Origin of the sequence: Cypionkella sp. (assembly GCF_030652235.1) — a bacterium.
Taxonomy (GTDB): domain Bacteria; phylum Pseudomonadota; class Alphaproteobacteria; order Rhodobacterales; family Rhodobacteraceae; genus Cypionkella.
The window spans coordinates 1-54,779 of record NZ_JAUSBA010000035.1 but is presented as its reverse complement, the minus strand read 5'-3'; the positions used below and the strand labels follow the sequence as shown (position 1 = coordinate 54,779).

Annotated in this window: 57 protein-coding genes and 2 pseudogenes (1 of these 59 running past the window's edge); 27 read left to right on the top strand and 32 right to left on the bottom strand. The window is 60.0% G+C overall.

Translation table 11 applies throughout. The features are described from left to right. The 4 genes in view from Q7V03_RS12605 to Q7V03_RS12590 are tightly spaced (each overlapping or abutting the next) and all read left to right on the top strand, a layout consistent with a single transcriptional unit that may run on beyond the window. Positions 1–644, top strand: partial view of an ABC transporter permease gene (locus Q7V03_RS12605; RefSeq protein ID WP_304925943.1) — the 3' portion only. The gene continues 256 nt to the left of window position 1, outside the view; only the last 644 of its 900 coding nucleotides appear in the window; the start codon falls outside the window, past its left edge; it ends in the stop codon at positions 642–644. Beyond that, the gene (locus Q7V03_RS12600) at positions 641–1,648 is read left to right on the top strand and encodes an ABC transporter ATP-binding protein (RefSeq protein ID WP_304925942.1); all 1,008 of its coding nucleotides are present in this window, start codon (positions 641–643) and stop codon (positions 1,646–1,648) included. The genes Q7V03_RS12605 and Q7V03_RS12600 overlap by 4 nt, the downstream gene beginning before the upstream one ends. Then, positions 1,641–2,633, top strand: a complete 993-nt coding sequence (locus tag Q7V03_RS12595; protein ID WP_304925941.1) for an oligopeptide/dipeptide ABC transporter ATP-binding protein — start codon at positions 1,641–1,643, stop codon at positions 2,631–2,633. The genes Q7V03_RS12600 and Q7V03_RS12595 overlap by 8 nt, the downstream gene beginning before the upstream one ends. Further along, a complete protein-coding gene (locus Q7V03_RS12590) occupies positions 2,633–3,367 on the top strand; it encodes a UTRA domain-containing protein (RefSeq protein ID WP_304925940.1) in 735 nt (244 codons plus the stop codon). The genes Q7V03_RS12595 and Q7V03_RS12590 overlap by 1 nt, the downstream gene beginning before the upstream one ends. A gap of 105 nt (positions 3,368–3,472) precedes the next feature. Here the strand turns inward: Q7V03_RS12590 and Q7V03_RS12585 are convergent, their stop codons facing one another. The 3 genes from Q7V03_RS12585 to Q7V03_RS12575 form a co-directional block, all read right to left on the bottom strand. Continuing rightward, positions 3,473–4,336 carry a hypothetical protein gene (locus tag Q7V03_RS12585; RefSeq protein WP_304925939.1) on the bottom strand — a complete coding sequence of 288 codons (864 nt, stop codon included), beginning with the start codon at positions 4,334–4,336 and terminating at the stop codon, positions 3,473–3,475. Between the two features lie 16 nt (positions 4,337–4,352). After that, positions 4,353–5,027 carry a HupE/UreJ family protein gene (locus tag Q7V03_RS12580; RefSeq protein WP_370651120.1) on the bottom strand — a complete coding sequence of 225 codons (675 nt, stop codon included), beginning with the start codon at positions 5,025–5,027 and terminating at the stop codon, positions 4,353–4,355. A 101-nt stretch (positions 5,028–5,128) separates the two neighbouring features. Next, complete coding sequence (locus tag Q7V03_RS12575) at positions 5,129–5,485, bottom strand: hypothetical protein (RefSeq protein ID WP_304925937.1); 357 nt, start codon at positions 5,483–5,485, stop codon at positions 5,129–5,131. A gap of 221 nt (positions 5,486–5,706) precedes the next feature. Between Q7V03_RS12575 and Q7V03_RS12570 the strand changes: the two genes are divergently transcribed. The 3 genes from Q7V03_RS12570 to Q7V03_RS12560 are packed head-to-tail and all read left to right on the top strand — an operon-like array spanning position 5,707 to position 8,668. Then, positions 5,707–5,985, top strand: coding sequence for a metal-sensing transcriptional repressor (locus Q7V03_RS12570; RefSeq protein ID WP_304925936.1), 279 nt, complete (start codon positions 5,707–5,709; stop codon positions 5,983–5,985). 7 nt (positions 5,986–5,992) lie between these two features. Beyond that, on the top strand, positions 5,993–7,339 hold the full coding sequence (locus Q7V03_RS12565; protein ID WP_304925935.1) for a cation diffusion facilitator family transporter: 1,347 nt from the start codon (positions 5,993–5,995) through the stop codon (positions 7,337–7,339). Positions 7,340–7,363: 24 nt separating this feature from the next. Continuing rightward, positions 7,364–8,668, top strand: a complete 1,305-nt coding sequence (locus Q7V03_RS12560; RefSeq protein ID WP_304925934.1) for an MFS transporter — start codon at positions 7,364–7,366, stop codon at positions 8,666–8,668. 36 nt (positions 8,669–8,704) lie between these two features. Here the strand turns inward: Q7V03_RS12560 and Q7V03_RS12555 are convergent, their stop codons facing one another. Together Q7V03_RS12555 and Q7V03_RS12550 are read right to left on the bottom strand one after the other, a co-directional pair. Further along, positions 8,705–9,040: a YnfA family protein gene (locus tag Q7V03_RS12555; protein WP_304925933.1), complete on the bottom strand. Its 336-nt coding sequence runs from the start codon at positions 9,038–9,040 to the stop codon at positions 8,705–8,707. Then, on the bottom strand, positions 9,037–9,477 hold the full coding sequence (locus Q7V03_RS12550; RefSeq protein WP_304925932.1) for a helix-turn-helix domain-containing protein: 441 nt from the start codon (positions 9,475–9,477) through the stop codon (positions 9,037–9,039). Before Q7V03_RS12550 ends, Q7V03_RS12555 begins: the two co-directional genes overlap by 4 nt. A 93-nt stretch (positions 9,478–9,570) precedes the next feature. Between Q7V03_RS12550 and Q7V03_RS12545 the strand changes: the two genes are divergently transcribed. The 4 genes from Q7V03_RS12545 to Q7V03_RS12530 all read left to right on the top strand — a co-directional run bounded on the left by Q7V03_RS12545 (position 9,571) and on the right by Q7V03_RS12530 (position 13,572). Next, the gene (locus tag Q7V03_RS12545) at positions 9,571–11,871 is read left to right on the top strand and encodes a heavy metal translocating P-type ATPase (protein WP_304925931.1); all 2,301 of its coding nucleotides are present in this window, start codon (positions 9,571–9,573) and stop codon (positions 11,869–11,871) included. A gap of 172 nt (positions 11,872–12,043) precedes the next feature. Beyond that, positions 12,044–12,502, top strand: coding sequence for a copper chaperone PCu(A)C (locus Q7V03_RS12540; RefSeq protein ID WP_304925930.1), 459 nt, complete (start codon positions 12,044–12,046; stop codon positions 12,500–12,502). Beyond that, positions 12,499–13,095, top strand: a complete 597-nt coding sequence (locus tag Q7V03_RS12535; protein WP_370651119.1) for an SCO family protein — start codon at positions 12,499–12,501, stop codon at positions 13,093–13,095. The genes Q7V03_RS12540 and Q7V03_RS12535 overlap by 4 nt, the downstream gene beginning before the upstream one ends. A gap of 12 nt (positions 13,096–13,107) precedes the next feature. Beyond that, entirely contained in the window at positions 13,108–13,572 is a 465-nt protein-coding gene (locus tag Q7V03_RS12530) for a DUF411 domain-containing protein (RefSeq protein WP_304925928.1), read from the top strand. Positions 13,573–14,298: 726 nt separating this feature from the next. Here the strand turns inward: Q7V03_RS12530 and Q7V03_RS12520 are convergent. The 6 genes from Q7V03_RS12520 to Q7V03_RS12495 all read right to left on the bottom strand — a co-directional run bounded on the left by Q7V03_RS12520 (position 14,299) and on the right by Q7V03_RS12495 (position 19,555). Continuing rightward, on the bottom strand, positions 14,299–14,931 hold the full coding sequence (locus Q7V03_RS12520; protein ID WP_304925927.1) for a hypothetical protein: 633 nt from the start codon (positions 14,929–14,931) through the stop codon (positions 14,299–14,301). Between the two features lie 18 nt (positions 14,932–14,949). Beyond that, positions 14,950–15,957, bottom strand: coding sequence for an ABC transporter permease (locus Q7V03_RS12515; RefSeq protein WP_304925926.1), 1,008 nt, complete (start codon positions 15,955–15,957; stop codon positions 14,950–14,952). Then, positions 15,950–16,894 (bottom strand): ABC transporter permease, encoded by a 945-nt coding sequence (locus Q7V03_RS12510; protein WP_304925925.1) that lies wholly within the window; start codon positions 16,892–16,894, stop codon positions 15,950–15,952. Before Q7V03_RS12510 ends, Q7V03_RS12515 begins: the two co-directional genes overlap by 8 nt. Then, a complete protein-coding gene (locus Q7V03_RS12505) occupies positions 16,894–17,643 on the bottom strand; it encodes an ABC transporter ATP-binding protein (RefSeq protein ID WP_304925924.1) in 750 nt (249 codons plus the stop codon). The genes Q7V03_RS12510 and Q7V03_RS12505 overlap by 1 nt, the downstream gene beginning before the upstream one ends. 180 nt (positions 17,644–17,823) lie before the next feature. Then, a complete protein-coding gene (locus Q7V03_RS12500; RefSeq protein ID WP_304925923.1) occupies positions 17,824–18,264 on the bottom strand; it encodes a hypothetical protein in 441 nt (146 codons plus the stop codon). 94 nt (positions 18,265–18,358) lie between these two features. Then, positions 18,359–19,555, bottom strand: a complete 1,197-nt coding sequence (locus Q7V03_RS12495; protein ID WP_304925922.1) for an MFS transporter — start codon at positions 19,553–19,555, stop codon at positions 18,359–18,361. 195 nt (positions 19,556–19,750) lie between these two features. Here Q7V03_RS12495 and Q7V03_RS12490 point away from each other — a divergent pair, with 195 nt between their 5' ends. Together Q7V03_RS12490 and Q7V03_RS12485 are read left to right on the top strand one after the other, a co-directional pair. Continuing rightward, the gene (locus Q7V03_RS12490) at positions 19,751–20,362 is read left to right on the top strand and encodes a cytochrome b/b6 domain-containing protein (protein WP_304925921.1); all 612 of its coding nucleotides are present in this window, start codon (positions 19,751–19,753) and stop codon (positions 20,360–20,362) included. A gap of 9 nt (positions 20,363–20,371) precedes the next feature. After that, positions 20,372–20,992, top strand: a complete 621-nt coding sequence (locus tag Q7V03_RS12485) for an undecaprenyl-diphosphatase (protein ID WP_304925920.1) — start codon at positions 20,372–20,374, stop codon at positions 20,990–20,992. Between the two features lie 18 nt (positions 20,993–21,010). Here the strand turns inward: Q7V03_RS12485 and Q7V03_RS12480 are convergent, their stop codons facing one another. The 3 genes from Q7V03_RS12480 to Q7V03_RS12470 are packed head-to-tail and all read right to left on the bottom strand — an operon-like array spanning position 21,011 to position 25,024. Then, a complete protein-coding gene (locus tag Q7V03_RS12480; RefSeq protein WP_304925919.1) occupies positions 21,011–23,002 on the bottom strand; it encodes a bifunctional DedA family/phosphatase PAP2 family protein in 1,992 nt (663 codons plus the stop codon). After that, on the bottom strand, positions 22,999–24,360 hold the full coding sequence (locus tag Q7V03_RS12475; RefSeq protein ID WP_304925918.1) for a HAMP domain-containing sensor histidine kinase: 1,362 nt from the start codon (positions 24,358–24,360) through the stop codon (positions 22,999–23,001). The genes Q7V03_RS12480 and Q7V03_RS12475 overlap by 4 nt, the downstream gene beginning before the upstream one ends. After that, the gene (locus tag Q7V03_RS12470; protein WP_304925978.1) at positions 24,347–25,024 is read right to left on the bottom strand and encodes a winged helix-turn-helix domain-containing protein; all 678 of its coding nucleotides are present in this window, start codon (positions 25,022–25,024) and stop codon (positions 24,347–24,349) included. Before Q7V03_RS12470 ends, Q7V03_RS12475 begins: the two co-directional genes overlap by 14 nt. 177 nt (positions 25,025–25,201) lie before the next feature. Between Q7V03_RS12470 and Q7V03_RS12465 the strand changes: the two genes are divergently transcribed. The 6 genes and pseudogenes from Q7V03_RS12465 to Q7V03_RS12440 all read left to right on the top strand — a co-directional run bounded on the left by Q7V03_RS12465 (position 25,202) and on the right by Q7V03_RS12440 (position 31,851). Beyond that, a complete protein-coding gene (locus tag Q7V03_RS12465; protein ID WP_304925917.1) occupies positions 25,202–25,846 on the top strand; it encodes a hypothetical protein in 645 nt (214 codons plus the stop codon). Positions 25,847–25,881: 35 nt separating this feature from the next. After that, positions 25,882–26,664 (top strand): hypothetical protein, encoded by a 783-nt coding sequence (locus Q7V03_RS12460; protein ID WP_304925916.1) that lies wholly within the window; start codon positions 25,882–25,884, stop codon positions 26,662–26,664. Between the two features lie 97 nt (positions 26,665–26,761). Next, entirely contained in the window at positions 26,762–27,406 is a 645-nt protein-coding gene (locus tag Q7V03_RS12455) for a TorF family putative porin (protein WP_304925915.1), read from the top strand. Positions 27,407–28,138: 732 nt separating this feature from the next. After that, positions 28,139–28,705: pseudogene (locus Q7V03_RS12450) on the top strand (IS5 family transposase); the annotation flags it as partial. A 178-nt stretch (positions 28,706–28,883) separates the two neighbouring features. Then, positions 28,884–30,026, top strand: coding sequence for an acyl-CoA dehydrogenase family protein (locus Q7V03_RS23890; protein WP_370651118.1), 1,143 nt, complete (start codon positions 28,884–28,886; stop codon positions 30,024–30,026). A 439-nt stretch (positions 30,027–30,465) separates the two neighbouring features. After that, positions 30,466–31,851: an amidase gene (locus tag Q7V03_RS12440; RefSeq protein ID WP_304925913.1), complete on the top strand. Its 1,386-nt coding sequence runs from the start codon at positions 30,466–30,468 to the stop codon at positions 31,849–31,851. Between the two features lie 350 nt (positions 31,852–32,201). Here Q7V03_RS12440 and Q7V03_RS12435 read toward each other — a convergent pair whose 3' ends face one another. The 5 genes from Q7V03_RS12435 to Q7V03_RS12415 all read right to left on the bottom strand — a co-directional run bounded on the left by Q7V03_RS12435 (position 32,202) and on the right by Q7V03_RS12415 (position 35,371). Then, a complete protein-coding gene (locus Q7V03_RS12435) occupies positions 32,202–33,128 on the bottom strand; it encodes a hypothetical protein (RefSeq protein ID WP_304925912.1) in 927 nt (308 codons plus the stop codon). Then, positions 33,125–33,922 carry a HipA family kinase gene (locus Q7V03_RS12430; RefSeq protein WP_304925911.1) on the bottom strand — a complete coding sequence of 266 codons (798 nt, stop codon included), beginning with the start codon at positions 33,920–33,922 and terminating at the stop codon, positions 33,125–33,127. Before Q7V03_RS12430 ends, Q7V03_RS12435 begins: the two co-directional genes overlap by 4 nt. A gap of 139 nt (positions 33,923–34,061) precedes the next feature. After that, complete coding sequence (locus Q7V03_RS12425) at positions 34,062–34,373, bottom strand: hypothetical protein (RefSeq protein ID WP_304925910.1); 312 nt, start codon at positions 34,371–34,373, stop codon at positions 34,062–34,064. Positions 34,374–34,475: 102 nt separating this feature from the next. After that, positions 34,476–34,988, bottom strand: a complete 513-nt coding sequence (locus Q7V03_RS12420) for an ImmA/IrrE family metallo-endopeptidase (protein ID WP_304925909.1) — start codon at positions 34,986–34,988, stop codon at positions 34,476–34,478. A gap of 2 nt (positions 34,989–34,990) precedes the next feature. Beyond that, on the bottom strand, positions 34,991–35,371 hold the full coding sequence (locus Q7V03_RS12415) for a helix-turn-helix domain-containing protein (RefSeq protein ID WP_304925908.1): 381 nt from the start codon (positions 35,369–35,371) through the stop codon (positions 34,991–34,993). A 155-nt stretch (positions 35,372–35,526) separates the two neighbouring features. On the opposite strand from Q7V03_RS12415, the gene Q7V03_RS12410 reads away from it, so the two are divergent. The 3 genes from Q7V03_RS12410 to Q7V03_RS23885 are packed head-to-tail and all read left to right on the top strand — an operon-like array spanning position 35,527 to position 38,362. Beyond that, positions 35,527–36,636, top strand: a complete 1,110-nt coding sequence (locus Q7V03_RS12410; protein WP_304925907.1) for a multiubiquitin domain-containing protein — start codon at positions 35,527–35,529, stop codon at positions 36,634–36,636. Further along, positions 36,633–38,027, top strand: a complete 1,395-nt coding sequence (locus Q7V03_RS12405) for a ThiF family adenylyltransferase (protein ID WP_304925906.1) — start codon at positions 36,633–36,635, stop codon at positions 38,025–38,027. Before Q7V03_RS12410 ends, Q7V03_RS12405 begins: the two co-directional genes overlap by 4 nt. Further along, positions 38,027–38,362, top strand: coding sequence for a DUF6527 family protein (locus Q7V03_RS23885; protein ID WP_370651117.1), 336 nt, complete (start codon positions 38,027–38,029; stop codon positions 38,360–38,362). The genes Q7V03_RS12405 and Q7V03_RS23885 overlap by 1 nt, the downstream gene beginning before the upstream one ends. Before the next feature lie 322 nt (positions 38,363–38,684). Here Q7V03_RS23885 and Q7V03_RS12400 read toward each other — a convergent pair whose 3' ends face one another. Together Q7V03_RS12400 and Q7V03_RS12395 are read right to left on the bottom strand one after the other, a co-directional pair. Further along, on the bottom strand, positions 38,685–39,134 hold the full coding sequence (locus Q7V03_RS12400; protein ID WP_282449509.1) for a type II toxin-antitoxin system VapC family toxin: 450 nt from the start codon (positions 39,132–39,134) through the stop codon (positions 38,685–38,687). A gap of 53 nt (positions 39,135–39,187) precedes the next feature. Beyond that, positions 39,188–40,219 carry a helix-turn-helix domain-containing protein gene (locus Q7V03_RS12395; RefSeq protein ID WP_370651116.1) on the bottom strand — a complete coding sequence of 344 codons (1,032 nt, stop codon included), beginning with the start codon at positions 40,217–40,219 and terminating at the stop codon, positions 39,188–39,190. A 155-nt stretch (positions 40,220–40,374) separates the two neighbouring features. On the opposite strand from Q7V03_RS12395, the gene Q7V03_RS12390 reads away from it, so the two are divergent. Together Q7V03_RS12390 and Q7V03_RS12385 are read left to right on the top strand one after the other, a co-directional pair. Then, positions 40,375–40,599: a DUF2188 domain-containing protein gene (locus Q7V03_RS12390; protein WP_116700225.1), complete on the top strand. Its 225-nt coding sequence runs from the start codon at positions 40,375–40,377 to the stop codon at positions 40,597–40,599. 17 nt (positions 40,600–40,616) lie between these two features. Then, positions 40,617–40,826: a hypothetical protein gene (locus Q7V03_RS12385; protein WP_304925905.1), complete on the top strand. Its 210-nt coding sequence runs from the start codon at positions 40,617–40,619 to the stop codon at positions 40,824–40,826. A gap of 390 nt (positions 40,827–41,216) precedes the next feature. Here Q7V03_RS12385 and Q7V03_RS12380 read toward each other — a convergent pair whose 3' ends face one another. Both Q7V03_RS12380 and Q7V03_RS12375 read right to left on the bottom strand, forming a co-directional pair. Continuing rightward, complete coding sequence (locus Q7V03_RS12380) at positions 41,217–41,849, bottom strand: tyrosine-type recombinase/integrase (RefSeq protein WP_304925977.1); 633 nt, start codon at positions 41,847–41,849, stop codon at positions 41,217–41,219. 215 nt (positions 41,850–42,064) lie between these two features. Further along, on the bottom strand, positions 42,065–42,985 hold the full coding sequence (locus tag Q7V03_RS12375; RefSeq protein WP_304925904.1) for a LysR family transcriptional regulator: 921 nt from the start codon (positions 42,983–42,985) through the stop codon (positions 42,065–42,067). A gap of 96 nt (positions 42,986–43,081) precedes the next feature. Between Q7V03_RS12375 and Q7V03_RS12370 the strand changes: the two genes are divergently transcribed. Both Q7V03_RS12370 and Q7V03_RS12365 read left to right on the top strand, forming a co-directional pair. Further along, on the top strand, positions 43,082–43,564 hold the full coding sequence (locus Q7V03_RS12370; protein ID WP_304925903.1) for an ester cyclase: 483 nt from the start codon (positions 43,082–43,084) through the stop codon (positions 43,562–43,564). A gap of 34 nt (positions 43,565–43,598) precedes the next feature. After that, a complete protein-coding gene (locus Q7V03_RS12365) occupies positions 43,599–44,633 on the top strand; it encodes an alpha/beta hydrolase (protein WP_304925902.1) in 1,035 nt (344 codons plus the stop codon). 389 nt (positions 44,634–45,022) lie between these two features. Here Q7V03_RS12365 and Q7V03_RS12360 read toward each other — a convergent pair whose 3' ends face one another. Both Q7V03_RS12360 and Q7V03_RS12355 read right to left on the bottom strand, forming a co-directional pair. After that, on the bottom strand, positions 45,023–45,394 hold the full coding sequence (locus Q7V03_RS12360) for a hypothetical protein (RefSeq protein WP_304925901.1): 372 nt from the start codon (positions 45,392–45,394) through the stop codon (positions 45,023–45,025). A 278-nt stretch (positions 45,395–45,672) separates the two neighbouring features. Then, a complete protein-coding gene (locus tag Q7V03_RS12355; protein WP_304925900.1) occupies positions 45,673–46,077 on the bottom strand; it encodes a single-stranded DNA-binding protein in 405 nt (134 codons plus the stop codon). Between the two features lie 439 nt (positions 46,078–46,516). Here Q7V03_RS12355 and Q7V03_RS12350 point away from each other — a divergent pair, with 439 nt between their 5' ends. After that, positions 46,517–46,837: an H-NS histone family protein gene (locus Q7V03_RS12350; protein WP_304925899.1), complete on the top strand. Its 321-nt coding sequence runs from the start codon at positions 46,517–46,519 to the stop codon at positions 46,835–46,837. Positions 46,838–47,031: 194 nt separating this feature from the next. Here the strand turns inward: Q7V03_RS12350 and Q7V03_RS12345 are convergent, their stop codons facing one another. The 7 genes and pseudogenes from Q7V03_RS12345 to Q7V03_RS12315 all read right to left on the bottom strand — a co-directional run. After that, on the bottom strand, positions 47,032–47,196 hold the full coding sequence (locus Q7V03_RS12345; protein WP_165375273.1) for a hypothetical protein: 165 nt from the start codon (positions 47,194–47,196) through the stop codon (positions 47,032–47,034). Between the two features lie 390 nt (positions 47,197–47,586). Next, the gene (locus Q7V03_RS12340) at positions 47,587–48,060 is read right to left on the bottom strand and encodes a hypothetical protein (protein ID WP_304925898.1); all 474 of its coding nucleotides are present in this window, start codon (positions 48,058–48,060) and stop codon (positions 47,587–47,589) included. Between the two features lie 99 nt (positions 48,061–48,159). Next, positions 48,160–50,358: a ParB/RepB/Spo0J family partition protein gene (locus tag Q7V03_RS12335; RefSeq protein WP_304925897.1), complete on the bottom strand. Its 2,199-nt coding sequence runs from the start codon at positions 50,356–50,358 to the stop codon at positions 48,160–48,162. Between the two features lie 209 nt (positions 50,359–50,567). Beyond that, positions 50,568–51,659 carry a plasmid replication protein RepC gene (gene repC, locus Q7V03_RS12330; RefSeq protein WP_304925896.1) on the bottom strand — a complete coding sequence of 364 codons (1,092 nt, stop codon included), beginning with the start codon at positions 51,657–51,659 and terminating at the stop codon, positions 50,568–50,570. Between the two features lie 235 nt (positions 51,660–51,894). Then, on the bottom strand, positions 51,895–52,866 hold the full coding sequence (gene repB, locus Q7V03_RS12325) for a plasmid partitioning protein RepB (RefSeq protein WP_304925895.1): 972 nt from the start codon (positions 52,864–52,866) through the stop codon (positions 51,895–51,897). Then, the gene (repA, locus tag Q7V03_RS12320; RefSeq protein WP_304925894.1) at positions 52,866–54,068 is read right to left on the bottom strand and encodes a plasmid partitioning protein RepA; all 1,203 of its coding nucleotides are present in this window, start codon (positions 54,066–54,068) and stop codon (positions 52,866–52,868) included. The genes repB and repA overlap by 1 nt, the downstream gene beginning before the upstream one ends. Positions 54,069–54,378: 310 nt before the next feature. After that, positions 54,379–54,645: pseudogene (locus Q7V03_RS12315) on the bottom strand (recombinase family protein); the annotation flags it as partial. Positions 54,646–54,779: the final 134 nt, after the last annotated feature.

The window sequence follows — 54,779 nt, the reverse complement described above, 5'->3', positions numbered from 1 at the left end:
TCGGCTCTTTCGCGGGCTATGTCGGCGGGCGCACCGAGTTGGTGCTGATCTCGATCATCGACATCGCGCTTGCCCTGCCCAGCCTGATCATCGCGCTGGCCTTGATCGGGGTGTTTTCCGGCGCAAGCTGGTCGTGGATGAGCGATTATTGGAAGATGATCATCGCTCTGACATTGGCGTGGTGGGCGAACTATGCGCGGATGAGCCGTGCGGTTGTGGTGGCCGAATTACAGCAACCTTACATCGAGGCGGCGCGGGTGATGGGTGCCAGCCACATGTGGATCTTCACCAAACACATCCTGCCGCATGTGCTGGGGCTGGTGGTGGTTTACGCCTCCGCCGATGCCGGAGCCTTGGTTTTGGCGATTGCGACGCTGTCCTTCCTTGGTCTTGGCGTCGCCCCGCCCACCCCGGAATGGGGGCAAATGCTGGTCGATGGTATGAGCTATATTGAGGAATTCCCGAGCCTTGTGATCATCCCCGGTCTGGCGCTGACGGCGGTTGTGGTCAGCTTTAACCTGCTTGGCGAGGCGTTTGCGCTGCAAAAGGTGCCAAAGGCCGTGCGAGGCGGGCTGCTGCGGCGCAAAAAAGCCACGCGGGCTGCTGAGGAAACCGCTCGTGCAGCGACGGAGGCAAAAGTATGAACGCGCCAGTTTACGCGGTCGAAAATTTGGTGATCGACCTTTATACGCCCTCTGTGTCGGTGCGTGCAGTGGATGGGGCCAGTTTCCATGTCTCCCCCGGCGAAACATTGGCCATCGTGGGTGAAAGTGGCTCTGGCAAGACGGTGATGACGCTCGGGCCGCTGGGTTTGATGCCCGAAGGCGTCGCGGTTGATCTGCGCGGAACCGCGCGGGCCGATGGGCGCGATATCCTGACCCTCTCGCCTTCTGAACTCTCGGCCCTGCGCGGCGGTTTCTTTGGCGTGATCTTCCAAGACCCGATGAGCGCTCTGAATCCGATGCTGAAAATCGGCCCGCAACTGGCCAGCCAAGCGCAGAAATATGCGGGCCTGTCGGCGGAGGCCGCGCGCAAGGAAGCGGTGTCGCTGCTAGCCCGTTCCGGCATCCCCGACCCCGAGGATCGCTACGACCGCTATCCGCATGAGTTGTCGGGCGGGATGCTGCAACGTGCGATGATTGCGCTGGCACTGGCCGCCCGGCCAAGGGTGCTGATCGCGGATGAGCCGACAACGGCGCTTGATGCGACCGTGCAGGCACAGATATTGGCACTGATCCGGACGATCCAAAAAGAGGACGGCATCGCAGTGGTGCTGATCACCCATGACATCGGCGCGGTGTCGGTCTTGGCCGACCGGGTGATCGTGCTCTACGCGGGTCAGATTGCCGAGGAAGGCACCGCCATTCAGGTGCTGACCGCCCCGGTGCATCCCTATACGCGCGGGCTGCTGGCGTCGGTGCCCGATTTCCGCTCGGAGAGTGCGACGGGGACGAAGGAAATTCCCGGCATTCCGCCCAATCAGGCGCAACTGATGCCCGGCTGCCGCTTTGCCGACCGTTGCGACATGGTGCAAGCCACCTGTCACAGCCACCGCCCGCGCCTGCAAACCGTGGGTTTGGGTGACGTGCCTCACCGCGTGGCCTGCCCGGTTGTTATTGCTGCGGAAGGGATCGTGACCCATGACTGATGTGAAACAGGCTGATCCCCCCGCCATCGAGGCACAGGGGCTGAAAGTGCACTTCCAGACCGCTGCCGGACTTGTCCGCGCGGTAGATGGCGTCGATTTGACCATCCCCAAGGGCGCGTTCCACGGCATCGTCGGCGAATCCGGTTGCGGCAAGACCACGCTTGCGCGGGCGATCATCGGGTTGCAACACGCCACCGAAGGCACAGTCCAGATCAACGGGCGCGACCGCGCCGACTGGCAAAAGCAAGACCGCAAGGGCTTTGCCCGCGCCGTGCAGTTCATTTTCCAAGACCCGCTGGGGTCGATGAGCCGCCGTCAGACCGTGGGCCAGACGCTGGAGGAACCGCTGCTGATCCATAGCATCGGCAACGCATCCGAGCGCAAACAGCGCCTTGCGGAACTGCTGGACCTCGTGGCGCTGCCTGCAACTGTGCTGGACCGTATCCCGCGCTCGCTATCGGGCGGTCAGCGGCAGCGCGTGTCCATTGCCCGCGCGCTCGCCCTGAACCCCTCGCTGCTGATCTGTGACGAGCCGCTGTCGGCGCTGGATGTTTCGGTCCGCGCACAGATCGTCAACCTGTTCGCGCGGTTGCAAGCACAGCTTGGCTTGACTATCGTGATCGTGGCGCATGACTTGGCAATCGTGCGCGAGGTCTGCTCAGAGGTGACGGTGATGTATTTGGGTCGGGTAGCGGAACAGGGTGTGACCAAGCCGGTGTTTGCCGATCCCGCGCATCCCTATACGCAGGCGCTTCTGTCCGCCGTTCCCTCCCCCGATCCACGCATTGAGGCCCCCCGCCCACGCATCCTGCTGGCTGGCGATCCGCCCAGCCCACGCAACCCGCCGCCCGGCTGCCGGTTTTCCACCCGCTGCCCGGTGGTCGAACCGCAGTGCCGTGTCACGGAACCGCAGTTGCGCCCCGTTGCCCATTCCGGCCAAGCCGCCTGCCACCTTGCAGCAGCGGAAAGCCATGCTGTGATCTGATGCACGACCACGCACCCGACCATCGCCCGCAGACCCTGCACGCCCGTATCAGGGTCGAGATCGAGGCCCGCATACTGTCCGGCGAATGGCCGCCGGGGCACAGGATTCCGCCTGAAACCGAACTGGTCGCCACCTATGGCTGCTCACGGATGACAGTGAACAAGGCTATGTCCTCGCTGGCCGCCGAAGGTCTGATCTTGCGCAACCGCCGCGCGGGTACGGTGGTGGCGCGGCCGCGTATCCATTCTGCCATTCTCAACATTCCAGATATCCGCGCCAAAGTCGAGGAACGGGGAGCCACCTATGGCTATCTTGCCTTGACCGACGAGCTGCGACCTCCCTGCTGCGTGCATCTTGGGTCCGAAGGCCACCATCTGGGGCGCAGCCGTTTCATCCGCTCTGTGCACTCCAGCGACGCATTGCCTGTGATGCTGGAGGACCGGCATATCTTTCTCGATGCTGTGCCGCAAGCCGAACGCGCCGATTTCCGGGCCGAGCCGCCAGGCACCTGGCTGGTGGCACATGTGCCATGGACCGAGGCAGAGCATCGCATTGCGGCGATTGCAGCGGAACCGCTGATGGCGCGCACGCTGGAAATTGCAGTCGGCGCGCCCTGCCTGCTGGTTGAACGCCGCACGTGGCGGGGGACCGAGACGGTGACCATCGTGCGGCAGGTATTCCGCGGCGATGCCTTCGATCTGATCGCCCGGTTTGGTCCGAATTCGGAGCGTTGAGGGCGTCCACTGCCTTGTCATGTTGACGCAGTGTCGTGTTGTCATAACATATTGATCAGATCGGGGGCTACTCCTTGCCTCCGACCTGATGACTTCAGCGGGCGGTCACTCGACTTCTATCATCTGAGAATACACACCGCCCACCCGCAGCGTCACTGTCACCGGGGCCTCTCCTCGATTGCGCCAGAACCAGCCATGGTTGCCCGCAAAGGGGGCGGCCATGGTGCCATCCTGTCCAGGCGCTGCGCGACCATCCTCGAACCGGACTTCGTTTGCGCCACCATCGTCACCGTGCTGGGTATAGTTCACCCCGCCACCTTCGGAGACCCATTCAAAGTTGGCCACATCACCTGCGGCCATCACCAGCTTGATTTCCTTGGCCTCCGAAGGCGCGAGTGTGAACACCATCTCATCCCGCCATGCCGCAGCGTCGCCCGCATCCACAGGTAGCGCTGCCGCCTCTGGTCCAATGGCCGCGGGTTCAGCATCGGGCACGGGAGCGATGCTGGCCACAGCTTCGGGCATCGCCTCCGCCTGAGCGACCGAAGCGGTTGCAATGTCTGCGCCGATGACGGCTGCAATCTGTTGCAGCTGGGCGTCGATCCGGTCGAGGCGTGCCGCCACATCTCCGGGTTCCGCATTTTCCTCCGGTGCGGTTGCAATCTCCGTCGCCGCCGCGTCTTGGGCTGCCGCCTCGCCATAAAGCTGCTGCTTGATGTCGCCCATCTCGGTCAGGCCAAGAAGCCCCCCGACACCGGTCGGGTCGACCCCGTATTCGGCGGGCAGATAGAACAGGGTCAGGATCACAAGCGCCGCCCCCCCGGCGAAAAGCGTGCTGCGGACCAGCCCGCCAGAGGTTGCATCGACCCCCTGAATGTGACCGGCCCCGCCCTGTGGTGCGGCGTGGCGCGGCTCGGCACGAAGGGGCGTCAAGGGAGCTTTGTGGATATCGAAACGTTGAGGTTGCATGGAATATCTCCAATGTTCAGGCAAGGGCGAGGCCGGCGAGCTGATAACCCATCAGCACAAAGCCAGCCGTCATCATGACAATGTTCACGGCATAGGCCTGCCGCGCGAAAGACGGGGTGGTGCGCCAGCGATTCATTATGATCAGGATCGCGGAAAGGGCTATGATCTGCCCCACTTCGACGCCCACGTTAAATGCCAACAGGTTCGGCACCAGCCCGTCGGGCGAGATGTTGTAGTTGATAATCTTCGACGACAGACCAAACCCGTGCAGAAACCCGAAAATCAGCGTCGCGGCCTTGGTGTTGGGCTGGAACCCGAACCACAGCGGGAACGCCCCCAGATTGTCGAGAGCCTTGTAAACCACCGAAAACCCGATGATCGCGTCAATCACATAGCTGTTGATGCCGAAGTTGAAGTAGACGCCCGCCAGCATCGTGGTGGAGTGGCCGATAGCGAACAAGCTGACATAGCCCGCGATGTGCTTCATTCCGTAAAGGAAAAAGATCACCCCGAAAAGGAACAGGATATGGTCATATCCGGTCACCATGTGCTTGGCTCCCAGATACAGGAACGGGATGATCTTCACCCCAGTGACTTCCTGAATATAGCCCTTGTCGCCCAGAGTAACGGCATGGGCCAGGGCGGCTTCGGCCCAGAGCATAAGCAGCCCTGACAAGATCAGCAGAAACATCGCCTTATGGGACGATGCCCCCGCGACCCATCGGGTGCGTGGAAAATTTGTCATTGGTTTGTCCTTGATTGAGTGCAGCTATCGTCAGGGCCGAAGGCCGATCAGACGATGCTGTCTCTCGGTGGTCGCCTCAGCCCTGATGACACCAGAGTTCCCGCCGAAACATCGGAAATCCCGATATGCAATGCGCTGAACTCCGAAATGGCATCACTGCCTTGGGTTAGCACGACTTGCGTGGGGTGTTCATGATCGGTTGCGTCATGACCAACGCCAGTCTGACCCGGCTCGGGTTCGGGATGCGAATGGCCGTGTTGCAGAGGTTCGGCGGCCTGCACACTGTCTGACGGCAATCCGGGCCCATGCGTTGCAGCTATGATCATGGGCGCAACAATGAACGCGCAGAGCGTCAGCATGGCAAACACCCGCCGCATTGCTCCGCTGATCCATTCCACTGTCATTGCCCGCCGCCTCTTCGCTCCACGGCGTCTTCACTCGCACCGTTAAAGCCCTATCATCGCCCATCAGGGCCTCTTGGAGAGGAAAGTATCGAAAACCGTGGTCAAATGCAATCCGACGCGTATGTGCAATGGCCAGAATCTGCTGATGTGGCCGCAGTTTGTCAGGATGCGACAGAAATTGCTGCTTGAACTTATCCCCTCCAGGGGGATAGGTGTATTAAATGGCAGACTCAGCATCCCACACCTCCCACCCTGACATCATCAACCGCCTCAAACGGGCGGATGGTCACCTGAAATCAATCATCGAGATGCTGGAGGCGGGCCGTCCCTGCCTAGACGTGGCGCAGCAGTTGCAGGCGGTCGAGAAGGCCGTCGCTCAGGCCAAGAAGGCCCTGATCCACGATCACATCGACCATTGCTTGGAAGACATCACCGGCCCGCTGCCCCGTGACCAGCGCACCCAAGTCGAAGAATTCAAACTGATCACCAAATACCTGTGAGGCCAAAATGCGCGACGCGATTCTCGACTGGTTCGGCTTTGGCAAGAGCGGACAAAGTTTTGCCGGACATGGCCACCCCCATGGCGAGACCGAAGGTGGCCATGGTCACACCCACGGCGTGGTCGACGCAACGATTGCTACCACGTCGCGCGGGATCTGGGCAATCAAATGGTCGTTTGTCCTGCTGGCGCTCACGGCAGCGGCGCAGATCGTCATCGTGCTGATTTCCGGATCGGTCGCGCTGCTGGCCGACACGATCCACAACGTCGGCGATGCCGTCACTGCGATCCCGTTGTGGGTGGCCTTCATGCTCGCCCGCCGCAAACCGAGCCGCACTTTTACCTACGGATTGGGCAGGGTCGAAGACCTTGCTGGCCTGATCATCGTCGGGATCATCCTGTTCTCGGCACTGTTTGCAGGCTACGAATCCATCAACCGTCTGTTCAATCCGCAACCAATCACTTATCTAGGCTGGGTGATTGCCGCAGGCTTGATCGGTTTCATCGGCAACGAGGTGGTCGCAGTCTTCCGCATCCGCGTGGGGCGCGAAATCTCCAGCGCGGCCCTGATCGCCGATGGCTACCACGCCCGCACTGACGGCTTTACCAGCTTGGCCGTCGTGCTGGGGGCTATTGGGGTCTGGCTCGGCTTTCCACTTGCCGACCCGATTGTCGGCCTGCTGATTACGCTCGCCATCTTCGGCATCGTCTGGCAATCGGCGCGCTCCGTGCTGACGCGGATGCTGGACGGGGTGGAGCCGGGCATTTTGGACGAGATCGACCACGCTGCCGCACATGTGCCGGGCGTAATCGGCGTGCATGCGGTGCAGGCGCGCTGGCTCGGCCACAAACTTCATGCTGAAATGTCGGTGCATCTGGACGAGAAGGTGACAGTGGCCGAGGCGCAAGTCATCGTGGCTGCGATGAAGGCGGAACTGTTCGAGCATTTGCCGGTGCTGAGCCAAGTGAGCATCCGCATCGAGGCCCCTGCGAGCGGCGATCCTGTGGCCCGCCCCGTGGCCCACGGCCACCACCACGCGCCCGACCCCTTCGTGGTGGCCTGCGATCTGGCCGATGGCGTGTTGGAAATCGTTGACACGCCGCAGGGCGAGCGGATGCGCCTGACCATCACCCGCCACACCGAAGGGCTGTCGGCGATGGTGATCATCGACCGACCGACGGGCCCCGAAACCCTGTTCCTGCTGCCCGCGCCCGACGACCACCACTGCCTGCAAAGCGCCGATGCGCCTGCCGAGCCGCATCAATTTGACGCCCGCCTGGTGTTGCACGCCGGGGGCAAATCCCTTGACATAGTATTCCACATGGCCGAACCCGAAGGCCACGGCGAGCACTGACCTTTATCTCCGAAAGCAGACCCGATGCTCAGCGTTCTTGCCAACCGCACCTTCCGCCACCTGTTTGCCGCACAGGTGATTGCCCTTGTCGGCACCGGCCTTGCCACCGTTGCTCTTGGCCTGCTGGCATGGCAACTGGCGGGCAAGAATGCCGGACTGGTGCTGGGCACGGCGCTGGCGATCAAGATGATCGCCTATGTCACGCTGGCCCCGATTGCCGCCGCATTGGCCGAACGCCTGCCACGCCGCGCATTTCTGGTGACGCTGGACCTGATCCGCGCCGGCGTCGTGCTGTTTTTGCCGTTTGTGACCGAGGTCTGGCAAATTTATGTGCTGATCTTCTTCCTGCAAGCGGCATCGGCAGGCTTTACCCCGGCGTTTCAGGCGACGATCCCAGATGTTCTGCCTGAGGAGAAAGACTACACCAACGCGCTGTCGCTGCTGCGGTTGGCCGAAGATCTGGAACAACTGCTGAGCCCGATGCTGGCGGCAGCATTTTTGACCGTGGTCAGCTTTCCGGTATTGTTCGGAGGCACCGTGGCGGGATTTGTCGGGTCAGCCTTTCTGGTTGTCACCGTCACCCTTCCGGCCCGAACAGTATCGGAACCCGGTCACTTCTGGGCCTCGACCACCAAGGGCATCCGCATTTATCTGGCCACACCGCGCCTGCGTGGTTTGATGGTTATGGAAATGGCGGTCGCGGCGGCAGGCGCGATGATTTACGTCAACACGGTGGTGCTGGTGCAGGCCGGTCTGGGGTTGGGCGCACCGCAAGTGGCGCTGGCCTTTGCCGCGTTTGGTGCCGGGTCGATTGTCGCGGCATTCCTGCTTCCACGCATCCTTGAACGGATCCCGGACCGCCCGGTAATGATAACCGGCGCGGGTCTGATGGTGGCCGGGGTTGCCATCACGCCGCTAGCGACGGGGCTTGCCGGGCTGCTGCTGCTGTGGGCAGTTATCGGGTTCGGGTTTTCGTTCACACAAACTCCGATTGGCCGCATCCTGAACCGATCATCCCGTGAGGAAGATCGCCCGGCAGTGTTCGCCGCGCAATTTGCCCTGTCGCACGCGGCTTGGCTGGTGACCTATCCGCTGGCAGGCTGGCTTGGCGCGGCCTTCAGCCTGACCACCGCCGCCTTAGGTCTGGCAGCATTGGGCGCGGTTGCGATGATCGCGGTGATCCACCTTTGGCCCTCGCACGATCCGGTAGAGATCGTGCATGATCACCCGGATCTGGCCCCCGATCATCCGCACATGCGGGAACATGCAGTGGGCAATCGCCACGCGCTGGTGATCGACGGGTTGCACCGGCGATGGCCCAAGCTGTGAGAGGCGGTTGTCTGGAAGGCATCAAGATTTACGGCTTCACGCCCCCCGCGGCGCAAGCAGGATCACGGCGGCGCCCACCAACACAATGACCCCGCCGGTCAAATCCCAACGGTCGGGACGCTGGCCCTCGGCCAGCCACAACCAGACCAGCGAAGCGCAGACATAAACCCCACCATAAGCCGCATAGGATCGGCCCGCAAAATCAGCCTCCACCCGCGTCAATGCCCATGCAAAGACGGCAAGCGCCATCATGCCCGGCCCCAGCCATAGAGGCGAGCGGTCAAGCCGGGCCCAAGCCCAGAAGGCAAAGCACCCGGCAATCTCGGCCAGGGCGGCAAAGGCATACAGGCCCAACGTCGGCAGCGCGGTCATTCCGACACTTCGGCCAGATCGCGGCCATGGTCGGTGGTGCAATGCGCGTGGCTGCCTAGACATTCGATCACCCGGCAGTCGGCGACGCTGCCGCCCGCGCATTGCGTGATCATGCGTTCCAGTTCGGATTTCAGCGCCATCAGCCGCGCAATCCGGCCTTCAACGGCCAGAAGCTGCGCCTTGGCGATGCTGTCCACAGCTGCGCACGGCTGGTCGGGACGGTCCGACAAGCCCAGCAGATCGCGGATCGCGTCCAGCGGAAAGCCAAGATCGCGGGCGTGACGGATAAAGGCCAGCCGGTCGCGCGCCGCAGGTCCGTAAAGCCGCTGGTTGCCGGTGGACCGGCCCGCCTCGGGCAAAAGCCCGATCTGTTCATAATACCGGATGGTCGGCACCTTGACGCCTGCGGCCTCGCTCAACTTTCCGATGCTTAGCACGAAAAAACCTCTTGAACCTCTAGTTGCTAGAGAAGTTATACCCACGACTCGATGGATTCAAGCGCCGCCCTTTGGGTGGCCGAAAGGGTTGTGATGAGCGCGAATGAGACAGGGGAACGCTGTGACTGGACCGTCACGGGCATGGATTGCGCCAGTTGTGCCACCAAGATCACCACTGCGCTGAACCGGCTGCCGGGGGTTCAGGATGTGCAGGTCGGCGTGATGACGGAACGGCTGACAGTCTCGCTGGACGCCAGCCGAACCTCACGCGACACGGTCGAGGCGACGGTGAAGAAGCTGGGATTTGGCATCGCGCCGAAAGGGTCCCCCGTGGCGCTCAAAAAGGCGTTCGTGCTGCCGGGTGCGGAAAGTGCTGCTGCGGACGATCATGCGGGGCACGACCACGCCGGACATGCAGGGCATGATCACGGGGCAACCAAGGTTGCGGCGACCGCTGCCAAACAGGATCCAGGCCACGGCGGCCCCGGCCACACCCATGCGACCGACCCCAAAGACCGCGACAAGCGCTGGTATCAAACCGCCAAGGGCAAACTGGTGATCGGCACCGGCCTTCTGCTGGCCGCCGCCTGGACGGTCAAACTCTTTGGCCCAGAAAGCATTGCCTACTACGCCTTTTTCGCGGCCTGCCTGATCGGAGTTGCCCCCGTCGCAGTCCGCGCCTTTGCCGCTCTGCGCGCCGGTATTCCCTTTACCATCGAGGCGCTGATGACCATCGCAGCCATCGGTGCCTTGTTCATCGGCGCTGCCGAGGAGGCGGCGTTGGTCGTGTTCCTGTTCGCCGTGGGCGAGGTGCTGGAAGGTGTCGCCGCCGACCGCGCCCGCGCCTCAATCCGCGCCTTGGCCGACCTGGTGCCCAAAACTGCAATCCTTGAGGAAGGCGGAACCACCCGCGAAGTAGACGCCGCCACACTGCAAATCGGCCAGCGCGTACTGGTTCGCCCCGGCGACCGTATTCCTGCGGACGGCGAGATTGCCGAGGGCACATCCGGCATCGACGAAAGCCCGGTCACCGGCGAATCCATGCCCAAGACCAAGAGGCCGGGCGATGCGGTTTTTGCAGGCTCAATCAACACCGAAGCCGCCTTGCGGATCACCGTCACCAAAGCCGCCGAAGACAACACCATCTCTCGTATCATCGCGCTAGTTGAAGAAGCCGAAACCGCCCGCGCGCCCACCGAACGCTTCATCGACCGGTTCAGCCGCATCTACATGCCCGCAATCGTCGGGTTGGCCGTTCTAGTGGCGATCATCCCACCGCTGACGATGGGCGCGGATTGGAACACCTGGATTTACCGCGCGCTGGCCTTGCTGCTGATCGGCTGCCCCTGTGCCTTGGTGATCTCGGTGCCCGCGTCGATTGCATCGGCCCTGTCATCGGGGGCCAAGCGTGGCATCCTGATGAAGGGCGGCGCGGTGATTGAGGCCGCAGCCCGCACCACCCGCGTGGCGTTTGACAAGACCGGAACCCTAACCGTCGGCCGCCCCGCTGTCACCGATGTGATCCCGCTGGGCGCGACCGAGGCCGAACTTCTGGCCGTTGCCGCCGGGATCGAAACCGGCTCCAGCCATCCCTTGGCCGAGGCGATCCTGCGCCGCGCCGATGAGGCCAAAGTAACCCCCCTGCCCGCAACCGGCGCCAAGGCGCTGATCGGCAAGGGCGTTGAGGCCACGGTGGGCGGCGCGCCCGCCTGGGTCGCTTCACCCCGTTATGCCGCGGAAATGCAGGCGCTGGACGGCCTCGGCATCCGGCGCGCGGCGGCGATGGAGGAAGACGGTAAAACCGTGGTCGTGGTGTTCCGCGAGCGTCTTGCGCTTGGCATGATCGCCATGCGCGACGAGCCACGCGCCGATGCGATCGAGGGGGTGCGGCAGCTCAAAGCCATGGGCGTCACCTCGGTGATGCTGACAGGCGACAATGCCCGCACCGGGGCCGCAATTGCCGGGCTGATGGGGATGGAACACCGGGCCGAGTTGATGCCCGAGGCTAAAGTCACCGAGATCAAGGCGATGGTCGCATCGGGTGGCGTCATCATGGTGGGTGACGGCATCAACGATGCGCCCGCGCTGGCGGCGGCTTCAGTAGGCGTGGCGATGGGCTCTGGCACCGATGTAGCGCTGGAAACCGCTGCTGCCGCCCTTCTGCGCAACCGGGTGACGGATGTGGCGGCGATGGTGCGGCTGGCCCGGGCCGCGATGGGCAACATTCGCCAGAACGTGACGATCTCGCTGGGGCTGAAGGCTGTGTTTCTGGTGACGACGGTGCTGGGGGTAACTGGCCTTTGGATTGCTATTCTGGCCGATACCGGCGCGACGGTTCTGGTTACGCTGAATGCCCTGCGCCTATTGCGTTTCAACCCGGAACGCGAGGGGTGAGGCGGTGACGGCGTTCGGATGAGCAAGCCTTGGCGTGCTGTTGCTGTATCTGGCGGCCTTCTTTGCGAGATCAACACTGGCCGCAAGGGCGGCAGGACGATCTGTCTGGCTGTTTGACCCTGAACGCGATGCGGCGGCACCGCCGATCTGAAATCGAGAATGTGAGCCACCTATGAAAATCCTGATCCCTGCCCTGATGGCCCTAATGTCCGCGACACAGGCCTTCGCCTGCGGTGGGACTGTTGCCGGCAATATCGAAATCGAAAACCCTTGGTCGCGCGCATCTATCGGCACCGACCGCCCCGGGGTCGTCTACCTGACCATCCGCAACATCGGCCCTGCGGCGGACATGCTGACAAGTATTGCAACCCCAGTCGCCGACATGCCGATGCTACATGAAACTGTCGTGACCGATGGAATCGCGTCAATGCCGCATGTGATGGCGGTGTCGGTTCCCGCCAAGGGTGCGATTGCGCTGGAACCCGGCGGGTTTCACGCGATGCTGATGGGATTGACACAAAAGCTGGAAAAGGGCGCGACATTTCCCGTGACACTGACATTCCGCGACGCGGGCGCAGTGACCGTTGACGTCGAGATTCGAGGCCTGGGGGCCAAAGGCCCCGAGTGCTGACCCGCCGCACAGTTCTGACAGCAGCCGCCACCGGAGCGGGCGGCGTCGGTTTCATGTTGGCCCTCGGCTGGTGGCGCAGCCCTGAGCCAAAGGCTTTCGACCTGCTTCCCCTGCCGCTGTCAGAGATGGATTTCACCCTGACCGACCATCGTGGCGTGTCGGTGACACCGCAAGACTGGCTGGGCCGCCCGCTGCTGGCTTTTTTCGGCTTCACGTTCTGCCCGGATGTCTGTCCCACCACGCTGAACGACATTTCCGATTGGCTGGCCGATCTGGGGCCGGAAGCAGACCGTTTGGCCGTCGCTCTTATCAGCGTGAACCCGGAGCGCGATACGCCACAGCTTCTGGCTGACTATGTGTCGAATTTCGACCCACGCATCACCGGCTATACCGGTACGCCCGACCAACTAGCCCGCACCGCCGAAGGTTTTCGGGCGAAGTTTGAAAAGATACCAACTGGCGACGGTGATTACACCATGAACCATACCGCAGGGGTATTCCTTTTCCATCCCGATGGTCGCTTTGGTGGTATCATTGATTTCCACGAAGACCGCCGCTTTGCCCTCCCGAAAATCCGCCGTATCCTTGGCTGAAAGGTCTGTCACATGCCCCACCTTCTGACCCGTCGCACTCTGCTGGTATCCGCTGCCGCGGCTGCGGCGCTGCCACTCCACGCGGAAACGAACCCCGCGATCCATGTCGTGAAGGGCACCGGATGCGAGTGTTGCTCGGCTTGGGTCGATCACCTGAAAGCCGCTGGCTTCAGCGTGACCGAGGAGGAGATGTACGGCACCATCCTGATGCGCTTCAAACAGGACAGCGGCGTGCCGCAAAAGATGATCTCGTGCCATACGGGCAAGATCGCGGGCTATGTGATCGAAGGCCATGTGCCCGCCGCCGATATCAACCGCCTGATGGCCGAAGCCCCCAACGCGATCGGTCTGTCCGTTCCCGGAATGCCCTATGGGTCACCCGGCATGGGCGATGAGTCGGCGCGTGAGGCGTATGATGTCTTCATGATCAAGCGCGATGGCACGACTGAGGTTTTCACCGCATACTCTGAGACGTGAGTGCATACAGCCCCTTGAGCCCGGTCGGCAATTGAGATGAAAATGTAATTTCGCTTAACTCCGGAGTGTGGCCGACGTTCCGCCAAATCCTGCGCTTGCATCAATCTGGGACCTCAACTTGGACCTATCGCGGCTTAGTGTAGGTTGAAGCGATCGTGCAGACTGGTTGGCGAGAAACGGCTGTTATGACGAATAAGCGCATATTCTTAATCACAGGAACGACCGGACCATGATCTTGGTGGTCGTGGCCACACTGACTCCGGACTTTGGGGGCTGATTCTGCTGTAGGCGTTGATCCGGTTTGGATTTTCGCAGACCCAAACGCCCATTGGCCGCGTCTTGAACCGCTCGGCCCAGCCACAGGATCGCCCGGCCGTCTTCGCCGCGCAATTTTTCCTTTCACTTGCCTGTTGGCTGGTCACCTATCTGCTTATCGGCTGGCCTGCAAATGACCCATCGCATGTGCCGCACAGCCATGCTGACCTGCCCGCAAACCACCCACATCTGGCACCGGACACCAGCGCGGCGCACAGCCATGACTTTACGATTGACGCCTTGCACCGCCAGTGGCCGAAGCCTGCCTAGAGGCCTCCAGCCAAGAGCATAAATCCAAAGGGCCGACAGCCACCTCATTCAACAGAACAGCGGCGCGGAGATGTTCTCCCGCGCAGCTGATGACTTGCCTAACATATTTCAGAAATTTGTGACGCTTTGGACCGAACCCACTCAGTCCGCCGCTTCCGCACCGCCTTTGTCCTTGGCGACATCTACACTGACCGGAGCGAAGCCTTCAGCCTTCAGGACGAACGTGATCGTCTTTGCCGCCTGGCTGGTGATGTAGATCGAGTTCGGGTTGGCGCGGAAATGCCCGGCCACGGCCCCGTCGTCGAAGTGAAGCCGCGCCTCGCCACCGGCGGGAACGCTAAAGCCGTCAAGCTTGCGGAAAATGCCCTCGACCTTGCCCGTGTCGGCGTCCGTGATGCTGTAGTAAATCGAGAATCCAGACAAAGCCGCGCTGCCCGAATTGGTCACCAGCAGTTCCAAGTGATCGGTTGCGTCCTTTTTGGCCGCATAGTCATAGTTGTTTTCGACCAACGCTTCCTTGATCCCGAAAGGGGCTGCCGCACCGGTCATGTCCAGCGGGTTTGCCATGAAGGCAGGGTCGGCATCGGCCAGATCGTTCTGGCCGTCACCATCAGTGTCCGCCACCATCGGATCGGTGCCAAGCAGCACCTCCGAGGCATCGGGCACACCGTCACCATCCGTGTCGGTCGTGGTCTGCGAGAACCCGGGACTGGACAGTGTCAGGCCAAGGATGGAGACGAGAGCAAGCGTCGAGATGTGTTTCTTGAGGGTCATAGTGTAGTTCCTTTGAGTTCAGGCTTTTGCAAGCCGGTCGGGGTTGAGGGGAAGGGCCAGCGCAAGTGCGCCGAGCCCGAGGGCAGTGAGAAAAATCCAGATCAGATTGCCCAGCATTTCGATCAGGATCGGGCCAAGCGGCATCCCGGCATAGGTCGCCTTGATCCCCAGCACGGCGAAGGTGAACCGCTCGAAATGTTTGGTGACAGAGGCCTGCTCGATGCCGTCGCGCACCGTCTCGAAAGTCGCAAAGCCCTTCATGATCTGGATCTGATCGGGCTTGGCGATGTTCAACTGCTTGAACACGCCCCCGGCCACCTGATTGTCGGGGTCCAGCGTGTCACCGATCTGCGGCGCCACCAGCACCAGCGTCAGCCAGATCGCAAAGGCGACCAGCAGCGCGTGGCTGGGTTGCTTCATGTGCAGCGACAGGATGAAACTGACCAGGAAGAAGCAGGCGGTATAAGCCACGGCCACAGCCCAGACGATGGCGATACGCAGGAGATCATCCATGCCCAGCCCGATGCCGGACATGAGGTGCAAGAGCAGGGTCAGCCCGCCCAGAACCAGCGCAAGACCGCCCGCCAGCAGGCCGATCCCGGCCAAGGCCTTGCCCGCCACGAATTGCCACCGGCGCATCGGGCGGGTCAGCATCAGCGCCAGGGTTTGCCGACCGCGTTCGCTGGCGGCCGAGCGATAGCCGATCAGGATGGCGATGGCGGCCCCGATGATCTCGATCTGCTCGATGGCGCCGCGCAGCAGGCGCAACGGGTAGAACTCGGGTGCCTTGATCGCATCCGCAGATTTGCCAAGCGCCAGCAGAGACGCCTTGGCCGCTTCGTATGTGGCGACGTCGCTGCGCAACGCAATGGCACCCGTCACAAGGGCCACCAGGGCTGCAAGGCCCAGAAAGGCGGTGACGATCAGGATGAAACGGTCGCGCAGCGCATCGCGGATATCCTTGCCGGCGATGGTGCGGACAGGGGTTGGGTTCAATCGGATGGAGTTCAGGGCGGCGTCAGACATTGTACTCTCCTTGCGTCATGGAAAGCCGGGTCAGTGCGCGCCAGGCGATTGCGCCAGCGAGGCCGGTCGCGAGGACCAGGTTGATCACCGGCGGGATGAAGGACGGCGAGGCGATGCCCTGCGGCAGGTAGTCAAGCAATGCCGCCGAGGCGAACTTGTAGGCATCGGCCAGCGAGACGGGGCCAAGTACGACAGCAGCCCCGTGAAAGAAGCTGGTGTCGGGAGGGGTGGCCAGCGCCGAAATCGGATTGATCGCAGCCGTCGGGTTCAGGTTTGCGGTCAGCTGCGGAAGGATGAAGGTCAGGGTCAGCCAGAGGGTGACGGGCAGCAAAAGCCCGACGGTTTCCGACTTTGCCCAAGTTCCTGCCGCGAGGCCGATCAGACCGAAGATGCCCATGTAAAGCGTGGTTACGGCCATGAAACCGGCCAATTGGGCCCACTGCGTGCCCGTCAATGTGATGACAGGCAGCATCAAAAACGTTGCAACGGCTACAACTCCGGCCACCGCGCCCAAAGCCAGAATTAACCCGGTCAGGGCTGCTATCTTACCAGCTGCATAGGAATTTCGGCCAAGCGGACGAATGCCGATCAGCGGCAACACTCCTGCCTTGCGATCAAGGCCAATCAGCCGATTGCCGATCACGATGGCGGAAAGCGCCCCGATCAGTGCTACGTAGACCGACATGTTGCGCATCAACGACAGGGGCGAGATGTCCAGAACCGGGTTCGTCGGCACCGGCTGGCCTGCCGCTTGCAGAAAGGCCGCCGCATCCAGATAGATGCGGTTGACCGTCGAGGTCGCGGACCAGCCGAGCCAGGCTGAAACCAGAACAAGAACGACGAACATCAGCGACAGAAGTGCCACCGTTCGTTCGCGCAGCACAAAGCGAGCGGATTGGCGGGCGATCAGCCAGCCGGGTGAGGGTGCAGCTTCCATCACGCCACCTCGGCCAGACGGCCAACCGGGGTCAGCGACAGGTAAAGCTCCTCCAAGGCCGCGTCGTCGCCATAGCGGGCGGTCACTGCTTCAATCCGGTCGTGGTAGACCAGCTTGCCGTGGCTCAGCACCGCTATGCTTGTGCAGGTCTTGGCAATCTCGGAAATCAGATGGGTGTTCATGAAGATGGTCATCCCGAATTCGGTATTCAGGCGCATCACCAGGTCGCGCAGCATCTTGATGCCCATCGGGTCGAGTCCTGATGTGGGCTCATCCAGAAACAGGACTGCGGGCTGGTGCAGAATGGCCTGAGCAAGTCCGACACGCTGACGCATCCCCTTGGAAAAGCCCCCCACACGCTTGTCGGCCAGATAGGTGCACTCCAAGAGGTCAAGCACCTCTGCCACGCGCCGCTTCGGGTCCGCCACGCCCGACAGGCGGGCAAAGAAAATCAGGTTCTCAGCTGCGGTCAGGGTGTCGTAAAGCCGCACGTTTTCGGGGACATAGCCGATGCGGCGCCGCACTTCCAACGGCTCACTGCAGATGTCATGCCCTGCCACGGTCGCCGTCCCAGAGGCGGGACGCGCCAATGTGGTTAGCATCTGGATTGTCGTCGTTTTGCCCGCGCCGTTGTGACCGAGAAAGCCGAAGATCTCGCCTTCGGCGATGTCCATCGACAGGGCATCAACGGCGGTCACCCCATCAAAGGATTGGGTTAGCCGGTTCAACCGGATCATGGGTTCAGGCATTGGGGCTTCCTTTTCTGGGGGGGCCGTGTGGGCGGGTTCTCGATGGACCCTGTTTGTCTGCCCCACACCGCAGCGTCCTTTCGCCCAACTTACAGTTTTGTAATGTGGGTTTTTCCGGTGATGGCCTCTGGGCAAAGGACAAGGCGGTGCCTTGCGGCACCGCCTTGTCCTGGCATTGCGTCAGAGATCAGTTATTGGCGTTTTCGCCATCCTGCTCGCTGTCACTGCCATTTTCGCCGCCGTTCTCATTCTCGGCGCCGCTGTCCTGTTCGCCCCCTGCTGATCATTTTCGGCCAGCGTGACGTTCATCACTTTGCCATCGGCGGGATTGATGGCGACGGTTTTCTCGCTGCCGTCGGCAAGCACCACATCGGCCATGATCAGGTCAGGCGCACCGTTTTCCCCGCTCTGGTATTCGATGGTCGACACCTTGCCGCCGGCGGCCGCTTCTGCGGCAACAATCGCCTGGGACAGGCTCGTGGGCGAGGCCAGGAATGCCTGCGCTTCGGCCATCTGGTCTTCGATACCGACAGTCGGGATTTCGGCAAAGGCCGAGGTGCCAGAAATCAGGGAAAGCGCAAGAAGCGCGCCAGTGATCGTCAGGGAAGTCTTCGTTTCCATGGGTCTCTCCAGTCAATCATGACCGCTGGTTGCGGCCTGATGAAGGAGAGATGGGGTTGCCATCTTACACTCAGTTGTCAGCAGCCTTACAACCTCAGGCCCCGCGCGCGGTGCGCAGATTTCCGCCACGCTTGAACAGCAGAACCAAGGCCGCAGCACTGAACACGGCCCCCGTCAAGAACGTTGCCGGGGCACCAAGGCTGTCCCACAAGAGCCCCGCCACAAGGCTTGCGATCAAGAGCGCAAGACCACTGACCAGGTTGAAAAAGCCGTAAGCCGTACCACGCAGGTCTGCCGGGGCGGTGTCGGCCACCATGACCGCCAAGAGGCCTTGCGTCATACCCATGTGAAAGCCCCAGACCGCCACACCGGCTAGCACCACGGCCCAATGGGCGGAACTGGCAAGGATCAGGTCCGCCACGATCAGCAAGACCAGCCCCCCGATCAACAGGGATTTGTGGCTGATGCGATCAGAAAGATCGCCTAGCGGGTATGCCGACACTGCGTAGACCAGGTTCATTGCCACCATGACCAGCGGCACGGTGGCCAGCGGGATGCCGCTTTGCTGGGCGCGCAGGACCAGAAACGCCTCGCTGAAGCGGGCCAATGTGAACACCGCACCAACGCCAACCACCTGCCAATAGGCGGGCGGCAGACGGGCAAGATTGGCGCGCCGGATCGGGTTTTGCCGGATCGCTCCGGCCTTTGGCGGTGGCTCCTTTACCCCAAAGGCCAGAAGGGCCACTGCCATCGCACCGGGGATCACCGCCACCCAGAACACTGCCTGAAAATTGTTTGACCACAGCAACATCAGCCCCACCGCAATCAGCGGCCCGGCAAATGCACCGACTGTATCCAGCGACTGGCGCAATCCAAACGCAGCACCGCGCAACTCGGGTGGTGCGATATCAGCGACAAGCGCATCGCGCGGTGCGCCGCGAATGCCCTTGCCCACGCGATCCAAGAGCCGCGCGGCCAACACGACACCCACACTCGGGGCAAGGGCGAACAGCGGCTTTGTGCCCGCCCCAAGCCCGTAGCCGATCAGCGCCAAGCCTTTGCGCCGCCCGAACCAATCACTCAGCACACCCGAAAACACCTTGACGATCAGAGCTGTTGCTTCGGCCAGCCCCTCGATCAGCCCGATCATCAGCGCACTGGCCCCTAAGGAGGTGACCATAAATAGAGGCAACAGGCTGTGGATCATCTCGGACGAGATATCCATCAGCAAGCTGACAAAGCCTAAAACCCAGATGCCGGTCGGAATCTGGCTGCGGTTGGACGCGAACATTGTGCTGGCTCCGGGCGATGAACTGGCTGGGCGATTTCCGGACTGTGCGTCGTCATCTCGCATCTGCGCAACCACAACGCCCCTCTGCAACCTTACAAATTTGTGAGTTGGTTGAAAGGCTGTCGCGGTAGTGGGGACTTAGAGGGAGCTCAACGGTCCCCTCTTTCTGGCCGTCCCCAATTGGAACACCTCGACATGCCCAGCACCGATCACAACACAAACCTTCAAACCCGGCACAATCGCGCAACCCGCCTGTTGCACGCGGGTTTGGCCCTTGCCATCGTGACCCAGCTTTTGACCAGCCTGCAGATGCACGGACCAGACGATGTGCAGGCCGGCGACATCCTGTTTCAGGTTCATCGGTATTCGGGCATTTCGGCCACGGTTCTGGCGTTCGGGCTTTGGATGACAATTCTGCTTAGGTCGCGCGGGACAGACCTTGGCGCGCTGCTGCCGTGGTTTTCCGGGCGGCGTTTGGCGGCACTGGGGCGAGATATCAAGGTGTATGCCGGGGCAGCGTTGAAGCTGCGCCTTCCCGAGCATGACCCGGAGGCGGCATTGCCTTCGGCCATTCACGGCCTTGGTCTTGTGCTGATCTCGGCGATGGCCGCCTCCGGCGCGGTTTATTTCGTGCAGGTCGCACTTGGTCTGCATTCGGCCGAACCGGATGGGATGATCGCGATGACGGTACATCTTGCGCTGGCCAATCTGGTTTGGGCTTACCTGATTGCCCACGCTGGTCTCGCCATGCTGCACCATCTGTTGCGGTCGATGCGCCTGTCGACGATGTGGGCTTTTGGGCGATAAGGTAATAATATGTCGGTGTCAGCCGTAGAACTTTGGAACCAAAGCGCATTTCTTGCGATCAACGCCGGTGTGCAAGCCCCGGCTTTTGTCATCACAATTGCCAAAATTTTGGCAAACTGGACTATCAATCTCGCGATGATCCTGATGATCCATGCATGGGTTCGGCGCGGCAGGGCCGTCAGATTTGCGCTACTCGATGCGACATGCGCTGCATTGATCGGCTTGGGTATCGCGCAGGGAATTTCTGCAATCTGGTATCACCCAAGACCCTTCGAGATCGGGCTGGGGCGGCAATTGCTGGACCATGCCGCAGAAGCGTCGTTTCCAAGTGACCACGCCACATTGATGTTTTCTCTTGCAATACCTCTACTTTTCTGCGCGGAAAGTCGGCGCTGGGGCGGCGCGCTTCTGCTTTTGGGCTTTGCCGTGGCCTGGTCACGCATCTACCTCGGGGTTCATTTTCCCTTGGACATGCTCGGCGCTTTTGTTGTTGCCGCCTTTGCGTCTTTCTTGATCCGGATGGCTGATCCGCTTCTTCATCGCCTGTTCTATCCCCGGCTGGTCTCGATCTACGAGACAGCGCTTCGCAGGCTCGGTCTTCCGGGTGCCATCTTTCCACGCAACCTGTAAAATCGAAACCCGGAGCGATCACTGCGCGGCGGCAAGTGGCAGATCGACAATCCTGCTCGGAACCCCATCAGTTTGAGGCAGCGCCGCCACAAATGCGGCCTTTTCGGTGGCCAGCTGGTCAGGCCCAAATGACGCCTGCTCCAGTTGCGCATATCCGAAAACGACCGCGTCCAGCCTGTCAGCAGTCAGTGACACCAAGAGGAGCGGGGCACGGCCTGTGCCATCCTGCACCAGAGTTTGCGTTCCCCAGATACGCAACACCATGCGCTGATCATTGGCTTCCATCTTGGTGAGGGTCGCCAAAGCTGAGCGACCTAGATGCGTCATCGGCCAGGGCGGGTGACTGCCTAGAGTTTGACGAGACGGCAGGACGGCCGAAAGGATCTCGCCCGACAGTGTGGCCTGCGATGATTGCCATCCGGCAGCCTCGAATGCGGTCCCCAGGTCTGCCAGAGGCCAGGTGGTTTGCAGCAGCATCGGCTCGCCCGGGTCACCATCCAGCAAGATGCGATGGGTGGGCTGCTGCTGCCAACCGGTCGCCAACCAGTCAGCTGCGGCAAGCGTCGTCACGGGCGGAGTGGCGTCATAGCGGGCAGCAGCAGTGGCCCAGCCAGTCCATAGATGCAGCGGCATGATGCCCAGCCCGATGACCATCAGCACGGCAAACATCCGGCGCGGAACGGCCACGACCCGCGTATGCATGAGCAGGGCGACGACGCTGACCAAAGCACCGCCGAACAGCATCCCCGCCAGCACATCACTGGGCCAATGCGCCTGCAGATAGACGCGCGACAGCCCGATCAGCGCAATCAAGGTGGCAAAGCTGCCGTAAACTACACTGCGAAACCTTGCGGGCAAGGATTGCGCCACGAACAGGGCAAGCATGCCGAAGATGATGGTGGCCAATGTGGAATGGCCGCTGGGAAAGCTGAACCCGTCAGCGCCTTGGTACATCGGGATCGGGCGCGCGCGGTGCAGCAGCGTCTTGAACAAAGGCACAAAGACAACTCCGGCAACGCTTGCTGCCGCCACAGACCCTGCCAGCGCCCATTGTCTGCCGACTGCAAGGACCGCGATCAGGAGCAGCGCCACCGGCAGCAACACCGCCATATCACCCAACATGGTGATGCCAACCATCGCAGATGTGGCCCAATCCGTACGCAGTCCCTGCACGAACTGCCCGATCGCCGCATCCGCCAGCGCCATTTCCGGATCAAAGATCACTGCGACAAGCAGCAGCGCAAAGCTGGCAAGTGCAACGAGTGCCAGCCCGATCAAGGCAGCCGCCTCCAGCATCCGGTCGTGATTTCGCAAGACACGAGCCAAAGCTCCGCTGCGGCCACCCTGACGCTCAAGCCAAAGTGCCAGGCGTTGGCGGCCCCGGTCGGCCGCAGGGACCAGAATGCCCCGCACAAGGCGCAATGCGGCCCAGGCCAGCAACGCGGCCGCCGCGCCGAGCCCCGCGAGGATGGCAAAGCGGGGATTGGCGGCATGCACGACCTGAAGCCCACGCCCCAAAGCGATGCCAGGCAGCAGATGCGCCGCGGCCCAAACGAAAGCCGACCCGACATTGACCAGCGCAAAACGTGTCGCGGTCATGCCCATCATTCCAGCAATCGTTGGCACCACTGCCTTCACGCCAGGTATGAAACGGACGATGAAAATGCTCTTGCCGCCATGGCGCGCAATGAACTGCTCGCCCTTGGCCATCAGCGCGCTATAGCGCGCGAATGGCCAGAAGGTGCGGATTTGCTGTTTCCAATGCACGCCCGCCCAAAAAGACAAGGCATCTCCGGCAATGGCCCCGGCAACGGTCGCCGCAAAGACTGGCAGAAAGGCCATCTTTCCCAGCCCGATCAAGGCGCCCAGACCAACCAGAACCGTCGTCGAGGGCACGAACAGTCCGATGATCAAGAGCGCCTCGCCAAACGCCACAAGGAAGGCAAAAAAGATCGCCAGCATTTGATGGGCGCCAAGGAAATCCACGAATTGTGAAAGCATCTGGGTCATGATGCACCGACGATTCGCGCAAATTGCAATTCTACCCTCAATCCCGGCAGTGCATCTACCAGCCCAAGTTCGGCACCATGTAGATCCGCTACGGCTTTGACCAGCGACAGACCAAGCCCAGTACCTTCGGTTGTCCGGCTTTTCTCAAGACGGTAAAGGCGACGGAGCACCAACTCTCGCTCCCCTGCCGGTATCCCCGGCCCGGTATCTGATACGGATGCCATCACCCGGGTGCCCTCCGCCCGCACTTTGCAAGTGATCAACGTGCCCGTCGGGCAATGCCGGATGGCGTTTTCGATCAGATTTGCAAAGGTCTGGGTCAGCAGTTCCTTGTCACCCATCACCCATGCGGCCCCCGCCATATCGCACAGCAGGGTCTGGCCAGCATCGTCGGCCACCTCGGCATAAATATCTCCGACGTCACCGAGCAATGCTGCCAGATCGACCGGCGCGAATTTTTCCCGACGCGCCCCGGCCTCGATCTGGGCGATGCGCAGCAACGCGGAAAACGTCTGGTCGATGGCCTCACTTTGCACAATGGCGGCGGCAAGGTCGTCCCCGACTGGCGCAGAGGAGGCGGCGCTGCGTGCCGCCTGCTCGATGTGAATGCGCAGTCTATTCAGCGGCGTGCGCAATTCGTGGGCGATATCGGCGCTGACCTGACGCATGGCCTCGACCAGCGCGCCAAGGCGGCTGAGCGTATGATTGATCTCGCCTGAAATCAGGTCAAGATCATCGCCGCGACCAGACACTGCCAATCGAGTGGACAAATCCCCACCTGCGACGCGGTGCAGCGTAGATGTTACGTCGCTGAGGCGGCGCTGAAGCCTGGATGCGATCCATGAACCGGCAGCGATAGCAGCGATGAGGACTGCCAAGGCAGACCATCCGAACCCGGCCAGAATGATTTCTGATAGATCATCAAGATCTGCGTTGCTCAGCCCGACCACCAAATACTCGCTGTTCAAGTCGCCCGCATATACGCGGTAAGGATAGTCGGATTGAACCCCCAGAGCGGAGGCTTCGACTGTAGACCAGCCTGACTTGATCGGAACATCCTGAATGTTGGCTGCCAGAATCTCGCCCGCGGCGTCCCTGAGCAAGAAAACGGACGAATAATTTGGGCTGGCTTTGATGCGGGCGGCAATCGACTCGACCAGATCCTGCTTATCGGTGACATCGGATTGCTGCAATGTCGTGAAAATTTCCATCAACCGTGCATCCTGCCTGTCGGCCAACTGCCGATGCAGCACAGTATAGCCAAGCGCGCCGACCAAGATCAGCGCGCCGAGCACCGCCAGCGTGACACCAAGTGCCAGCCGGAATGAGCTGTGCCGCCAAAGATCAACGGGGCGCATGAATCGAATAACCCATGTTTTTCAGTGTGTGCAGCAAGGCCACGTCAAACGGTTTGTCGATCTTGGCCCGCAAGCGGCTGATGTGTGTTTCCACCACTGACGTTTTTGGGTCGAAATGGAAATCCCAAACCCTTTCCAGAAGCATCGTGCGCGTAACCACCCGGCCTTCGTTGCGCATCAAGACCTCAAGCAGCGTGAACTCCTTGGGCAGAAGATCAATCGGCTGCCCTCCTCGAGAGGCCTGCCTGCGCATCAGATCCAGTTCCAGATCCGCGACCTTCAGGACCGTTTTCACCTCTTGCACCGGGGGACGGCGGGATAAAGCATTGACGCGCGCCAGCAGTTCGGCAAAGGCGAAGGGCTTCGTCAGGTAATCGTCGCCACCGGCCTCCAGCCCCTCGACACGGTCGTCTATGCCACCAAGCGCGGTCAGGAACAGCACCGGCGTCTTGCGCCCTGCTGCCCGCAAGGCGCGCACCAGTGACAGACCGTCAAGACCGGGGATCATCCTGTCCACGACCAGCACATCGTAGCTTTCCCGCGTGGCAGCAAACAGCCCATCTGTCCCATCACCCAGCACGTCGCAAACATGGCCGTTCTCAGACAAACCGCGCGCAACATAGTCGGCGGCAGAGGGGTCGTCTTCGATCAGCAGGATGCGCATTGGGGCTTTGTCTCTCGGTGTTGCAAGTAATTTATCATCGTCTGAATGCACCTGCGGCTTAACACAAACGTCGCGGCCACCATACAAATCTGTAAGCCCGCCGAAAGTTGGCGGTATGGCCATGACCGTAGAAGCACCTCTGACGGGGCAAATCCGCCTCTGACAGGAGCTTGAAAAATGAAACAACTTCTTTTGGCCACCGCTTTGATCGTCGTTCCAGTCGGTGCCTTTACCGCCTTCAATCTCTACGTGGCCGGGCCAAGCGTTGCCGCAGCCACCGTTACCCCGACCACAGGCCTTGGCGACATGTCCGCCTTCAGTGGCATCGTGGCCGATGTCCAGACCATCGCGGCCACGGGCGATCTGGCTGCTGCGAAAACCCGGATCAAGGATTTCGAGACCGCCTGGGATGATCAGGCAGCAACATTGCGGGCGCTGGACGGCAATGCCTGGGGCGCCATTGACGATGCCGCCGATGCGGCGCTCGCCGCTCTGCGGGCCGGAACGCCAGATGCGGTATCAGTTGACACTACCCTGACCGCCTTGCAGGCCACGCTGACAAGCCCTGTCGCGGCCACAGCCGCCCCTGTTGCAGCCACCCTTGTATCTGGTATCGCTGTCACGGACGCCAATGGCCGGGCCTTGCCTTGCGAAGTGATGCTGAAGTCGGTGTCTGACGGCCTGACCACCGCCAAACTGTCGGATGCGGATCACGCTGCTGCCGTCGACTTCCAGACCAAAGCACTTGAACGCTGCAATGCTGATGATGACCAGCGGGCCGACGGCTTCTCGGCACAAGCCTTGGCACTGGTGTCGAAATGAGCGTCTCAAGCACCCCCAGCCGAGAAGCCAACATCATGCAAATTTCACGTGATCCAATGCCCAACCGTGCCATAAACCGCGTACCGGAAGTCACCGTGGATTTCTGGCTGATAAAGCTTATGGCCGTAACCATGGGCGAAACCGCTGCGGATTACCTCGCGGTCAACCTAGGCCTCGGCCTGACGATGACCTCGCTCATCATGGCTGCGATTCTGATCGGGGCTTTGTTGCTGCAATTTGGTCAGAAATGCTATGTGCCTTGGTCCTACTGGCTGGCGGTGGTGCTGATCAGCATCGTGGGCACGTTGGTGACTGACAACTTGGTGGACAACTTCGGCGTCTCGCTGATCACGACGACAATAGGCTTTTCTGTGGCTCTTGCCGCGACATTCGCTCTTTGGTTCGCCGCCGAAAAAACCCTGTCGATCCACGCGATCTTTACCACCAAACGCGAGGCATATTACTGGCTGGCGATCTTGTTCACCTTTGCGCTTGGCACAGCCGCGGGGGATCTGGTCGCCGAGCATTTCGGTTTGGGCTATCTTTCCACCGGCGTGCTGTTCGGTATGATCATCGCCTCGCTCACCTTCGGATATTTCTCCCTGAAGCTCGATCCGATCCTTGGGTTCTGGCTGGCCTATATTTTGACCCGCCCGCTTGGCGCGTCGTTCGGCGATCTTTTGTCGCAACCGGCTGAATACGGCGGCATGGGCCTTGGCACCATCATCACCAGCAGTCTGTTCCTGTCGGCAATCGTAGCGATTGTCGGTTACATGAGCCTGAAACCTAAGCGTCGCGACGAGGTAGCACACGGGTGATCCGTGGCACTGACCGGAGTCTTCGGTGCCGATTTTGCAGTCGGACCCGAAGACCATTCGACGCAACATTCCCAACAATCTCCTTGAAAGGCTTCTCATGAAAACGCTCGTGGTTTCCACTGCGATGATAGCACTCCTTCTGCCGTCGACCGTGCTGGCTGAGGACCTGTCGTTCGGCGGCGGTGTCACCGTCACGTCGAACTCCCTATCGGACGGTCTGTCAGAGACTGGCAACAGCCCCGCCATCCAGCCCTACTTCGAACTCGCCAAAAACGGCTTTTACGCCGGGGTCTGGGCAACAAACTTGAAGGACGATGTCGGAAATCGAGCCGAACTTGATCTGTCGCTGGGCTACAGGGGCGAAACCGGCTCTGGCCTCGGATACGACCTTGGCTATACGCAGCATTTCTACGACAAGACTCACGCCGCATCGTCCGAACTGGCGGGTTCGCTTGGCGTTCCTGTGACCGACCGGCTGTCCGTCTCGGGCGAGGTGTCCTACGATCTGGCGGAAAAGACCTTTGGCGAAAGTCTTGGCGCTGAATTTGTGCTGGCTGACACTTGGACTCTGCACGCCGATGTCGGGCGCGCCGATCCATCCGCAAGCGTGAATTGGGGTGCTGGGGTCGGCTATGCGCTTGATGACAGGACCACGCTCGATTTTCAGGTGCAGGACACGGTATCGACAAGTCCGCTGGTTGCCCTTACAGTGAACTATGCCTTCGGCGATGCGTCAAAGTAGGCTTTGCGGCGGCAAGTCGTCCTTTCTGGGCCAGTGCCCGACCTTATGTTTCTGGATGGCCCAAATTTTCCTCGACCTGATTGGCGTCCCGTTTGCGATCACTTGTCGCAAACGGCATAAGATGGCCACAAGATCTTGGCGCGGTCATCACCAGCACCATGCTTCTCGCCACGTTCAGTGTGATTTTTTCGTCAATGAACATGACCGGTGACGGCGAGTAAAATGCGGCGCTGACCTGACGTTGGCCACGGACCGCCAGCGTCAGGTTTTAACATCCAGTTGTCGCATCATCTCTTACTACAAAGGATATGCGCGCTGTCGGGCCGTTCCCCCCGTCAGGCGCAGCCTCAGCAGAGAACGAGGACCGTGGCCCGAGCACAGCAGCGTCCTGTGTCAAAATGCAAAGTATTCCCGCTCGCTTTACCGGATGAATAAAACGTTTACATGGTGTTGACGTATTTAAGACCAATCAAAAACCGAACGGCTTAGGCATTTCCAGCTTCAGGAATTCGTCCATTTTCTCTTAATCTGTGATGTGGGAATGGGACTGCATAATAGTTGGACGAAACGCAAAGTGCCGGCAGGTTTGCAGCATAGTCAGAAGCGCCTGCTCACAGGCTCGGTGCCGCGCTAAACTCATCGAAAGCAGACAAAATCTCATATTTAATGGGCTCTGTTGCACAAATCCCGTGAGGGATTCATCTCGTGAATCCAGGATGGTAGCTGGGGTGGATGAGCAAGCCGAACACCCCGAGCTACAAGACACTGAACTGGCCCGCGTACAACAAGGCGCTCAAGCGCCGCGGGTCTCTGACGATCTGGTTCGATCCTGGTATGGCGTGGGCGGCGAAGCCGACCGGCAAGCGTGGACGACAGCCCATTTACAGTGACGCCGCCGTTCAGACCTGCCTGACGATGAAGGTGCTGTTCGGCATGGCGCTGCGGCAAACGACCGGGTTCGTCGAGAGCCTGTTTTGCTTGGTCGGCCTCGACTGGGACGTTCCGGACTTCAGCACGCTCAGCCGACGCCAGAAAACCCTCGCCGTGAACATCCCGCATCGGGGCGCGCAGGGTCCGCTGCACCTCCTGATCGACAGCACGGGGATCAAGGTCGAGGGTGAAGGCGAGTGGAACGCGCGTAAACATGGCGGTCCCAAGCGTCGCGTCTGGCGCAAGGTGCACCTCGGGATCGACGAGCAAACGCTGGAGATCAGGGCGGTCGAGGTCACCAGCAGCGACATCGGCGACGCGCCCATGTTGCCAGAGTTGCTCAGTCAGATCCCTCCCGATCAGGAGATCGCAAGATCCGTGTTGCCGTACTGAACGGCTACACCGCCCTCGGCATCCCCGTCACGAAGGTCGTGGAATAGGTCTGTCCGGGAGAAGGGGAACTCCGGCCATCAGCCGATTTGTGCAACAGAGTCGGATACCCCACAACAGTTTGGTCGATACTTTCCAATTGGGAGGGCTATGCACCATGGATTTTGCAACTCTAGAAAAAGGTTTGGACGGGCAAATCGCAACCTGGTCAGCAGACCGGTCGGCGCGAATTGCAAGGTTGGCCCTCGACAAAGCGGATTTTGATGCTCTTGCCAGGATCGGCCTGACACTTACGGGTGTGCCTGTCAGTCATGGTGGCCTTTGGATTGACGTGGCGCAATCTGCTGCGCCGGTAGCCCGGCTTTTGCGCAAATTGGCTGCTGTGGACCCCTCACTTGCGCTGGTCGTATCGATGCATCCGACGGTATTGATGTTTTGGATCACGGAACCAAACGCCGGCGCACCCGCAGGTTGGAAACAACACCGCGACGGCGTTTTTGAAAAGGCAAGATCTGGTCACTGGTTTGGCACCGTCGCATCTGAGCCTGGTATTGGGGGCGATATTCTCGCGACCCGCTCTACCGCTAAACCGCACGCCGAAGGTGACTGGAGCATGAGCGGTGATAAATTTATGGGCAGCGGCTCGGGCATCACCTCTTTCATGATGACCATCGCGCGGCCCGAGGGCGAACCGCAGCCCGATGTCTTCTTGCTCGACACGCGCGATATTGGCTGGGAAGGTGCCGAAGGACTGAAAATGGTGCGCGCTTGGGATGGCTTGGGCATGGCGGCAACACAAAGCCATGCTTTCCGCTTTGACGATGTGCGGGTCGCGCGGCACGGATTGCAGGGCGGTATCTTTGATCTTTTGCCGCAGATCACGCCAGTCATCGGCTTCATGTTCTCGGCGGTGATCATGGGTATTCTTGATGCCGCTGAAGCTGAAGCTAAGCGCAGTCTTGGCAAGCGGGCAAGCCGGTTGTCGGCCTTTGAGCAGACCAGCTGGATCGAGGCTCAGATGCAAATCTGGCTTGCCCAACAGGCATTCGAGGGGATGTCGCGATCGCTTGGCACCGGCAGCGCCGGCACCAATGTTCTGCACGGCAAGCTTGCCATCGCTGATCTGTCCGAAAAGGCGCTGGCAGGCCTGAGTCATGCCCTTGGCGGATCCAGCCTGTCCAGATCCAGCCCCTTCGGCCAATGGATGCAGGACGTTCGCGCTCTGGGCTATCTGCGACCGCCACGCGCCTTAACCCATGCGCGTCTTCTGGAAGGGCTTACTGCACCGGCGCGGGCATGATCCGGTAACTTGATAGGCGCAACCGTGTCGCTTTGAAACTAAAAAATAGATTTTGAACAGTCTTATGGTATTCGGCTAGCGGACGAAAGCTGAAGCTCCGGTTTTCAAAGCCCGAGTAGGCTTGCCATAACGGTTTTGGCAGATGACGGTCTTGTCCGCACCAGAGACATTCGTCCCCGGATTTCGCTGCGCCGAGGCATGAACGGCCGCTTCGGGGAAGCCGCACCGCAGCGTAGGAACGCTCTCGACCGGCGGCTAAGGGCCGTGACCAACAGCAACACGATTGCCCTAAGTGCTGCATCTTCGTCGTTATATCGCGCTGGCCTCATGTACTACCGAATTTGCCAGTTTTTGCCGATTGTCGCGCTCGGATTGGACTGTCATCCTGCCCTTGCCGGGCCGACATCTGAGCAGCGGCTGGCCTTAGTGGAAAGATCATATGACTGCGCTTTGGAAATTGACTGCAAGCGAACTGGCGCCTTTCATTGCCGAGCGGCAGATTTCCGTCAAGGAAGCTGTTGCTTCGGTACTGGAACGGATCGAGGCCGTGAACCCCGCCCTGAACAGCATTGTGCAGCGGATGGATGAGCAGGCTCTTGCAGCGGCAGAAGCCGCAGACATCGATCTGGCCCGTGGCGAGGTTCCAGGTCCACTGACTGGCATCGCGGTGACGATCAAGGTGAATGTCGACCAGACTGGCTTTGCCACCACGAACGGTTTGCGCACCCAAACCGGGCTTATGGCAGAGGCTGACAGCCCCGTAGTGGCCAACCTGCGCAAGGCGGGTGCAATTGTCGTGGGTCGCACGAACACCCCCGCCTTTTCACTGCGATGGTTCACGCGTAACAGCCTGCACGGTGCGACGACAAACCCGCGCGACGATAGCCTTACGCCGGGGGGATCGTCCGGCGGGGCCGGGGCTGCGGTCGCGTCGGGCATGGGAGCGATCAGCCATGGCACCGACATTGCCGGGTCGATCCGATATCCGGCCTATGCCTGCGGCGTGCACGGGCTGCGCCCGTCGCTAGGGCGTGTTCCCGGTTTTAACGCCACCGCCGGAGATCGGCTGATCGGTGGGCAGTTGATGGCGGTGTCCGGGCCGCTGGCGCGATCAATCCCAGATCTGCGACTTGCATTGGCTGCAATGGCTGCTCGGGACATGCGCGATCCTTGGTGGCAGCCGATGCCGCTGCGGGGTGCCGATATGTCGCGCAAGGTCGCCTATGTCGAGGCGCCCGATGGCATGAAGGTGGCCCAGCCGGTCCGCGATGCGCTTCGCGCCGCAGCAGCCAAGCTGAGCGACGCGGGGTATCAGGTTGAAGATGTGACACCGCCGCCCTTGCGCGAGGCGCGCGACATGCAGTTGCGCCTGTGGATGGCCGAGTTCAGACAGGACGGCACAGCCGCGTTGCGCGCCGAAAACGATCTGGATGCAAATTTCGTCTATGCACAGATGACCCGCCATTGCCCCGAGATTGATCTGCCCGACCTGATGGTCACATTGAAAGCGCGTGCGCGCCTCACCCGGCTGTGGCGGACCTTTCTGGCGGAATGGCCGCTGGTGCTGTGCCCCGTTTCAGGTGAGTTGCCGTTCCTTAATCACCAGGATGTCGCCTCGCCTGCCGCGTTCGATGCGGTGCTGGAGGCGCAGCTTACGATGATCGCCATTCCATTCATGGGCTTGCCGGGCCTGACCGTTGCCGCTGGTTCCGTGGGCTCAAAGCCGGTCGGGGTTCAGCTTGTGGCCGATCAGTTTCGCGAAGACCTACTGCTGGCGGCTGGCGAGACGCTAGCCCCGGAACCCGTTGGACTGGCGTTGGCGTAACGAAAGCGAAGCGTGCACCGATGCACTCGTCTGGGTTAAAGCTGGTCTCGGATGAGAAATTGCTTGTCCCTGATCAATCACTTTGTATGACCTTTGGTTGCATCTATTTACAAAGGCGGCTGCGGGGACAATGTGCATCCGGGATGCCGAGGCGTCAAAAGCACGCAAAGGACCGGCTGCGTCGATGGGGCTTTGAGTTGAGCAACGGGCGGGAAGCAGCCTGACGGCAGCGCTACACGGTCGCTCCAGCGAACCCGAAAAGCTATCGCTCAAGCAGCACGCGGCGAGGTGGGCGCGAGTGCTGCTTTTCTTGTGGATTAACAAAGTGTCAACACTGCCTTTTGGCGGAATTATGCCGCCAGTTCGTATTGCAGAACGCGGTTGCCGATTGACTGAACTGTATCGAGCGCAAGCAGGCGCAATTCTTCTTGATCGGCCTGCTGTTCAAGGTCTTCCAGCGCCTCGCTGATGTTGGCTTGTTGTTGGTCAGAAACTTGGGGGTCATCCTTCGGCGGGCGATGGAGGATCATCTCATGTGCTCTAGCCAAGATGCTGTGCGGCTCCCGATCTCGCTCGACCTTGAGATCCCATAGACGCCGCTTGATCAGATGCACCGAGTTCGTGATGGCGCCAGCTTTCAGTGTCCCGAAATTGGCGACCAGCCTAGGTCCCGCGAAATCAATGACGACGCGGTGGCTTCCACCCTTGGAACGCCGGGCGCGCGCTTCTCTGATGTCGGTGCTGAAATACTCGCCGAAGCCTTCGCGTTGGGATTTGACGAAATCGCAGACCAAGAAGGGCAGACGGTCTCCTGCCCGTTGGCCCTCGGCATCACCTACCGCCAACATCGTCAAGGACTGCACATCGTGACTGGTGCGGGGTGAATACAAAGACGAAAGCGCAGCCATCCAGCTTTGGGTCAAGGCCTCTAAACTCGCTCCTTCTGCCTCCCGACAACTTCCAATTGTAACACCGGAGACCGGAGGGTCAGGGGAGAACAGCGCCTCAATCGACCGTTCCGCCAGGTCCTCACGCAAGCACATGCCAGCCAAGGTAATTGCGTTAACGATGGTAGGCGCGTTTTCGCCATAGAAGCATGTTATCTTTTCATGGCAGTTCGCAAGTTCGACGTGAAATCCAGTGGCATTCGCTGCAGCAACACCGATAACAAATCTCTCATCAGATCCTGAAATTGGCTCAAGCAGGATCGGTGCCCAATGAGCGCGGACGCTCTCCTTCAGTGAAGGGAAGCGGCTGGAGTCCAGTCGAAGGGTCATAACATCACCGGCACATTAAGCGCTTTGCTGGCATGGAAAGTGACCTGAGCGCTGCGCTGCGTCAGGAACTGCTTTAGGGCGTCAACATAATTCATCGGCATCAGATCCACCACGCGGCTGGACTTAGTAGGTTCCTCGGCATCAAACCCCGCCAGCGCAGCCTCGAACGCTTGCGCTTCTGTGCGTCGGGTATCCTTTTGATCAGTACTCAGGAAAGGAGTCATCCACTCGGACAGCCGACTGGCAAACTCTTTGGCGGGGTCGAGATCAGATGGCCCCCAAGTCGGTCCAGTGAAGCAATGGCCGTGATCAATCAGCCATGTATCCCCGACGCTGCCGAAAAGAAGGTTGCCGCAATGGCGGTCAATGTTGGCAATCCAAGCGTCGAATGCATAGAGTTTGCCTAAGTCTGGCCATTTTGAGATTTGGTCGATGATGGCACGTTTACCTATCGGTGTTGACGCGCGAAGCCGAAATGTGACGTTCGGTACCTTCACATCGGTGCTGACGAAAACCAAACGGGAACCATCGGGCAGTGCAGGTGCCTTGTTCACGCTCAGTATGTCGGGACGGACCAACCCAAGGAAACTGTCGGGGATGGGCAGGCCAAGCCGACGGGCCAGGCAAAAGGCGAGTAGCTCGTTGCAGAGCTGGATCAGATCGAGATCCTTGATTATTGCCTGCCTGATCTCTCCGCCATGAAGTAAAACCTGCCCACGATACGTCTCGTTGACGTTGCCTTCCGTGAAGCCTGCCGCCCCAAGCAACACTGTTGCGAAGTTGATTTCCGCCATGCCGTTCCTGCGCGATAGGTTGATCTTGTCACTAAGTATGCAGGTAAACCGCTTAAACCCGAGGCGGGCAACTAAAAACGGATCAAGGCGACTTGGGCCTATCCGCCTGCGACATAGTTGCGGTGCTTGCGGAGGCAGTCTAAACCGCTGTCAGGAAAATAGGTCGCGGCGCGGCTAGCGTTTTTATCACATGGATGAGAACAAAGACTTGGTGGGTCTGTGTAAAGGACTCAGCAACGCATTCATGGCGGTCGCCGTTGCGGTCCAGCAGGACAAGAGATTTTTGGCCGGATGACCTTTGGCCACTGATCGGTATCAGCGCGCCGATATCGTCATCAGGCGTGTAGACAGGCTTCCAGTCGTGAGCGCCGAAAATTGTCGTGAAACTGTCAGATTGAACGGGACGTCTTAGTGTGGCGCGGAAGCCATCGCCCTCAACGAATTCGGGCATGTTCAACACCACGACTGCGCAGGCGCGATGATTTTTGGATACGTACTGTCGCACGCACGCATAAATCGACGCGTCGAACTTCTTCGATAGCTTGACCGGCGTCTAGATGCTGAACTTTTCCCCTTCGGCTATGTCACGAAAGCTGTCGAGCTGGAACAGGACTTCGGCAGCGAAGACGTTGGCTTCGCGATCGAAAAGCTCAGCTGCATCGGGGTCCAGAGCATTGTCACAGTCCTCGACCCAAGCGTACATCGGACGTTGCCAGGGCATGAAGCCGTGGCCAGACTCGTGTAGTCGCACGAAGCGCTTCTTCACCGCCATCATTGTTTGATCCAAGAATAGCAGACCGGCACTGGCGTGGAACAGGCCCATCACTTTGCCCACAGCGCGCTTGAGGGCACCGCCCGCCTGCTCAGCGCTGGAGCGAAGCTTGTCGATGAAGCTGGGGTTAAGGACGTCTTCCTTGACCTCTTCAACCTTCGCAACGGTCATGATCGCCTCAACAGGCGTCGGGAAAACCCCGAGTGCGCCGGCTTCTCTCAGCGCGCGCTCGGCCTCGGCGCGAACGCGGGTGAGCTGACTTGGGGTTAAGCTACAGTCGTCCGGTCGCCGCATGATCAGCCCTTTTTGGTACGTAGGTATGCGAGGTAGTCCAAGAGGGCGGCTTCCTCATCGGCCGTTAGATTATCGACCGCGAACGTTGCGGCCCGCCCATGCTTGACGTCGTCAGGGCGTTGAGCCGACGGCACGATGTAGCCCGCTCGCTCCATCAGCGTCTCGTAAGGGACCGCCAAGACGGTCGAGAGGGTATATAGGATGTGCGGAGAGGGTTTGGTGATTTTTCCGCTCTCCAATTGGCTCAAGTAGGCATTCGAAATCTCTTTGCCGGTCGCCTCCTCGACATCGCGTTGCGACATCTGAAGATCGGTACGGGCCTTCTTGATGATCTGGCCGAGGTTGGTTGGCCGGGCGGTTTGATCAGTTTCATCATCGGTCATGCAGGCTCCTCCGCGAACCGGACACGGAGTCCGGCGTGTAGAGTATCGGCTACCCTGATAAGTTCGTCAAGCGAGCAAAGTTAATGCTTGACATACTTAGCACGCATTCCCATTTTAGCGACATCGGCGATTGGCCGGAAAAGCTGGAGTGTGAAATGACTGAGTTGAGTGAAGATACCGCGGATCGCGGCAAGCACCGCCGCATCGAGGTTGCGGATGCGACCCTGACCTACCGAAACGTGCTGATCGACGACCTCACGCCGACCGGCGCCCAGCTCGCCGCTGCGGCTGGCTTCAAGCCGAACCAGCACGCCGTTGTGCTGCAGGTGCTTGCAGACGGCGAACTTGAGGATGTTCGCCCGAGCGAGACCGTGGACCTGAAACGTGCCGATGGCCGGTTCGTGATCGTCGAGACTGATCGCGACTACTTCATCACGATCGACGGTCAGCGCTTCCAGTGGCCGTGCCGCATCGTCTCGGGCGCTATCGTTCGCAAGCTCGGTCAGCTGCCTGATGGCGTCGCGGTGTACCTCGAGCGGGTTGATGAACCCGATAGCGAGATTGGTGATCAGGACCTGGTTGATCTGGACGGGCGCGGGGTCGAAGCTTTCGTAGGCCGGAAGCCGTCCTGGAAGCTCAATATTCAGGGTGTGACCATCGTGTCCGACACGCCGACCATCGTCGTCAGCGACGCGATGATCAGGGCCGGCTTCGATGTCGCCCAGAGCTGGCACATCTTCTTGAAAGTGGCGGGTCAGGCGAAGCGCGAAGTCGCGTTGACCGATGTTGTCGATCTGCGCACCCCGGGCATCGAGAAGATCCGCCTGACGCCGAAGGAAGTTAACAACGGTGAGGCGCCTCCGGCGCCTCACCGGGACTTCGACGTGCTGGAGGTAGATGAAGCCTATCTCGATTGCACCGGCCTTAAGTGGGAGACAGTGAATGACGGGGGGAGGCGTTGGCTGGTCATCCACCACTATCCCGTTCCAGCCGGATTCATCGTTACTCAGACGCGCCTCGCCCTTGAGATCCCGCCGACTTACCCGGCAGCCCAGATCGATATGTTTTACACCTATCCGCCGCTTGCACTTGTGTCGGGCCGCGTGATCGACTGCACTCACATTCCAGCGACGATTCTGGGCGCGCCATACAATGGCTGGTCGCGACATCGTGGGCCGGGTTCGGAGTGGAACCCTTCGTCCGACAATGTCGTCACGCATCTGGCGCTCGTCGAATCGGCCCTCAGCAAGGAAGTCGGGGAATGATGCCGAACTGGACGCTCAGCTTCGCCGGAGCGACACTTAATTGCGTCCGCCGGCATCTCTTCCCTGGCGATGGCTATGAGGCCGCGGCAATCCTTGTCTGCGCCCGTGTGCCAGGCCCTCGTCAGCGCCTACTGGTCCGAAAGGCTGTCCTCGTGCCTTATGATGACTGTGCGCTGCGTGAACCCAACCGCATTGTTTGGCCTGGCCTCTGGATCGAAGAGGCGATCGATCTGGCCGAGGCGGAGGATCTGTCCCTCATTTTGATCCACTCCCATCCCGGCGGCCTGTTCGACTTCTCCGGAGCCGACGACCAAAGCGACGCTCGGGTGATCCCTGGCCTGTTTGAGGCCCTCGGCTCGCTTCACGGTTCCGCCATCATGATCCCGGATGGGCGGGTGCGCGGGCGCCTGTACGACCAGGACGGAACGTGTTGGCCAATTAATCTCGTGTCAGTGATCGGTGATGACATCGACCTAATCTGGGCTAACGAGCATCCACCGTCCAGAGTCACTGATCGGCCCGTCGCATTCACAAGCGGTATGACCCGCGAGCTGGGGCGACTGCGTGCTGTCGTGATCGGGGTTTCAGGCACTGGCTCGATCATAGGTGAGCAAGCCGCCCGTCTAGGCTTCGGCAGAGTTGACCTGATCGACTTCGACCGCATCGAACCCCACAATCTGAATCGTATTTTGAACGCCACCCAGGCTGATGCCGAGGAGCGTCGGCTCAAGGTCGAAATGTTCGCTTCCGCAGTCGCCCGTCATCGCGGCGAAGGTGTCGCGATGGCCATACCGGCATCCATCACGAGCCGAGAGGCGGTGCTGTCGGCCAGTCAGGCCGATGTGCTGTTCTGCTGCGTTGATACGCTTGAAGCTCGCCAGATGGCGGACTTCATCGCTCAAGCGTTTTTGCTGCCACTCTTCGACATGGGCGTGGTGATCCCACTCCGCAAAGCTGCACGAGGAATGGCGATCGCAGATGTATGCGGACGGGTGGATTACGTTCAGCCAGGCGGTTCCACGTTGCGGGATCGTGAAGTGTACTCACCCGCCAGCTTACGCGCGGAGTACCTCCGCCGCACTGCTCCTGGCGCGCACCAATACGAACTAGAAGCGGGTTATATCAAAGGCATGATCGAAGAGGCCCCGTCAGTGATTACGCTCAATATGCGGGTCGCGACGGCAGCGATGAATGAGTTCATCGCGCGGGCTTACCCTTTCCGCTTGGACCCCAACGGGAATTATGCCCGCACGGAGTTCAGCTTGGCTGCGGGTGAAGAAGAGTTCACTGCGGAAGCAGCATTTCCCAGATCCAATCTTGGCCTCTTAGCGCGCGGTGATCTGGAGCCGCTGCTTGGCCTTCCACTACTTAAGCAGCGGAGGCCGGATTGATGATGGGCGTTCGGAAGTGGTGGCGCGACGTTTGGGCACGGTTCGGACCCGCGCGGCGATTGATCATAATCGAAGGGGACAGTCTGCCTCAATTCATGCCGCGCCGAGATCTCTTGCTGGCGCGCGAAGACGACGAGAACTGGTGCGTCGGAATGCGCTGCCCTTGTGGTTGCGGTGATATCATCGAACTCCTAGTCATCGCCGAGGCCAAGCCTCGCTGGGACGTTAGTGCTGATCGAGAGAGAAGGCCGACATTGTCTCCCTCCGTGTGGCGAAAGACTGGATGCCGGTCGCACTTTTGGGTGCGGCGGGGTCGGGTTCAGTGGTGTGATTAGCCACGCCAGAGCTGGCTCCTATTAGGGTGCAGGCGCCGCGAACGGCAACAGCGTCCCAAATACGGAGCATCGCGCGGACGAATTTCTACATCGCACGTCGAACGACCGCTTCCGGGAACGCCGCCGCGCAGCAATCGCACATGTCGAGTGTCTGCAAAGGGCCGGAAGTAACGTTTAACAAAAAGGGCGGGGAGCTGACCTTCGCTGCGTTCGCAATAGATTCTTCGACCATCGCAAAAACGGACCTTGGAGATGTTCGACCTTTGACAGATAAGGGCCTATGCGCCCGTCCGAGCAGGCCAAGGCGGGTGAACAGATTGTGTCACTCTGTTAAGCGGCGCAGCCGCTTGTCGATCTCAGCAGGGGGCAGGAATACCGCATCATCCGCCCGCCAGACTTGCAGGGCGGAGATGAGAAGCTCGACCTCGCAGACTTCGGCAGCGTGCAGCTCGTCAATGATCCAGAGAACGCCATGAACGCGCACGGCCCGCGCCGTGGCCACCTTCCGCAAGAGATTGTCACCCGTGAGGAGGATTCCGTTCTCCTGGCAGGTTGTCGTGACAAGGGCGAAGCAGTCATTGGCCGACAGGCGGCTATGCTCGCGCTTCAGCGCAAATACCTGACTGACTTCTTCACTTGGCAGGTCATAGGTGACGAGGCCGCTGTCTTCGAGCATTCGCCATTCCTGCGCCGTGAAGTCGAGGAGTTCCTCCTCGCGGATCGGTAGGGGAACGATGAATCGATAGGGCAGCCGCAACAGGACATGCAGCAACTCCCCCTTTCTCAAGTCGATCAGACAGGACGCATCATTGACGACAACACAGGTCACTGGACACGCGGCCCCCTGATGTCGCGCTCGATAACGCTCAAAGGGAGGCCGAGCATCTGTGCCGCCCGCACAGGCGAAATCATCTCTTCGCCCAGAGCGCGCCAAACGAGGCGTTCGAAGCGCTGCGGCTTCTCGAAAGCCGCGAACCCCTCGCCGGGACCGATAGGCTGCGGTTCCTCGCGCCGCCAGCCGCGCGCATAGGTCTTGAAAGCATATTCCACGGCGCTTTTCGACAGGATGCCCACCTGGCCGAGGCGCACGAGCATCGCGGCGGCGGAGACGCCATAGGTGCGCTTGAGCCGCATGATCTCGATCCAGGTCATGCCGTGGCGGTTCTTACCCGCTTCCGCTTCGAGGTGTTCGCGCGGAATCAGAAAAGCCCCCGCAAAGCGGTGCATGGAGGGTTCCTTCTTCAGCGCGGCATTGCCGGTTTCGATGATGATGCGGTGCGCGAGCTCATGAGCGAGGTTGAAGCGCTTGCGCTCGACATTGGTGTGCCGCGAGACGACGATCACTTCAGTCGGCGCGCCTTCCGCCCGTTCGACATGACAGGCCAGCCCGTTGATCCGTTCGGGAAGGTCGGCCTCGATGACCTTGAGTCCCTTGTCTTCGAGCAGGGCGGTCATACTCGGGATCGGGTCGATCCCAAGCTTCCACTCCCGCCGCACTTCCCGCGCCTTGGCGTCGATGGCCTCCTCATCGGCGACCTGATCCACGCGCAGCGCGGCAAAGGGGTCTTCGGCGGCGTGCAGATCGAGGATGTCCTCGATGGCGAGATAATCTTCGAGTTTCTCGATCACGATGGCTTCGGCCATCGCCCGATCCTGCGCCGAGGCGGTCGAGTTCTTCCGCCACTCGACGCTTTCCAGGGCCTCGACCTGTCCGCCGAGCAGGAAGTCGAGCGACACGCCGAGCGCTTTGCCGAGGCCGACCAGCACCGATGAGGACGGCATCATCTTGTCCGCCTCGTATTTGCTGATGGCCTGCGCTGACACGCTTGGGGTTACGCGCTCCGCGAGCGCTTGCATGGATAGACCCGCCCGCTTGCGGGCAAGTCGCAGTCTTTGTCCGAACATGGTCCTCTCCCGGCGGTTATTGTTTGGTTGATAAGCGCCATTAATTGCTTTATATATAAACACAAGGTTGTCGAATCGTCAACCGAAATCGACATATGAGGTTTGAAATGTCTAAGAAAAATCAACATGTTGTGCCGCATGAGAACGGTTGGGCAGTGAAAGGGGCGGGCAATGAGCGCGCGTCTTCCGTCCATGGCACACAGCGCGAGGCCATCGCGGCCGCGCGGGAATCCGCTATTCGCCAGGGCAGCGAGATGCTGATCCACGGCGAGAACGGTCGCATCCGCGAGCGTAACACCTACGGCAACGATCCCTTCCCTCCGAAGGGCTGACACGAAAGGAAAAGCCAATGGCTGGCATCGAAATGCGGTTCAATGGCCGCAAGATCACGTCCGCATCGCAGCTTCAGCGAGAGCTGACGCGCAGCATGGAGAAGCAGCTCGAAGACAACCTGAAAAAGGCTGCCGGTCCCGGCGTGCGGATGAAGAAGACCCGCGACGGATACACCTTCGAGGGCACGCCCGAACAGATCGAGCGCATGAAGAAGCGGCTGCGCTGACGTGACCGCTGAAGCCGCACATTGCGTCTTCGCCTCCCCAACTGGATCGTCCCTCAGAGTGGCGATCATCAACTCCGGTCGCTGAACCGCCGCTTGTAGCGGGAGACGGGAGTTCTTTGTTTGCAGCCATTAACAGTATTGGTAATTCTGTTTACTCTCGGCACCGCCGCACACCGCCGCACACCGGCGATCGCGAAGTTGGAGCATTGAATTCCCATCGCGAGCAGAACCTTTGCCGGAGAAAGTTCTCACTACCGAACCTGATCCCTCCGCTGGACTCGTCAAATGCCATGAACGTCCGCTAAACGGGCTGCTACTGCAGCGTCGCGCACCAAAGGCGAGTGGCAGGATTGGGCCGACCGGCGCGTGGCACGCCGGTCGGCGGGGTTGTTACAGATCGATCCCTTCTGACAACGACAGCGCGTCGTCCAGGTCGACCCCTAGATAGCGAACCGTGCTGTCCATCTTGGTATGCCCGAGCAAAAGTTGAACAGCGCGCAGGTTGCCGGTCTTCTTGTAAATCTGGGCAACCTTCGTGCGTCGCATCGAATGGGTCCCATAGGCGCTCGGTTCTAGCCCGATCGAGAGAACCCAGTCGCGCATGATCCGCGCATATTGGCGTGTCGACAGATGCGGGCTAGCATGGACACGGCTGGGCCAAAGATATTCGCAACCGATCATTTCTGGATCTTTGATCCAACGCTCCACCGACAGTCGCGTGGTTTCGGTGATCTCAAAGCGGACCGGCTTGCGTGTCTTGCTTTGCGTCACCGAGGCGCGTTCCTTGACGCGGCCTGCGGCGTAAACATCGTTCACCTTCAGGCAGACCAGATCGCAGCCCCGGAGCTTGCAATCAATGGCCATGTTGAACAGCGCAAGATCGCGCCTATTGTCGGCCATTTCCAGCCGGACTCGGATGGACCAGACATGTTTCGGCAGCAGGGGGCGTTTCTGGCCAACGATGCGTCCTTTGTTCCAAGGCGCACGCGTAGGACGAAGGGCGGGAAGTGTTTCTATGGTCATGGCTTCTATCCTGTCCGCCAAGCCCGCCACGTCCTCGGCTTTGCCGACACGGCAACGTAACATCGACCACCGTTTATGTGCTGATAAATCGTATCGGGCGGAAAGCCGCCATCCGCGCCGCACATTCCTTCAGCGCGAGGGTGTCGCTGATGGGCTATGGCACTTGTCCGCTCATCCAGGCTGCTGGTCGATAGACCAATGATCTGCCCTTCGTCTTAAAGGCATCCGCTCCCGTCGGTGACTGTCGTGGCTATCAGATCGCGCAACCATTTGTGCCCAACGTCGACCTGGCTGCGTTCGTGCCAAAGGATACGGTAGTCGAAACCCTCGATCGGCAAAGGCGGGGCAAATCGCGACAGTGCATTGGCCCGCGCCAATTCATCTGCCGCGCGACTCGGGACGGTGAGGATCATGTCGGTTTGCGAGACCAAGGTTGCCGCCGTGGCGAAATAGGGCAGCCAGATAGCGATGTCGCGTCGTCGTCCGAGCACAGTGAGCGCATCGTCGACGACGCCGGTTCTTCCCCCCATGATGCTGACCAGAGCATGGGGCCAGGACAGGAACGCATCAAGATCGACTGCGCCTCTGATGGTCGGATGGTCCTTGCGCACAAGGCTGGTATAACCCTCGCGATAGAGCCTGCGCGATCTCAGCGGCAAGGGGACGGCGTCGTCGCTGTAGAAGACCAGATCTGTCTGGCCCTCGCCTAGATGGCGAAAAGCATTCGGAGAGAAGGGCAGGATCTCAAGTGCAACCCCCGGCGCTGCTTTGGACAGCGCTTGGATGAGACGCGGCAGGACAGCGATGGCGCCATAGTCGGTGGTCGTCAGCCTGAAGACCCGTACCGCGGTTTGCGGATCGAAGACCGGGCGCACAAGAAAGTCATCGAGGCTTGCCAATGCTACGCCCAGACGCTCCCGGATTTCGGTCGCCCGCTCGGTCAGGATCATGCCACCCGGCCCCTTGACCATGATCGGGTCCGCCAGAAGCTGCCGCAACCTGGCCAATGCGCGGCTCACGGCAGGCTGGCTGATGTTCAACTGCTCGGCTGTTCGGGTGGTGTTCCGCGTCTCGAACAGCGACTGAAGCACGCGCAGGGAGGTGAGGTCGAGCCAACCATCATGCAGATTTTGCATCACGACTATCCCATCAATCTATTTCCATAATCACACTGCTTCGCCGACACATGCAAGGCATGCCGGTTCGCGGCGGCATAATTCAAGGACATGACCATGACTCGAAAGATCTTTGTGACCGCTGCGGTAGTCGGATTCAGCGCGCTTTTCTCCGTCGTTCCGGCCTTCGCTGACCCAAGCGACGTTCAGGCGATCAAACTGTTCTATCAGGCTCTCAGCGACAACAAGCCTGAGCTTCTGGACCAGATTCTCGCGCCAGATTGGCAGGATATTCCGGTCAATCAGGGGCAGGCGGCCGGGCGCGACGGGTTCAAGCCTTTCGTCGGCGGTTTCCATACGATGTTCCCCGATCTGAAAGTCGTGAATGACGACATCATCGACGCGGGCGACAAGGTCATCGTGCGGTCCACCATTTCCGGCACCCAGGCGGCGGCCTTTGGGGCTTTCCCCTCCAAGGGCAAGCCGTTCTCGATCATGGCCATCGATATTCACCAGTTCAAGGACGGCAAGGTGGTCCAGACCTGGCACGTCGAGGACTGGCTTGGCGGCCTGTATCAAATGGGCGCCTTCGACAAGTAATTTGCGCCCCCACCCCATCGTCCAAGCGAAAGGCATGCAGGCTGTGACCATGACAAAATCCGAACCGCCTTTTCAGACACAGCCTTGGAGTGCCTCCGGTGGACTGGAGAGCCGCAGCTATAGCGTCCATCGGATCGGGTTCGAGTCGTATGGGTCGATGCTGGCAGGCAATCTGTTCCTTCCGAAATCTTCCGGACCGTGGCCGGCGATTGTGATCGTCGGTCCTGTCGCCTTCGTGAAGGAACAGGCCCCCCTGCAATATGCCACCCGTCTGGCGGCAGAGGGTTTTGTCGTGCTGATATTCGACCCGCGCTGCCATGGCGAAAGCGAGGGGCTTCCGCGGCGCAACGAAAACCCCACCGCGAAGGTCGCGGATATTTGCGCCGCAGTTGACGCTTTGGTGGCCCGCCCGGACGTGGACCGGCAGCGGATTTTCGTGCTTGGCATTTGTCAGGGCGTCAACTGGACCATCGAGGCGGCGCGCAAGGATCTTCGAATCCGGGCGATCTGCCTGGTGGCCGGACATTATCTGACCCCGCAGGTCGCACGGATGTATCTGGGCGGAGAGGAGGCGGTGGCGGCCCGGCTGGCCAAAAGCCTGCGCGCCGCAGAGACCAATCGCCAGACCGGTGAAGTTGGCTACGTACCGATCGTCTCTTCCTCTTTCCTGACCCCGGATCGCGATGCGCTGTTAGCGGCGTCCTTCGTACAGTCGTTTTACATACGATGGGCGGACCGGCACCCCATGCTCGCGCATCGTGGGCTTTGGGAAAACCGCATCACCGAGATGAGCGAGCATCTGATCTGGGGCCACCGGATCGATCAATCTGTTCAGGACCTTCAGCTTCCCGTGCTGATGCTGCACGCCGACCGCGCCGCGAGTGGCCCCGACGTGCCGCGCCAGCTTTTCGAGGCAATTCCGTCCAGCCACAAGAAGCTTGTCTGGCTGGGGACCCAAGGACAAATTCAATTCTACGAAGATCCTATAACGATCGACGTCGTCATCCCCCACCTTTCGGATTTCCTGACCAACTTGCCACCCGAAACAGAAAACCGCCCGGATCCCTGAGCGCGCTAGATTGATGGTGACCCGCGTGAACTGGAGAGCTTGATGCCTTTTCCCAACCGCGATTGAGGCTGGCGGCTCCACAGCCAGACGAAGAATGCGCGTCTCAAATGGTATCTGATGGCGGTCTGTGGCAACCGCGCCGAGTCCAGCGGTCATTAGACGCGGGCCGTCGGCCTGTAGGAAAACCCGTCAAGCTGACTAGTTGCGGGGCGACATAGACCTCGACTATTCCTCTCAGTGCCGAATGGCTGCTTCGGGAAACACTTTGGAGGGCCTTCGGTCCCCCTCCCCAGGCAGCTTTGGGCCGATTGCGATCACCGAAAGCAAGGCAGCCAGAAGATTGAGGGCTAACTGCTGGCCTGCCTCCAACCGATATTCCTTTGCTTCCCTCAGGGCTCGTATTTGATCGCCCCCAGAAATTTGCGATCAAGCTCCGGCTCATCCCACTTCCCCGCAACGGCCATCCATTTTTCCGTCTGCGCGAGAAACTCCGGATCGTCACAGCTGACGTGAAACGTATAAAGCCGATTGACGATTTCGCGCATGAGCGCGCGCATCTGATCATCGTCGAAGTGTGATACCTCAGCCCAAGGGATCTTCCGGCCATCAGCATCAAGGACAAAAACATCGGAATAGTCGCCCGACCGGGTCACTGGAACCAGGCCTGCATGCAGCGATTCCAACCCGGTATTGCGCACGCACATCATGGCCATGAGTTTGGCCAGACTGGCGGCAATCCGATCTTTGTCTGCGGGTTTCATGAGGATAGCGTAGCGGCAAGAAATCGAGCGGGCCAGATGTTTGGCGCCACCAGTTCGGCAGAAAACAGCGCAAAGGCGCTTGAATCGTCCCACCCCACTACCTCGTCTTCGCAAGCTGCCAACCGTCCGATGGCGGCGTTCTTGCCGCCTTCATGACGAGTGGGGGCCTCTGTTACGAGTTTTTCTGACTATGGCCCGATAGGTTTTGCCACATCTTGGCTGAGCAAAGCCAAACCCGGCGGGTTTCCCCGCCGGGCCCTGGGGAAACCCCGTTCTTTTCAGAACGGGATTTCGTCGTCACGGTCGACCAGCTCGGGGTTTTCATTCTCGGCCGACTTCGGGCGGCTGAGGAAGTCGACCTTCTCGGCGATGATCTCGCAGCCGTAGCGGTCGGTGCCGGTTGCGTCGGTCCACTTCGTGTAGTGGATGCGGCCGTGGACCATGACCTTCATGCCCTTTTCGCAGTGCTCTGCGACGGTCTTGCCGAGACCGTTAAAGCAGGTGATGCGGTGCCATTCGGTGTCCATAACGCGGTAGCCGTTCTCGTCGCGGATCGCACGGCCTTCCGAAAGGCGGGGGCGCGAGGTGGCGAGGGTGAAGTTGGTGATCTTGGTGCCGCTTTGGGTCGAGCGCACTTCGGGCTTCTGACCGATGTTGCCGGCGAGGATGACGATGTTCTGCATGGTAAGCTCCTGTGTTTCCTGTCCCTGGGACCGTCCCTTCGACAAGACCCGGAAAAAGCCTGTCGGCTGAGGCGTGCACGGGAGACGAAACGGCGACCGGAAACCCCCAAAGGTCCGGGGTGGAGCGGGCAGGTGCCGCGTTTCCAAAGAAACGCTAGCCAACACGGCCCAGACTGACGCGGGGTTGCGCGCATGAGGCCGAACAGGCTTAGGGGATTGTCAGTCGAAGGGATGGCGCCGGGGACAGGAGAGATCGGGGGCTCTTGCAGAACATGTCTTCCCTCGCCCTGCTAAGACGGCAAACCCAAAGTCCTTACCCCCATAGCGGCTGATCACCTCAGAGCCCCTTTGCTTGCCATTCGCGCCCCAGCCCGATGGGAGTTGCGAGCCCGCGCCGTGACGGCTATCCCAAGGGCATCATTTTGGACACGAGGCACCCATGGCTGAATTCGACGCTGAGACACTGTCGCTCAAAGAGCTCAAAAGCCTGCGGAAGGATCTGGCCAAGGCTATTTCCACGTTTGAGGACCGGCAGAAAAGCGATGCCCGCAGAAAGCTCGAGATCATTGCCAAAGAGATGGGCTATTCCTTGGCCGACCTGATTGGCACCGAGGTGAAACCCAGCCGTGCGCCCGCCGCCGCGAAATACCGCCATCCAGAAAACACGGCCCTCACCTGGTCAGGCCGGGGGCGCAAACCGCTGTGGTTTGTCGCAGCCCTTGACGCAGGCAAATCGCCCGAGGACCTGGCAGTCAACTGATCGCCAATAGGTGGCACCCAGCATAGCGCCGCGCTAAGGAGTGAAGGCGCAGGCATGCGCGTTTCAATTACTTGGATTTCGGGATGCCGACCCGCCGTCGGCGCCTTGTGCCTGTCAGGCTCTTAAGGGCAGACAGGCGAAAGGCCCGGAGGCGCATTCGCGCCGTGCCCGGGCCTTCATAACGACCGTGGGCATCACGCCCACGGGTCGATCTCAACAAGCACCTGAACCTCGTCGCCGTCGATTTCATCGGCGGGGACGGCACCAAAGGTTCCATCCCCTGCCTGGAAGACCACGATGGAAACCATGAGCGTGGCTGCGAGGCTGGCGGCGAAGGCGTGTGCATCTTTGCGGGACATTTGTTTTCGGCTCCTGTTTGGAGGCGAGGGACCATCCCCCGCGCTGACAGGAACCCGCAGGCCCAAAGACGGGCTGACATCACCGGGCGCGTTCGGGCTTGCCCCGAATCCGGCCGGCGGCACGGGCTTGCCCGTAGTCCGAGCCCTTGTGGCTTGATCTCGAAGACTGGATTTGGGCCAAGGAAGGGACTGGCAAGCGGGGGATGGTACTTTGACACAAGGAGCCGAATTGTCTCGATGATGCTCACCCCGCCAGCCTTTCAGACATGCTTTTGGTTGACCGAAGCCTTACTGGGGATGGAGCCTTTGATGCCCCGCGCAGATGCGCGGGACGGTTGGTGCTGGATGAGAGGCCCGCGTGCGGCGGGCCCCCTTGGTCTCTGAGGAGGCTCAGGCGGCTATAGTCGCCTCCCCTGCCCCATCGTCTTCCTCAGCTCCGACGATCTCGAACCGCGCGTTGCGATAGCCCTCCTTGGCAATCCAAAGCTCCGCCGCCGCGCCGGACGATGCCAGATGCAGAAGTTCGGTGTTGCCGCCAAAGTCCAGCAAGACGCGGACCTGCCCCACCTTTGGCTCCTTGACCACCTCAAAGCTGAGCTGGCTGTCGGCAGAATGACTGCGCATGATCGTGACGAGGATGACTCCCTCTGAAGAGAAGTTCCCCTCATGCAGCGTGAAGGACGCCGGAGCCGTCCAGGTCGGATAAGGCCGCGGCGGTTCCTTCTTCACCAGACGGCCAACACCGTTGGACCGTTCCCATGCCGCCAGCTTTTTGGTGAAGCGTGCGGGCGGTTTGGGACTGCCATCAGTGTAGCGAATGAGCGCGCCCAAGGGCGCTTGGTCGATTATTGTGTTTGCGGACATGATTCCTCATTCTGAATGCGAGGACTCGCACTCATCATATTGATATTGTTGTGTTTTGTGGTGATTGAGAGCGGGTTTCCCCGCCCTCGGGGGCTCAGATCACTCCGCAGCCATCATTGCCGTGCTTTCCACGGGCAGATCGGCCATCAGGAAGGCGGGCAAGTCGATCTCAGCATCAATGTCAGCAGCGCTCACGGGTTCTTCGCTCAAAGCCCCCTGCCCTTCCACAATGGTAACGCTGTCCAGAGCAGCAAGGTCACTGCGCCGCAAAACCTCCGGCAACCAACCGCTGCCCTTGAGCAAGCGCTCGGCTTCCGTCGCCATCTCGCCTTTCTTCAGATGGTCGAGCAACTGCGCGGTGCCCTCCCCCTTCGCCTCACGCACAGCTTCAAGGATACGCGCCTTGGGCACACGATTCAGATAGTTGTCCGCCGTCGGCTCCCAGCCAGCCGCGACCATATCGAGATCGACGGCTTGGGCCACGATCTCAGACTGCGCCATGCGGCGGGCCAACCCGCTGGCCGACATGCCCGCTCCATATGGGTTCACCTTCTCGTGGAGCGCGTTGAGCCCGAAGCTCAGGCAATGCGCCAGCAGAGCCAGACGGCTCGCCTGATCAAGGGCCGAAAGATAGTCCCAAAGCACGGCATCGTCACCAAGCGGCAGATCGGCCTCCCAAGCAGCATGACGATCGTCCACGGCCTTGGCCACCGGACTGTCCTTCAGATCGGGCGCCTGAGCCGACATGTAGACGGTGCGCACAGAAGCCTCGAGGCAACTGCCCGAAGCCCCGGAACTGCGGAAGGTGTCATTGACGAGCTTCATCAGCAGAAGGGTCAGGGCAACGTCGGGCGAACGCCCAATCGCCTCACGCAAGGCGAGGGTGCGATGCGCGGTCAGCTCCATGACCAGTCGCTCTGGCAAAGGCTTCAATGCGCCATCATCCTCATCGTCTGCGATGCAGATGCCCGAACTGGCCGGCTGACCGCCAGAGGTAATGACGGTGGCCGCAGATGTGCCAGAGGGAAGCTGATAGGCGGAGACACTGCCATCAACCCCCTGCCCTTCCACGCCCAGTTCTTCGCCGAAGTTGGCCACGGTCTCTTCCCGAGGCTCATCCTCAGGCCGGACATAGCCGCGATGGGCAGCAAGGTTGCCGTCCCGATCCAGCGTCACGAAGACGCCGGCGCGACCAACCTCGGCCGCATCAAAGATCAGCGGACGCTGCTCAAGGGCTTCCATCGCAGCTTCCAACTCGCCGAGCCGGGTGTCGATCTCTTCGGGGTATTCGTCCTGACCAGAATATTCCTCTTCCAGTGCGCGATACTCCGCAAGCAGCTTGGCATGCTCTGCAGCTTCATCAGCGCTCAGCGGTGAGGGATCGCCAACCAGACGCCGCAGACCGTGGCTGTAGCCATAGGGCAGGTCGGTGGATACCTCGATCCACTTCCAACCCTCACCAGCAATTGCCTGCGCCTCGGCTTGCAGCTTGTCCGCGACCAATCGGTCAAGCAGGGCAGGGTCCTCCAACCAGCCACCATCATCGCCTTGGAAGAGATCGCGCAGGACAACGCCGCCGGCGGCCTCATAGACATCAAGACCGACAAACACCGCACGCCGATCCGAGGCCCGCACAGAGGTTTCCGTCAACATGCGCCGGATCGAATAGGGCTCCTTGTTCCAGGAGTTCTTCACAACGTCCCAGACCTGCGCTTGACGGCCGTGATCGGGGTTCACCGTGAAGGCCATCAGCTGTTCTAGCGTCATGCCATCCTCGGCATAGACCTCGAGCAGGGCAGGGGCCACGGACGCGAGCTTCAAGCGCTGCTTCACGATCTGCGGGGTGACAAAGAAGGCCGCTGCAATGGCCTCCTCACCCTGACCCTTATCGCGCAAGGCAGCAAAGGCACGGAACTGATCGAGCGGGTGCAAGGCAACGCGCTGCATGTTCTCAGCCAAGGAGTCGTCTTCGGCCAGAATATCTGATGTCACATCACGCAACACACAAGGCACAGGCGCGGTCTTTGCCAAACGCTTTTGCTTTACCAGCAGTGCCAGCGCTTGAAACCGCCGACCGCCAGCAGGGATCTCGAATTTGCCGGTCTCGACTCCATCGGCATCCAACACAGGGCGCACGCTGAGGCCTTGCAACAAGCCACGACGAGCGATGTCCTCGGCCAACTCTTCCACCGACACACCGGCCTTGATGCGCCTGACGTTCGACTGGCTCAGCACCAGTTTGTCAAAGGGAATGTCCTGTGAGGACGACAGGGTAATCTTCTGGGCAGCTTGGGCCATCAGGTCTTCTCCACGACGGGCGCCGGGAGCCACTCTCCCGATCTCACTTCCCGCCACCCTCAAACAAGCAATCCTTTCACTCTCAACCGTGGAACCGTTGTCGAGTTACGATATGACGCCGCTCCGTGAAGATTGTCCGCGGACAACTCTGTTTTCTGAAGCAGAGCCTTCAGTTCTTGGCCCCTGCTAGCCGTTGTCCGCGGACAACTCTAACATCCTTGCAGCCTATTTTGCCTCACAAGGGTATTGATCATTGCCCAAGGATCGAAAGCTGCGCTTCGTTTTCCGGTGGTAATGGCGCGAAAGTAGGCTCCAAGCTGTCGAATTTTTCCTTGCATCTGAAGCAGGCCCCAAACGGTAACGGCCGTTCTAAGTTCTCCAAGCCTATCTTCTGCTGCGCGGTAAGTCGTACTGTCGATGCCCATCATTGGAGCAAGAGTACGTGCGTGACTAATTACGTCAGATAAGCTCTCTGCAGGGCGTTGGAGGTAGCTTGCTGCCTCTTTGCATGCACCAACGAGGCTTCCAATAGATATCTGGTGATGCCGTTGATGGGAGTGTTCGGTCTTCTCAGCGACATCAGAATCTATAAGTTCTTTTTTTGAGTTATGATGGTGTCGGACATTTTGTCCGTCAGTAGCGGACATTTCGGCGTCGATCGACATCTCTGCATTGCAATCTATACGTTGGTTTTCCTCAACGGAGACAAGGTCATCCAGGATGCTGTAAAGTTCTTCAGCCGTTAGCTTGCGCCTCAAGGCGCGAAGTGCATTTTCCGCATCGATGCTTAACCCATCTAACTCCATTGTTCGGGCGATCGCGCACCGCACTTTTGTCCGTAGGTAAGAAATGTGACTGGCTTGTTTGGCGCAGTCTTCCGCCACCGCACAAATCTGGTCATAGCTTTTGAATAGCGGAGAAAGGTCAAAACCGAAGCGAAGGACATTGCCAGTGGACATGTCGCTCTTGGAGAAGCGCTTGCGGTTAGGGCTATCGGATCGAACGAGCAAGCCAGCCTCTGCTAGTTGAGCGACATGTCGACGGATCGTTCGGTCGGAAATACCGTTGCGCTTGAAAGCAATCGTTGCGTTTGACGCAAAGACGAAGTTGTGGCTTCGCTTTGGGGGCAAGCAGGACAGCAATGCATCCAGAGTTGCAATGATCGGAGCCTTGAGCCCGAGGGCTGTGCTGGCCTTGCGGACAACTTCGATGAGGCTGAACCGATCGGGCTGACTATGAGTCGTAGGCAAATCTTCTGCGGACCGCGACCCTAAAGGTGCAGTAATATGTTGAAAGCGCATCTTTTTTTCACGGCAAGCCTAGGCAAAAGCTGCCACAGCAAGGCACCATTAGTTCGCCTGTTTAGGCAAAACTTATAAAATCAACCGAATCGGTTGTTCTTGACTGACAGGGAGAAGCTGGTAAATCTGGTGATGCTAGGCAACAGATTGGGCTCTCCGAGGGTGACCTTGGGGGGCTCTTTCTTTTTACTTTGGTTGCGAGTGCTCCCTTTGTTGTTGATCTGCTCGGTTCATCTCAATCGGCTTCAGTTGCCGACCGCCAAGCTTCGTAGAGGCGCAAGACCTCTGTTTCAGCATGTTCTCTCATCCACTTTGTGAACTCTGGTTGGTCAGAGCCTGCAAAGCGGATCGTCAATGATCGCGGTGTGTCTTTAATCTCGGCAACCTTGGATCCCTCGTAGATGACCGGTAGGGCAGGGGGCGTACCAGCTTGTGAGGCGCCCGACTGTCCTGCTTTCAATGCCGCATCAGATAGAAATGCGAACCGTTCATCTGACGTAAGCGTACGAGAGGCTTCATCCAGGGAAGCTACTAGAGCGTCGAGGTCGATCCCTTTGTCCCGAACCAGGTCAGCCAGCTCTTCCCAGCGACGGCGTCCGATTCCATGAGCAGCGCCAATGAACTGAACCACGCCAAGTGGCAGCGTCCGCGCTACTTTGGTCATTCGAGATAGCATGGGCCTGTCGATCGCCAAGGCATCCAACACGACTGACTGGTCATATCCACCATCGGTCAAATCAGTGACAAAGATTGCCTTTTCGATAAAACTCGGATCGAGGCGCAAGCTGTTCTCTTGGCCCTGCGCCAAGATCGCCTGTTCGTCGGTGAGCGTTCGAATCAAGGCTTTAGCCGGGATGCCAGCCAACTTCAGGGCACGAAGCCTCCGTCTGCCATAGACGATGCGATAGCGTCCCGGGTTTTCAAGGAGCGGGCGCACCATGATTGGCACCTGCTGACCATGAGCCCGAATGCTCTGCACAAGATCTGCAACATCGGCATCAGTGATGGTCAGGCGATCCTTCGGGCCGCCGTCGTCAATCAATGATGGATCAATTTCTCGGACAGCGTTTGAAGACAGGTCGCGAAGTGTAGACTTGACGCCTGACATCGCCCCAGTGTTGGGGAACCGGGGCTTGCTGTCCGGTTGGCCTACCTCCGAACCGGAATCGGGAGGCGGTGGTGGCTGAAATATGTTGCGACGAGCCATTAGTCAGTTCTCCGTCCCCATGCTTCCTGGATGACCTTTTCAAACTCATCCGCGACGCCATTTACACTTTCTAGGATGCGATCCAGCGTCTTGCGGATGACTTGAGTAGGGTCGAGTTCATAGATTGTCTGTTGGGTCATGCCGGCGTCGGAAATCGCGGTGGATTTCAGCATCGGGGTGTTCAAGACTTGATCCAGAAGGATCGATCGCAGGAAGCCCGCCATCTGAGATTGCGGAACGTCTGTCGGTTCATAGCGTGCGATTAAGAATTTGAGGAATTTCCAATCGGTCGGGCCTGTCGACTCTTCAAGAACCCTGACAGTTTCCCCAGCCATTTCAAGGAATTGCGCCATTGATGCGACGTCCAACATGCTTGGAACGACTGTTATGAGCAGTCCAGTCGAAGCCAGCAGAGCAGTCATGGTGGTGAAGCCAAGTTGCGGTGGGCAATCTATCAAGACGAGGTCGTAGTCCTTCTCAACTTCATCCAATGCTATGGCGAGCCGCTGAGTAAAAGGCGGATCAACCCGATGCTGCAGAGCATAAGCAGTCTCGGTTTCATACTCAGACAAGATCAGACCAGCCGGGGCGAGATCGAGATTGTGAAAGTAAGTTTTCCGAATGACTTGGCTGAGTGGGACGGGATCTTCATAGCGCAAAGCATCGTAGATCGTCCCAGTTTCCGAAAACTCGATCTCTGGGCGGTAGCCAAACATCGTGGTCAGGCTCGCCTGTGGGTCCATATCCAACGCCAAAACCCGGTAGCCACGCAGTGCATAGCGTTGAGCGAGATGGATGGCCGAGGTTGTCTTGCTGGAACCGCCCTTGAAGTTCACGACAGAAATGACCTGTAGTCCGTCGCCGTCACGGCGACCGGGCAGGTAGGCTTCGCCATTGCGACCTGTGCGCGCCATAACCTTGCGGATAGCGTCGATTTCTTCTGCAGTGTAAAGGCGCCGGCCGCGCGCGTCAGTCTCGACTTCAGGAAAGTTGCCTTCCTGGTGTCGCGTTCGAAGGTTAGACATGCTGATACCCGTCAGCTCGGAGACCTCGGCGGGATGGAATTTGCGCAGAGTTTTTCGGCTTTCAGGTTGAAAGCTGTTGCGCATATGGGTGTTCAGAGCTTCAGACAGGCGTGCTGCGTTCGCACTGATTGTGCTAGCAATTGAGCCTGGCGAAGGTTGGTATGTGCTCGTGTTCATCTGTCCTCAGGCGCCTCTTGGTGGGCTTTTGTAGTTTCGTCGCAAGAAAGCGTCATAATCGTGTTTGTGCGACAACTGAAGTGATGGCACGCAACTTATAGTGCGGCAACTGTTTTTTTATGCTGTGAGTTGAGCGGCATGTATTGCTTGTTCGCCCAAACTCTCAACGCAGCTCGGTAAGTCATTGATAGCTATGTGAAAAGTTCGCACCGCTGTGGAAGATGACACATCTTGTACCGGTTGGGCTACAGGGCACAAAACCTAGTTCAGAAGTAGACGTACGCGAATCGTTTACCGCATTTCTATTGTGCTAGAACGCCAACCCGAGCCTTGCGGCCCGTTCTAGCAGCATCTTCACCGATGAAGGTTGCCACTTTGTCCGTCCCCGCGGTGTGCGCTCTCGCATGGCTTCCAACCTCTTACAGACTTCCTGCAGAGTGACTTTGGGATCTGCACCCTTGATTGCGGCGACGATGGCGGGGAGTCGGTCGTCTTTCTCAGTTTGCTGGGCTCGGCCAAGGATCGCCGCTGGCAAAAGGCCTTCACGAACAAAGTTATTGGCTGCGCGGATGTCGCGTTTGGTTCCCGATTTCAATTGAAGCGATTAGCTGAAACCTGAGCGGTCTGGTTGGAGCTTGGCATTTCAGCAAAGGCTCGACGGAAGGGCAGGGGGCTTACAGGCCTGCGGCCTTGGTCAGGTTCACCCGGAAC

Excerpts from the sequence above, each read along its gene's own strand:
- Q7V03_RS12600 (WP_304925942.1), top strand. The coding sequence starts at position 641 with ATGAACGCGCCAGTTTACGCGGTCGAAAATTTGGTGATCGACCTTTAT.
- Q7V03_RS12595 (WP_304925941.1), top strand. The coding sequence starts at position 1,641 with ATGACTGATGTGAAACAGGCTGATCCCCCCGCCATCGAGGCACAGGGG.
- Q7V03_RS12590 (WP_304925940.1), top strand. The coding sequence starts at position 2,633 with ATGCACGACCACGCACCCGACCATCGCCCGCAGACCCTGCACGCCCGT.
- Q7V03_RS12585 (WP_304925939.1), bottom strand. The coding sequence starts at position 4,336 with ATGCAACCTCAACGTTTCGATATCCACAAAGCTCCCTTGACGCCCCTT.
- Q7V03_RS12580 (WP_370651120.1), bottom strand. The coding sequence starts at position 5,027 with ATGTTTCTGCTGATCTTGTCAGGGCTGCTTATGCTCTGGGCCGAAGCC.
- Q7V03_RS12575 (WP_304925937.1), bottom strand. The coding sequence starts at position 5,485 with ATGACAGTGGAATGGATCAGCGGAGCAATGCGGCGGGTGTTTGCCATG.
- Q7V03_RS12570 (WP_304925936.1), top strand. The coding sequence starts at position 5,707 with ATGGCAGACTCAGCATCCCACACCTCCCACCCTGACATCATCAACCGC.
- Q7V03_RS12565 (WP_304925935.1), top strand. The coding sequence starts at position 5,993 with ATGCGCGACGCGATTCTCGACTGGTTCGGCTTTGGCAAGAGCGGACAA.
- Q7V03_RS12560 (WP_304925934.1), top strand. The coding sequence starts at position 7,364 with ATGCTCAGCGTTCTTGCCAACCGCACCTTCCGCCACCTGTTTGCCGCA.
- Q7V03_RS12555 (WP_304925933.1), bottom strand. The coding sequence starts at position 9,040 with ATGACCGCGCTGCCGACGTTGGGCCTGTATGCCTTTGCCGCCCTGGCC.
- Q7V03_RS12545 (WP_304925931.1), top strand. The coding sequence starts at position 9,571 with ATGAGCGCGAATGAGACAGGGGAACGCTGTGACTGGACCGTCACGGGC.
- Q7V03_RS12540 (WP_304925930.1), top strand. The coding sequence starts at position 12,044 with ATGAAAATCCTGATCCCTGCCCTGATGGCCCTAATGTCCGCGACACAG.
- Q7V03_RS12530 (WP_304925928.1), top strand. The coding sequence starts at position 13,108 with ATGCCCCACCTTCTGACCCGTCGCACTCTGCTGGTATCCGCTGCCGCG.
- Q7V03_RS12520 (WP_304925927.1), bottom strand. The coding sequence starts at position 14,931 with ATGACCCTCAAGAAACACATCTCGACGCTTGCTCTCGTCTCCATCCTT.
- Q7V03_RS12515 (WP_304925926.1), bottom strand. The coding sequence starts at position 15,957 with ATGTCTGACGCCGCCCTGAACTCCATCCGATTGAACCCAACCCCTGTC.
- Q7V03_RS12510 (WP_304925925.1), bottom strand. The coding sequence starts at position 16,894 with ATGGAAGCTGCACCCTCACCCGGCTGGCTGATCGCCCGCCAATCCGCT.
- Q7V03_RS12505 (WP_304925924.1), bottom strand. The coding sequence starts at position 17,643 with ATGCCTGAACCCATGATCCGGTTGAACCGGCTAACCCAATCCTTTGAT.
- Q7V03_RS12500 (WP_304925923.1), bottom strand. The coding sequence starts at position 18,264 with ATGGAAACGAAGACTTCCCTGACGATCACTGGCGCGCTTCTTGCGCTT.
- Q7V03_RS12495 (WP_304925922.1), bottom strand. The coding sequence starts at position 19,555 with ATGTTCGCGTCCAACCGCAGCCAGATTCCGACCGGCATCTGGGTTTTA.
- Q7V03_RS12490 (WP_304925921.1), top strand. The coding sequence starts at position 19,751 with ATGCCCAGCACCGATCACAACACAAACCTTCAAACCCGGCACAATCGC.
- Q7V03_RS12485 (WP_304925920.1), top strand. The coding sequence starts at position 20,372 with ATGTCGGTGTCAGCCGTAGAACTTTGGAACCAAAGCGCATTTCTTGCG.
- Q7V03_RS12480 (WP_304925919.1), bottom strand. The coding sequence starts at position 23,002 with ATGACCCAGATGCTTTCACAATTCGTGGATTTCCTTGGCGCCCATCAA.
- Q7V03_RS12475 (WP_304925918.1), bottom strand. The coding sequence starts at position 24,360 with ATGCGCCCCGTTGATCTTTGGCGGCACAGCTCATTCCGGCTGGCACTT.
- Q7V03_RS12470 (WP_304925978.1), bottom strand. The coding sequence starts at position 25,024 with ATGCGCATCCTGCTGATCGAAGACGACCCCTCTGCCGCCGACTATGTT.
- Q7V03_RS12465 (WP_304925917.1), top strand. The coding sequence starts at position 25,202 with ATGAAACAACTTCTTTTGGCCACCGCTTTGATCGTCGTTCCAGTCGGT.
- Q7V03_RS12460 (WP_304925916.1), top strand. The coding sequence starts at position 25,882 with ATGCAAATTTCACGTGATCCAATGCCCAACCGTGCCATAAACCGCGTA.
- Q7V03_RS12455 (WP_304925915.1), top strand. The coding sequence starts at position 26,762 with ATGAAAACGCTCGTGGTTTCCACTGCGATGATAGCACTCCTTCTGCCG.
- Q7V03_RS23890 (WP_370651118.1), top strand. The coding sequence starts at position 28,884 with ATGGATTTTGCAACTCTAGAAAAAGGTTTGGACGGGCAAATCGCAACC.
- Q7V03_RS12440 (WP_304925913.1), top strand. The coding sequence starts at position 30,466 with ATGACTGCGCTTTGGAAATTGACTGCAAGCGAACTGGCGCCTTTCATT.
- Q7V03_RS12435 (WP_304925912.1), bottom strand. The coding sequence starts at position 33,128 with ATGACCCTTCGACTGGACTCCAGCCGCTTCCCTTCACTGAAGGAGAGC.
- Q7V03_RS12430 (WP_304925911.1), bottom strand. The coding sequence starts at position 33,922 with ATGGCGGAAATCAACTTCGCAACAGTGTTGCTTGGGGCGGCAGGCTTC.
- Q7V03_RS12425 (WP_304925910.1), bottom strand. The coding sequence starts at position 34,373 with ATGCCCGAATTCGTTGAGGGCGATGGCTTCCGCGCCACACTAAGACGT.
- Q7V03_RS12420 (WP_304925909.1), bottom strand. The coding sequence starts at position 34,988 with ATGCGGCGACCGGACGACTGTAGCTTAACCCCAAGTCAGCTCACCCGC.
- Q7V03_RS12415 (WP_304925908.1), bottom strand. The coding sequence starts at position 35,371 with ATGACCGATGATGAAACTGATCAAACCGCCCGGCCAACCAACCTCGGC.
- Q7V03_RS12410 (WP_304925907.1), top strand. The coding sequence starts at position 35,527 with ATGACTGAGTTGAGTGAAGATACCGCGGATCGCGGCAAGCACCGCCGC.
- Q7V03_RS12405 (WP_304925906.1), top strand. The coding sequence starts at position 36,633 with ATGATGCCGAACTGGACGCTCAGCTTCGCCGGAGCGACACTTAATTGC.
- Q7V03_RS23885 (WP_370651117.1), top strand. The coding sequence starts at position 38,027 with ATGATGGGCGTTCGGAAGTGGTGGCGCGACGTTTGGGCACGGTTCGGA.
- Q7V03_RS12395 (WP_370651116.1), bottom strand. The coding sequence starts at position 40,219 with ATGCAAGCGCTCGCGGAGCGCGTAACCCCAAGCGTGTCAGCGCAGGCC.
- Q7V03_RS12390 (WP_116700225.1), top strand. The coding sequence starts at position 40,375 with ATGTCTAAGAAAAATCAACATGTTGTGCCGCATGAGAACGGTTGGGCA.
- Q7V03_RS12385 (WP_304925905.1), top strand. The coding sequence starts at position 40,617 with ATGGCTGGCATCGAAATGCGGTTCAATGGCCGCAAGATCACGTCCGCA.
- Q7V03_RS12380 (WP_304925977.1), bottom strand. The coding sequence starts at position 41,849 with ATGACCATAGAAACACTTCCCGCCCTTCGTCCTACGCGTGCGCCTTGG.
- Q7V03_RS12375 (WP_304925904.1), bottom strand. The coding sequence starts at position 42,985 with ATGCAAAATCTGCATGATGGTTGGCTCGACCTCACCTCCCTGCGCGTG.
- Q7V03_RS12370 (WP_304925903.1), top strand. The coding sequence starts at position 43,082 with ATGACTCGAAAGATCTTTGTGACCGCTGCGGTAGTCGGATTCAGCGCG.
- Q7V03_RS12365 (WP_304925902.1), top strand. The coding sequence starts at position 43,599 with ATGCAGGCTGTGACCATGACAAAATCCGAACCGCCTTTTCAGACACAG.
- Q7V03_RS12360 (WP_304925901.1), bottom strand. The coding sequence starts at position 45,394 with ATGAAACCCGCAGACAAAGATCGGATTGCCGCCAGTCTGGCCAAACTC.
- Q7V03_RS12355 (WP_304925900.1), bottom strand. The coding sequence starts at position 46,077 with ATGCAGAACATCGTCATCCTCGCCGGCAACATCGGTCAGAAGCCCGAA.
- Q7V03_RS12350 (WP_304925899.1), top strand. The coding sequence starts at position 46,517 with ATGGCTGAATTCGACGCTGAGACACTGTCGCTCAAAGAGCTCAAAAGC.
- Q7V03_RS12345 (WP_165375273.1), bottom strand. The coding sequence starts at position 47,196 with ATGTCCCGCAAAGATGCACACGCCTTCGCCGCCAGCCTCGCAGCCACG.
- Q7V03_RS12340 (WP_304925898.1), bottom strand. The coding sequence starts at position 48,060 with ATGTCCGCAAACACAATAATCGACCAAGCGCCCTTGGGCGCGCTCATT.
- Q7V03_RS12335 (WP_304925897.1), bottom strand. The coding sequence starts at position 50,358 with ATGGCCCAAGCTGCCCAGAAGATTACCCTGTCGTCCTCACAGGACATT.
- repC (WP_304925896.1), bottom strand. The coding sequence starts at position 51,659 with ATGCGCTTTCAACATATTACTGCACCTTTAGGGTCGCGGTCCGCAGAA.
- repB (WP_304925895.1), bottom strand. The coding sequence starts at position 52,866 with ATGGCTCGTCGCAACATATTTCAGCCACCACCGCCTCCCGATTCCGGT.
- repA (WP_304925894.1), bottom strand. The coding sequence starts at position 54,068 with ATGAACACGAGCACATACCAACCTTCGCCAGGCTCAATTGCTAGCACA.